This is a genomic window from Halostagnicola bangensis (assembly GCF_054653435.1).
The window spans coordinates 2811473-2864256 of sequence record NZ_BAAIGG010000002.1; the positions used below are offsets into that span (position 1 = coordinate 2811473).

General features: G+C 61.8%; 65 protein-coding genes and 2 tRNA genes (2 of these 67 running past the window's edge). 42 read left to right on the top strand and 25 right to left on the bottom strand.

The window, feature by feature from the left end; all coding sequences use genetic code 11:
* Positions 1-242, bottom strand: the 5' end (the start) of a protein-coding gene (locus tag ACYQ14_RS15785; protein WP_459889332.1) for an ArsA family ATPase. It extends 1003 nt beyond the left edge of the window; only the first 242 of its 1245 coding nucleotides appear in the window; the start codon lies at positions 240-242; the stop codon falls past the left edge of the window.
* A gap of 190 nt (positions 243-432) precedes the next feature.
* Between ACYQ14_RS15785 and ACYQ14_RS15790 the strand changes: the two genes are divergently transcribed.
* A complete protein-coding gene (locus ACYQ14_RS15790) occupies positions 433-795 on the top strand; it encodes a hypothetical protein (protein WP_459889333.1) in 363 nt (120 codons plus the stop codon).
* 58 nt (positions 796-853) lie between these two features.
* On the opposite strand, the gene ACYQ14_RS15795 is transcribed toward ACYQ14_RS15790, so the two are convergent.
* Entirely contained in the window at positions 854-1954 is a 1101-nt protein-coding gene (locus ACYQ14_RS15795) for a pyridoxal phosphate-dependent aminotransferase (RefSeq protein ID WP_459889334.1), read from the bottom strand.
* A gap of 124 nt (positions 1955-2078) precedes the next feature.
* On the opposite strand from ACYQ14_RS15795, the gene ACYQ14_RS15800 reads away from it, so the two are divergent.
* Both ACYQ14_RS15800 and ACYQ14_RS15805 read left to right on the top strand, forming a co-directional pair.
* Positions 2079-2594 (top strand): CinA family protein, encoded by a 516-nt coding sequence (locus ACYQ14_RS15800; RefSeq protein ID WP_459889335.1) that lies wholly within the window; start codon positions 2079-2081, stop codon positions 2592-2594.
* A gap of 101 nt (positions 2595-2695) precedes the next feature.
* Positions 2696-3187: a metal-dependent hydrolase gene (locus tag ACYQ14_RS15805; RefSeq protein WP_283835277.1), complete on the top strand. Its 492-nt coding sequence runs from the start codon at positions 2696-2698 to the stop codon at positions 3185-3187.
* A gap of 220 nt (positions 3188-3407) precedes the next feature.
* On the opposite strand, the gene ACYQ14_RS15810 is transcribed toward ACYQ14_RS15805, so the two are convergent.
* Positions 3408-4349 (bottom strand): cell division protein CdpA domain-containing protein, encoded by a 942-nt coding sequence (locus ACYQ14_RS15810; RefSeq protein WP_459889336.1) that lies wholly within the window; start codon positions 4347-4349, stop codon positions 3408-3410.
* 229 nt (positions 4350-4578) lie between these two features.
* Between ACYQ14_RS15810 and ACYQ14_RS15815 the strand changes: the two genes are divergently transcribed.
* Both ACYQ14_RS15815 and ACYQ14_RS15820 read left to right on the top strand, forming a co-directional pair.
* Entirely contained in the window at positions 4579-4866 is a 288-nt protein-coding gene (locus ACYQ14_RS15815; protein WP_283835279.1) for a DUF5789 family protein, read from the top strand.
* A 6-nt stretch (positions 4867-4872) separates the two neighbouring features.
* On the top strand, positions 4873-5571 hold the full coding sequence (locus ACYQ14_RS15820; RefSeq protein ID WP_283835280.1) for a CPBP family glutamic-type intramembrane protease: 699 nt from the start codon (positions 4873-4875) through the stop codon (positions 5569-5571).
* Positions 5572-5610: 39 nt separating this feature from the next.
* On the opposite strand, the gene ACYQ14_RS15825 is transcribed toward ACYQ14_RS15820, so the two are convergent.
* Positions 5611-6024, bottom strand: coding sequence for a universal stress protein (locus tag ACYQ14_RS15825; protein WP_459889337.1), 414 nt, complete (start codon positions 6022-6024; stop codon positions 5611-5613).
* A 143-nt stretch (positions 6025-6167) separates the two neighbouring features.
* Between ACYQ14_RS15825 and ACYQ14_RS15830 the strand changes: the two genes are divergently transcribed.
* Both ACYQ14_RS15830 and ACYQ14_RS15835 read left to right on the top strand, forming a co-directional pair.
* Entirely contained in the window at positions 6168-6605 is a 438-nt protein-coding gene (locus ACYQ14_RS15830; RefSeq protein WP_283835284.1) for a DUF302 domain-containing protein, read from the top strand.
* A gap of 207 nt (positions 6606-6812) precedes the next feature.
* Positions 6813-7907: an AI-2E family transporter gene (locus tag ACYQ14_RS15835; protein WP_459889338.1), complete on the top strand. Its 1095-nt coding sequence runs from the start codon at positions 6813-6815 to the stop codon at positions 7905-7907.
* On the opposite strand, the gene ACYQ14_RS15840 is transcribed toward ACYQ14_RS15835, so the two are convergent.
* Positions 7814-8203: a hypothetical protein gene (locus ACYQ14_RS15840; protein WP_459889339.1), complete on the bottom strand. Its 390-nt coding sequence runs from the start codon at positions 8201-8203 to the stop codon at positions 7814-7816. The two genes, ACYQ14_RS15835 and ACYQ14_RS15840, sit on opposite strands and share 94 nt — an antisense overlap.
* Positions 8204-8257: 54 nt before the next feature.
* Between ACYQ14_RS15840 and ACYQ14_RS15845 the strand changes: the two genes are divergently transcribed.
* Complete coding sequence (locus tag ACYQ14_RS15845) at positions 8258-9052, top strand: class I SAM-dependent methyltransferase (protein WP_459889340.1); 795 nt, start codon at positions 8258-8260, stop codon at positions 9050-9052.
* Positions 9053-9115: 63 nt separating this feature from the next.
* Here ACYQ14_RS15845 and ACYQ14_RS15850 read toward each other — a convergent pair whose 3' ends face one another.
* On the bottom strand, positions 9116-10480 hold the full coding sequence (locus ACYQ14_RS15850) for a hypothetical protein (protein ID WP_459889341.1): 1365 nt from the start codon (positions 10478-10480) through the stop codon (positions 9116-9118).
* Positions 10481-10700: 220 nt separating this feature from the next.
* Between ACYQ14_RS15850 and ACYQ14_RS15855 the strand changes: the two genes are divergently transcribed.
* The 3 genes from ACYQ14_RS15855 to ACYQ14_RS15865 all read left to right on the top strand — a co-directional run bounded on the left by ACYQ14_RS15855 (position 10701) and on the right by ACYQ14_RS15865 (position 13100).
* Positions 10701-12554, top strand: coding sequence for a cation:proton antiporter domain-containing protein (locus ACYQ14_RS15855; protein ID WP_459889342.1), 1854 nt, complete (start codon positions 10701-10703; stop codon positions 12552-12554).
* Positions 12555-12646: 92 nt separating this feature from the next.
* Positions 12647-12826, top strand: coding sequence for an HVO_2753 family zinc finger protein (locus tag ACYQ14_RS15860; RefSeq protein ID WP_283835293.1), 180 nt, complete (start codon positions 12647-12649; stop codon positions 12824-12826).
* Between the two features lie 7 nt (positions 12827-12833).
* Positions 12834-13100 (top strand): elongation factor 1-beta, encoded by a 267-nt coding sequence (locus ACYQ14_RS15865; protein WP_283835295.1) that lies wholly within the window; start codon positions 12834-12836, stop codon positions 13098-13100.
* A 187-nt stretch (positions 13101-13287) separates the two neighbouring features.
* Here the strand turns inward: ACYQ14_RS15865 and ACYQ14_RS15870 are convergent, their stop codons facing one another.
* From ACYQ14_RS15870 to ACYQ14_RS15885, 4 genes are all read right to left on the bottom strand, one after another.
* Positions 13288-13719 (bottom strand): hypothetical protein, encoded by a 432-nt coding sequence (locus ACYQ14_RS15870; protein ID WP_459889343.1) that lies wholly within the window; start codon positions 13717-13719, stop codon positions 13288-13290.
* 64 nt (positions 13720-13783) lie between these two features.
* A complete protein-coding gene (locus ACYQ14_RS15875) occupies positions 13784-14470 on the bottom strand; it encodes an MBL fold metallo-hydrolase (RefSeq protein WP_459889344.1) in 687 nt (228 codons plus the stop codon).
* Between the two features lie 107 nt (positions 14471-14577).
* Positions 14578-15765, bottom strand: coding sequence for a cystathionine gamma-synthase (locus ACYQ14_RS15880; RefSeq protein WP_459889345.1), 1188 nt, complete (start codon positions 15763-15765; stop codon positions 14578-14580).
* Positions 15766-15860: 95 nt separating this feature from the next.
* On the bottom strand, positions 15861-17030 hold the full coding sequence (locus ACYQ14_RS15885; RefSeq protein WP_459889346.1) for a DUF8127 domain-containing protein: 1170 nt from the start codon (positions 17028-17030) through the stop codon (positions 15861-15863).
* A 212-nt stretch (positions 17031-17242) separates the two neighbouring features.
* Here ACYQ14_RS15885 and ACYQ14_RS15890 point away from each other — a divergent pair, with 212 nt between their 5' ends.
* From ACYQ14_RS15890 to ACYQ14_RS15920, 7 genes are all read left to right on the top strand, one after another.
* On the top strand, positions 17243-17533 hold the full coding sequence (locus tag ACYQ14_RS15890; protein WP_283835301.1) for a 50S ribosomal protein L21e: 291 nt from the start codon (positions 17243-17245) through the stop codon (positions 17531-17533).
* On the top strand, positions 17530-17886 hold the full coding sequence (locus tag ACYQ14_RS15895; protein ID WP_283835302.1) for an RNA polymerase Rpb4 family protein: 357 nt from the start codon (positions 17530-17532) through the stop codon (positions 17884-17886). The genes ACYQ14_RS15890 and ACYQ14_RS15895 overlap by 4 nt, the downstream gene beginning before the upstream one ends.
* Before the next feature lie 61 nt (positions 17887-17947).
* Positions 17948-18529, top strand: a complete 582-nt coding sequence (locus ACYQ14_RS15900) for a DUF655 domain-containing protein (protein WP_283835303.1) — start codon at positions 17948-17950, stop codon at positions 18527-18529.
* An 85-nt stretch (positions 18530-18614) separates the two neighbouring features.
* On the top strand, positions 18615-19457 hold the full coding sequence (locus ACYQ14_RS15905; RefSeq protein WP_459889347.1) for a 16S ribosomal RNA methyltransferase A: 843 nt from the start codon (positions 18615-18617) through the stop codon (positions 19455-19457).
* 115 nt (positions 19458-19572) lie between these two features.
* On the top strand, positions 19573-20832 hold the full coding sequence (locus ACYQ14_RS15910; RefSeq protein WP_459889348.1) for a mechanosensitive ion channel family protein: 1260 nt from the start codon (positions 19573-19575) through the stop codon (positions 20830-20832).
* Entirely contained in the window at positions 20833-21402 is a 570-nt protein-coding gene (locus tag ACYQ14_RS15915; RefSeq protein WP_459889349.1) for a HemK2/MTQ2 family protein methyltransferase, read from the top strand.
* A gap of 129 nt (positions 21403-21531) precedes the next feature.
* Complete coding sequence (locus ACYQ14_RS15920) at positions 21532-23316, top strand: MutS-related protein (RefSeq protein ID WP_459889350.1); 1785 nt, start codon at positions 21532-21534, stop codon at positions 23314-23316.
* Between the two features lie 24 nt (positions 23317-23340).
* Here ACYQ14_RS15920 and ACYQ14_RS15925 read toward each other — a convergent pair whose 3' ends face one another.
* The 5 genes from ACYQ14_RS15925 to ACYQ14_RS15945 form a co-directional block, all read right to left on the bottom strand.
* Positions 23341-23892, bottom strand: a complete 552-nt coding sequence (locus tag ACYQ14_RS15925) for a DUF6735 family protein (RefSeq protein ID WP_459889351.1) — start codon at positions 23890-23892, stop codon at positions 23341-23343.
* Positions 23893-24158: 266 nt separating this feature from the next.
* A complete protein-coding gene (locus tag ACYQ14_RS15930) occupies positions 24159-24608 on the bottom strand; it encodes an SRPBCC family protein (protein ID WP_459890096.1) in 450 nt (149 codons plus the stop codon).
* A 111-nt stretch (positions 24609-24719) separates the two neighbouring features.
* A complete protein-coding gene (dps, locus tag ACYQ14_RS15935; protein ID WP_283835310.1) occupies positions 24720-25376 on the bottom strand; it encodes a DNA protection during starvation protein in 657 nt (218 codons plus the stop codon).
* Between the two features lie 156 nt (positions 25377-25532).
* Positions 25533-25967: a thiol-disulfide oxidoreductase DCC family protein gene (locus ACYQ14_RS15940; protein ID WP_459889352.1), complete on the bottom strand. Its 435-nt coding sequence runs from the start codon at positions 25965-25967 to the stop codon at positions 25533-25535.
* Positions 25968-26007: 40 nt separating this feature from the next.
* On the bottom strand, positions 26008-26382 hold the full coding sequence (locus ACYQ14_RS15945) for a 2Fe-2S iron-sulfur cluster-binding protein (protein ID WP_283835313.1): 375 nt from the start codon (positions 26380-26382) through the stop codon (positions 26008-26010).
* Between the two features lie 153 nt (positions 26383-26535).
* Between ACYQ14_RS15945 and ACYQ14_RS15950 the strand changes: the two genes are divergently transcribed.
* The 3 genes from ACYQ14_RS15950 to ACYQ14_RS15960 all read left to right on the top strand — a co-directional run bounded on the left by ACYQ14_RS15950 (position 26536) and on the right by ACYQ14_RS15960 (position 28362).
* Positions 26536-27336, top strand: a complete 801-nt coding sequence (locus ACYQ14_RS15950) for an NAD-dependent epimerase/dehydratase family protein (protein WP_459889353.1) — start codon at positions 26536-26538, stop codon at positions 27334-27336.
* Positions 27337-27443: 107 nt separating this feature from the next.
* Positions 27444-27650, top strand: a complete 207-nt coding sequence (locus tag ACYQ14_RS15955) for a DUF7535 family protein (protein ID WP_459889354.1) — start codon at positions 27444-27446, stop codon at positions 27648-27650.
* 133 nt (positions 27651-27783) lie between these two features.
* Positions 27784-28362 carry an NAD(P)/FAD-dependent oxidoreductase gene (locus tag ACYQ14_RS15960; protein ID WP_459889355.1) on the top strand — a complete coding sequence of 193 codons (579 nt, stop codon included), beginning with the start codon at positions 27784-27786 and terminating at the stop codon, positions 28360-28362.
* Positions 28363-28523: 161 nt separating this feature from the next.
* On the opposite strand, the gene ACYQ14_RS15965 is transcribed toward ACYQ14_RS15960, so the two are convergent.
* Positions 28524-28754 (bottom strand): hypothetical protein, encoded by a 231-nt coding sequence (locus ACYQ14_RS15965; RefSeq protein ID WP_459889356.1) that lies wholly within the window; start codon positions 28752-28754, stop codon positions 28524-28526.
* A gap of 54 nt (positions 28755-28808) precedes the next feature.
* A complete protein-coding gene (locus ACYQ14_RS15970; RefSeq protein WP_459889357.1) occupies positions 28809-29513 on the bottom strand; it encodes a helix-turn-helix domain-containing protein in 705 nt (234 codons plus the stop codon).
* 141 nt (positions 29514-29654) lie between these two features.
* Between ACYQ14_RS15970 and moaA the strand changes: the two genes are divergently transcribed.
* Positions 29655-30686: a GTP 3',8-cyclase MoaA gene (gene moaA / locus ACYQ14_RS15975; RefSeq protein ID WP_459889358.1), complete on the top strand. Its 1032-nt coding sequence runs from the start codon at positions 29655-29657 to the stop codon at positions 30684-30686.
* A 32-nt stretch (positions 30687-30718) separates the two neighbouring features.
* Here the strand turns inward: moaA and ACYQ14_RS15980 are convergent, their stop codons facing one another.
* From ACYQ14_RS15980 to ACYQ14_RS15990, 3 genes are read right to left on the bottom strand one after another with little or no spacing between them, the layout of a single operon-like run.
* Positions 30719-31252, bottom strand: coding sequence for a DUF7519 family protein (locus tag ACYQ14_RS15980; RefSeq protein WP_459889359.1), 534 nt, complete (start codon positions 31250-31252; stop codon positions 30719-30721).
* Positions 31249-33213, bottom strand: a complete 1965-nt coding sequence (locus ACYQ14_RS15985) for a DUF58 domain-containing protein (protein ID WP_459889360.1) — start codon at positions 33211-33213, stop codon at positions 31249-31251. The genes ACYQ14_RS15980 and ACYQ14_RS15985 overlap by 4 nt, the downstream gene beginning before the upstream one ends.
* Positions 33210-34187: a DUF4129 domain-containing protein gene (locus tag ACYQ14_RS15990; RefSeq protein ID WP_459889361.1), complete on the bottom strand. Its 978-nt coding sequence runs from the start codon at positions 34185-34187 to the stop codon at positions 33210-33212. The genes ACYQ14_RS15985 and ACYQ14_RS15990 overlap by 4 nt, the downstream gene beginning before the upstream one ends.
* A 301-nt stretch (positions 34188-34488) precedes the next feature.
* Here ACYQ14_RS15990 and ACYQ14_RS15995 point away from each other — a divergent pair.
* From ACYQ14_RS15995 to rpsB, 13 genes are all read left to right on the top strand, one after another.
* Positions 34489-34571: transfer RNA gene (locus tag ACYQ14_RS15995), tRNA-Ser, on the top strand.
* Positions 34572-34641: 70 nt separating this feature from the next.
* The gene (locus ACYQ14_RS16000) at positions 34642-35163 is read left to right on the top strand and encodes a 30S ribosomal protein S13 (RefSeq protein WP_459889362.1); all 522 of its coding nucleotides are present in this window, start codon (positions 34642-34644) and stop codon (positions 35161-35163) included.
* Positions 35163-35684 (top strand): 30S ribosomal protein S4, encoded by a 522-nt coding sequence (locus ACYQ14_RS16005; RefSeq protein WP_283835328.1) that lies wholly within the window; start codon positions 35163-35165, stop codon positions 35682-35684. Before ACYQ14_RS16000 ends, ACYQ14_RS16005 begins: the two co-directional genes overlap by 1 nt.
* A gap of 1 nt (position 35685) precedes the next feature.
* Positions 35686-36072 carry a 30S ribosomal protein S11 gene (locus tag ACYQ14_RS16010; protein WP_283835330.1) on the top strand — a complete coding sequence of 129 codons (387 nt, stop codon included), beginning with the start codon at positions 35686-35688 and terminating at the stop codon, positions 36070-36072.
* Between the two features lie 4 nt (positions 36073-36076).
* Positions 36077-36826 (top strand): DNA-directed RNA polymerase subunit D, encoded by a 750-nt coding sequence (locus ACYQ14_RS16015; protein ID WP_459889363.1) that lies wholly within the window; start codon positions 36077-36079, stop codon positions 36824-36826.
* 134 nt (positions 36827-36960) lie between these two features.
* Positions 36961-37045 (top strand) — tRNA-Leu (locus ACYQ14_RS16020).
* Between the two features lie 59 nt (positions 37046-37104).
* Positions 37105-37458: a 50S ribosomal protein L18e gene (locus tag ACYQ14_RS16025; protein WP_049952953.1), complete on the top strand. Its 354-nt coding sequence runs from the start codon at positions 37105-37107 to the stop codon at positions 37456-37458.
* Complete coding sequence (locus ACYQ14_RS16030; protein WP_459889364.1) at positions 37455-37904, top strand: 50S ribosomal protein L13; 450 nt, start codon at positions 37455-37457, stop codon at positions 37902-37904. The genes ACYQ14_RS16025 and ACYQ14_RS16030 overlap by 4 nt, the downstream gene beginning before the upstream one ends.
* Positions 37898-38296 carry a 30S ribosomal protein S9 gene (locus ACYQ14_RS16035; RefSeq protein ID WP_283835336.1) on the top strand — a complete coding sequence of 133 codons (399 nt, stop codon included), beginning with the start codon at positions 37898-37900 and terminating at the stop codon, positions 38294-38296. Before ACYQ14_RS16030 ends, ACYQ14_RS16035 begins: the two co-directional genes overlap by 7 nt.
* Positions 38297-38308: 12 nt before the next feature.
* Complete coding sequence (locus ACYQ14_RS16040) at positions 38309-38503, top strand: DNA-directed RNA polymerase subunit N (RefSeq protein ID WP_283835337.1); 195 nt, start codon at positions 38309-38311, stop codon at positions 38501-38503.
* Positions 38503-38682, top strand: coding sequence for a DNA-directed RNA polymerase subunit K (locus ACYQ14_RS16045; protein WP_283835338.1), 180 nt, complete (start codon positions 38503-38505; stop codon positions 38680-38682). The genes ACYQ14_RS16040 and ACYQ14_RS16045 overlap by 1 nt, the downstream gene beginning before the upstream one ends.
* Positions 38679-39935: a phosphopyruvate hydratase gene (gene eno, locus ACYQ14_RS16050; RefSeq protein WP_459889365.1), complete on the top strand. Its 1257-nt coding sequence runs from the start codon at positions 38679-38681 to the stop codon at positions 39933-39935. The genes ACYQ14_RS16045 and eno overlap by 4 nt, the downstream gene beginning before the upstream one ends.
* Entirely contained in the window at positions 39932-40726 is a 795-nt protein-coding gene (gene rpsB / locus ACYQ14_RS16055; RefSeq protein WP_459889366.1) for a 30S ribosomal protein S2, read from the top strand. The genes eno and rpsB overlap by 4 nt, the downstream gene beginning before the upstream one ends.
* A 108-nt stretch (positions 40727-40834) precedes the next feature.
* Here rpsB and ACYQ14_RS16060 read toward each other — a convergent pair whose 3' ends face one another.
* Complete coding sequence (locus ACYQ14_RS16060; RefSeq protein ID WP_459889367.1) at positions 40835-41758, bottom strand: thiamine-phosphate synthase family protein; 924 nt, start codon at positions 41756-41758, stop codon at positions 40835-40837.
* A gap of 118 nt (positions 41759-41876) precedes the next feature.
* Here ACYQ14_RS16060 and ACYQ14_RS16065 point away from each other — a divergent pair, with 118 nt between their 5' ends.
* From ACYQ14_RS16065 to ACYQ14_RS16075, 3 genes are all read left to right on the top strand, one after another.
* Complete coding sequence (locus ACYQ14_RS16065) at positions 41877-42005, top strand: hypothetical protein (protein ID WP_459889368.1); 129 nt, start codon at positions 41877-41879, stop codon at positions 42003-42005.
* Between the two features lie 177 nt (positions 42006-42182).
* Positions 42183-43169 (top strand): mevalonate kinase, encoded by a 987-nt coding sequence (gene mvk / locus ACYQ14_RS16070; protein ID WP_459889369.1) that lies wholly within the window; start codon positions 42183-42185, stop codon positions 43167-43169.
* Positions 43166-43918, top strand: coding sequence for an isopentenyl phosphate kinase (locus tag ACYQ14_RS16075; protein ID WP_459889370.1), 753 nt, complete (start codon positions 43166-43168; stop codon positions 43916-43918). The genes mvk and ACYQ14_RS16075 overlap by 4 nt, the downstream gene beginning before the upstream one ends.
* A 160-nt stretch (positions 43919-44078) precedes the next feature.
* Here ACYQ14_RS16075 and ACYQ14_RS16080 read toward each other — a convergent pair whose 3' ends face one another.
* Positions 44079-46400: an amino acid permease gene (locus ACYQ14_RS16080; protein WP_459889371.1), complete on the bottom strand. Its 2322-nt coding sequence runs from the start codon at positions 46398-46400 to the stop codon at positions 44079-44081.
* 415 nt (positions 46401-46815) lie between these two features.
* Between ACYQ14_RS16080 and ACYQ14_RS16085 the strand changes: the two genes are divergently transcribed.
* From ACYQ14_RS16085 to ACYQ14_RS16095, 3 genes are all read left to right on the top strand, one after another.
* Positions 46816-48165, top strand: a complete 1350-nt coding sequence (locus tag ACYQ14_RS16085) for an RNase J family beta-CASP ribonuclease (RefSeq protein ID WP_459889372.1) — start codon at positions 46816-46818, stop codon at positions 48163-48165.
* Between the two features lies 1 nt (position 48166).
* Positions 48167-49216, top strand: coding sequence for a geranylfarnesyl diphosphate synthase (gene idsA3 / locus ACYQ14_RS16090; protein WP_459889373.1), 1050 nt, complete (start codon positions 48167-48169; stop codon positions 49214-49216).
* Positions 49217-49371: 155 nt separating this feature from the next.
* Positions 49372-51090, top strand: a complete 1719-nt coding sequence (locus ACYQ14_RS16095; RefSeq protein WP_459889374.1) for a glutamate--tRNA ligase — start codon at positions 49372-49374, stop codon at positions 51088-51090.
* A gap of 57 nt (positions 51091-51147) precedes the next feature.
* Here ACYQ14_RS16095 and ACYQ14_RS16100 read toward each other — a convergent pair whose 3' ends face one another.
* Together ACYQ14_RS16100 and ACYQ14_RS16105 are read right to left on the bottom strand one after the other, a co-directional pair.
* Positions 51148-51312, bottom strand: a complete 165-nt coding sequence (locus ACYQ14_RS16100) for a DUF8014 family protein (protein WP_459889375.1) — start codon at positions 51310-51312, stop codon at positions 51148-51150.
* Between the two features lie 103 nt (positions 51313-51415).
* Positions 51416-51901: a DUF456 domain-containing protein gene (locus ACYQ14_RS16105; protein WP_459889376.1), complete on the bottom strand. Its 486-nt coding sequence runs from the start codon at positions 51899-51901 to the stop codon at positions 51416-51418.
* A 58-nt stretch (positions 51902-51959) separates the two neighbouring features.
* On the opposite strand from ACYQ14_RS16105, the gene ACYQ14_RS16110 reads away from it, so the two are divergent.
* Entirely contained in the window at positions 51960-52697 is a 738-nt protein-coding gene (locus tag ACYQ14_RS16110; protein WP_459889377.1) for an SDR family NAD(P)-dependent oxidoreductase, read from the top strand.
* Between the two features lie 13 nt (positions 52698-52710).
* Here ACYQ14_RS16110 and tmcA read toward each other — a convergent pair whose 3' ends face one another.
* Positions 52711-52784, bottom strand: partial view of a tRNA(Met) cytidine acetyltransferase TmcA gene (gene tmcA / locus ACYQ14_RS16115; protein WP_459889378.1) — the 3' portion only. 2254 nt of this gene lie beyond the right edge of the window; only the last 74 of its 2328 coding nucleotides appear in the window; the start codon falls outside the window, past its right edge; it ends in the stop codon at positions 52711-52713.

Here is a 52784-nt window from a genome sequence, read left to right on the forward strand (position 1 = left end):
GTTCGGACGCCTCGCTGAGCGCTATCCAGGGCGGTTGAGGCCGCCATCGTCGTCTTTCCGACGCCCCCTTTGCCGCCGTATAGGACGTACTCGGGTCCGTCGACCGGCTCGTCGCTCGGTTCGACGTCGATCGTCCGTCGTTCTTCCTCGTCTTCGACGGAATCCGTCGGCGTCACTTCGATCGTGTGGTCGTCGCCGTCCTCGTTCGTCTCTTCGACCGGATCGACGTCGAGTCCACTCATGCAAGCCAATACCCAACCCAGACACGAGTAATCGTCGGTCCAATTCCAAGCGGGAGACTAACCGAACTGCAGTCTCACTGCGCGCCAACCGGCTGTATTAGGGATATTAACATCGGTATACGGACTTGTTATTCTAGTGGATACCATTATATACGAGATCGTGGACTGACGAGCCAAGCGTCCCCAAACAATGACAACAGCATCTGAACCCACTGCATCCGACCCCGCCGCGACCGAGTCCGCCGCAACCGATCCGGAGCTTCGCACCGAGCCGAAGAATTCGGATACCGACACCGTTCCGACTCATTCAGAACACGAAACGCGTTCTCCCGATCCGAAACTCGAGACCGCGAACGATGCCCCGTTCCCGTACGACGGAACCGATCCCGGAAGTCGCCTCGCTTGCACTCTCGCTCGGGGTGTGGTAGACTCGAGCGACGGCACCGCTATACTGGAGGGATCGGCGACCTGTCCCGACTGCGGGAGCGAGACGATAAACGGCGCTGGCCTTTTTGCGTGTTCAAACTGCAAGTGGTCGGGATCGCTTCGGTAACGCCCGCACCGCCATCCGATTCGGACCGATCGAACTCCCCGTCCGAATCGAATGGATTTCACTCGAAGTACTCGATCAGCCGCTCCGCCGACTCTTCGACCCGCGGGGTCACAAGCGCGAATCGAAGCCACTGCTCTCGAGAACTCCCGAAGGCCGTCCCCGGCATTCCGGCGACGCCGGCCTCGTCAATCAGCCGTTCGACGTTCTCGAGCGTTCCTGGGAACCCGTCGAATCGAACCATCACGTAGAACGACCCGTTGGGTCGGGTGTACTCCGCACCCGCCCGCTCGAGCGCGTCGGTGAACGTGTCGACGCGATCACGGAGGCGGTCCCGATTGGCCCGGTAGTACTCCGGCCCCGTTTCCCGGAGCGCGTGCAATACGGCGTGTTGGGCAGGTCGACTCCCGGCGACGTTGACCAGCATGTGGCGGCTCCTCGCGCTTTCGACCAGTTCCTCCGGGAAGATCGAGTAACCGACCCGAAAACCCGTGATCGCCATCGACTTCGAAAACGCGTTGGTAACGATCCGATGCTCGGAGTCGACCGAGAGCGCGCTCGTGAAGGTACCCGAGAGGTCGTAGTGGTCGTAGACCTCGTCGCTGACGAGGATCGCATCGTTCGATTCGGCGATCGAGACGAGTTCGTGGACCGTCTCCTCCGGATAGACCGCCCCGGTCGGGTTGTTCGGCGAGTTGACGACGATCGCCGCGGTATCCGCGCTCGCCGCCGAGCGAACGTCGTCCGGATCGAGCTGACCCGTTTCGTCCGCCTCGACGTACGTCTGGGTCCCGCCGAGCATGGTCGTCTTCCCCGGATAATAGGGGTAGACAGGGTCGGTCAGAACGACTTCGGAGCCGCTGTCGCGCTCGAGCGCTCGAGCCATCGCGAGGTAGTTCGCCTCGCCAGCGCCGTTGGTGACCACGACCTGGGAAACGTCCACGTTTCGGCGAGCGGCGATCTCCTCGCGCAACTCGAGGAGTCCGTCGCTCGGCGGATACTGGAATCGGTCCGGATCCGCGTCGGCGTACTCGTGGAGCCCTTCTCGGAGCGCCGCCGGCGGCTCCCAGTCCGGATTACCGCTCACCATGTCGATCACGTCCCCCTCGGCCCTCGAGGCGTACTGCATCACGCGAAAGAAAAGCGGCGTCTCGTAGTCCATGCGTTCCGTTGGGAGCCGACGGGCGTTGGATCTTTCGACACGAATGGAAGACAGAGCGCGACCGAAAAGCGGTTTCGACCGACTCACCGTTCCATTGAAACTGCCGGCTCCCCTCTCCTCGAGCATGAACGACGATATCGACCGCGAGCTTCCGATGCGGATCGGCGACACCCTGCGGGATGCCGAGGAAACACTCGCCGTGGCCGAATCCTGTACGGGCGGGCTGATCGGCGCGGCGATCACGACGATTCCGGGCGCGAGCGATTACTTCGACGCCGGACTGACGACGTACGCCTACGACGCCAAGCGCCGACATCTCGGCGTTAGCCGCGAGGCGCTCGACGAGTACGGGGCCGTCTCCGAACCCGTCGCGCGCGAGATGGCACAGGGGGTCCGCGACGTGACCGACGTGACCTGGGGGATTTCCGCGACGGGCGTCGCCGGTCCGACGGGCGGGACCGAAGCCGATCCCGTCGGGACCGTCTACATCGGTATCTCCTATGCCGGGCCGTGGGGGACAAACGCCTCGGAGGCGACCGTTTCCCGATACGAGTTCGACGGCGACCGGGCGACGGTTCGGGCGAAGACGGTCGAACGAGCGTTCGAAGACCTGTTAGCGGCGGTTGATCGAGTTCACTGAGAACGAGACACCTGTCGGGGATGCTCCCGTCGGAACGAGTCCGATCGACGACGGGTCTCGACAGAAAGCTATTCCGTCCTCCGATTCCCAGCGTTCAGTAGATGAACAAGAAGGGACACGTTCTCAACGCCGTCCTGTTGAGTATCGGGTTGGGGTATCTACTCGAGCCTGCCGGGACCGAAGAGACGTTCGTGACGATTCTGATGATCGGCGTTCCCGTCACTCTTGGCGCGTTGTTTCCGGATGTCGACACCGCCTTCGGCAAGCACCGCAAAACGTTGCACAACCTACCGATTCTCGTCGCCTTTATCGCCTTTCCGTATTTCTTCGCAAACCTCGAGTACGTCTGGATCGGAATCCTCACCCACTACGTGTTAGACGTTGCGGGAAGCAAGCGCGGTATCGCGCTGTTTTACCCGCTCTGGAAGGAGGAGTTCGGCCTGCCGATCGGCGTCACAGTCAAGAGCAGAATGGCGGATCTGGTTACGGTCATCGTCACCGGGCTGGAACTCGTCGTGGCCGCGCTTATCATCTATCAAGTGCCCCAGTTGGGACTCGAGTTGGGTGAACAGGCGATCGGGATGTGGCTATAGGAGGGGCTGTCGAGACGACGTCGACCCCGAACGAGTGCTCGAGCGTGGCGATTCGTCTCAGCATCGAACAGCAGTGAGGTATCCTCGATACACAACCGAAGACCTGTCGCCGTTTGAATCCCGTACTCAGCCGTTCTGAATGTCGTAGTCTCCCGTTTTAAATCTCGCACTCAGCCGTTTGAACCTCGTAACCAGCCGAACCGACCCGCTGGTGGGTTCGCTAGTCGAAGTCGAGACTGGCGTCACGGCGGTTCGGCGTCCATTCGTCGCAAGCGTCCATATCCTCCATCGCGCCGTCGTGATACCCACAGTACGGAACCATGCCCGAAGACGTCCGAACGTACTCGAAGTGCCGACAGTTGCCGCAGTACTGATCCGCCGTCTCGACCGGCTCGTCGGGTTCGACGGGGGCGTCGACGAACTCGGCATCGTGACCGTCCCCGGTCCCGAGCGGCGAATCGATATCCGCCGTCTTCGAGCCGCCGTCGCTGGTCGTAACGGTGCCAGCACCGGGAAGGTCGCCCGTTCCGCTCGATCCGCCGCTCGAGGACGACGGCGACTCCGATTCGACGTTGGTCTGGGTCTCGACGTTGCCGTCCGGATCGCTCCCCAGTAGGCCGACGCCGCCGAGCGGGCCGCTGCTCGAGTTGTCGACTTCGACGATTTTCGTCTCCCCTTTCCGGGTGACGTTCATCTCGAGCATCCCGCCAGGGTCGTTTCTGGTCTTGAAGTTGACGACGGCGGTGAACAGACACCACACCGAGATGAAAAGTCCCAGAAGGTAGACGGCGGAGACGTGGAGTGTGAGGTTGTCACCGTAGCCACGCCAGTGGTGGGGATACGCGTGCCAGAACAAGGCCACGCCGAGCAGGCAGAGACTGGCACCGATCGCGGCCGCGGCTTTGACTCGACGAGACGCCGGTAACACGATGAAGACGCCGACGAGCGCAGCCGGAACGCCGATACCCGCCAGAATTCCTGCGGCCTCGAGCGCGGCGTACTGATCGGCGAAGTATCCCGAAAAGAGTTCTGTCGTGGCGACGAGCACGGCGACGACTGCCAGAATCGCCCCGATAACGACCAGTATCGTTCCCGCGTACAGCCGTCGGAGGCTCGACACCTCCCGTTCGTTCCCCTGATATACCTCCGCCAGGCTGGTCATAGTGGGGGGGTTCGTACTCACACCACAAAAAACGATACGTCAGACACATGTCGGGAGGAAGAGAGATATTGTGAGTGAACGAGGGTTGGCAGAGAAATCGCGGAAAGTACAGAGGAATCGTAGAAAGTAGGCGGAACGCGGTTTCGCTCGGAGCGATTGTCCGTTCGGTGATCATCGGAACACCACTCGAAGCGAAAGTTTGAATCGAGACGCTTGCAAAGTGGCGAGTATGAGCGACGACGAAGAAGAGACGGAACCCGCCGTATCCCTCGGGGAAGGGACGCCGGTCGAGGGTGCACCGCTGGCTCGAGTAAGCTCCCGGCTCACGTGGCCGAAAGAAAAGAGCGAGATCGATCGGCTCGAGGGCGACAGCGTCATCCGAACACCTGACGGACCGCGGGAACTGTCGGACGTCCTCGTCGATGTCGACGAGACGTACTTCGAGCGCCATCAGGAGTTCGACGGCCACGTCAGGGACGTTATCGGGACTGGGCCCGTCCAGACCACGAGCGAGTAATCAGCCGTGGCAATCGAGGACGAAAGCAGCAGCGTTCGCTGGATACGCGACCAGTTCAATCGCCTATCCTGGTTTCAAAAGTCGCTCCTTACCGGCGCGATACTGACGATTCTGTGGACACGGACCGTTCCGTCGGGACTGGACGAACGGGTCGTTGTCGACGGATTGTTACTGATCGTCGGCCCGCTCGCACTCGGCCTCTCCCACGGTCGTCGGATCGGTTGGACCATCAATCGGGTCGCGATTCGAAACGCGATTTTGCTCTCACTTTTCGTGCTCCCGTTCTACCTGGTCGGCTCGACGTTTCCCACGATCAGACAGTTTTATCCGATGTGGGAAACGTCGGCGGCTCCCGGCGAGTTCATCCCGCACGCGATCAAGTTGTTCATCCTCGCGCTCGCGGCGGAAACCTACTACCGCGGATTGCTCTGTGTCGGCGTCAAAGAGATCGGATTCAAGGCGGTTCTCATCAGCCCGATCGTCTACATGATCCACCACTCCTCGAAACCGCCGATCGAGTTCCTGCTTTCGGGACCCACGGACGTCCTCTTCGGCGCGGTCGACTACAAGTCGAACTCGATCCTCCCCTCGGTGATCGCCCACGGCGTCGGCCTCGTCTTCCTCGACTGGTTGGTGCTTCACGATCCGCTGTTCGATCCGACGGGAATCCTCGAGTACCTCGAGTGGCTTCCGATTCCGCTTTGATCGGGGTCTGGAATCGGATCGCTGTTTCGCCCACCGACGTCATCTGACGATGGTAACGGGGACGGAGGCGCGCTGTGCGATCGTTTCGGCGACGCTCCCGATAAGTAATCGTTCTAACCCGTGTCGGCCGTGACTCCCGAGGACGATCGCGTCGACACCCGCTTCTTGCTCGTACTCGAGGATGGTCCGCGCGGTCTGTCCGAACAGCGTAATCGTCTCGATCTCCCGATCGTAGTCGCTTGCGACTTCCTCGGCGCGCTCGAACAGGTCGAGTGGTGTGTCGCGCCACTCCTCTGCGGCCGGGGCACTATCGAGTTCGAGCGGGGCGTCTTCGGCGACGGTGAGGACGTGTAATACCGTGACGTCGGCCTCGGGATACCGCTCGAGCGCGTAGGCCACGACGTCTTCGAGGAGCGATGTCTCGTCGATCGGAACGAGGACGTGTTCGGACATGGTAGCTATTCAACACCCTCGTTCGGCTTAATACGGTACCCAGGATGGGGGATGGCATCCACCTCGAGCCCGCTTCCGAACAGTCCCGGAAACGAACCGTTCGCTGGGGACAGTTTTTCCGTCCTGAACACGAACCAAGAGCTATGAGTCTTCCAATTGACCCGTCCGAAATCGATCCCGAACACTACGGCGAACACCGAGCCGTCCTCGAGATGGACCACGAGGAGGCGATCGAACACACGCGCGAGGTGTTCGAGGCGGAAGGATTCGGCGTTCCCGCCGAGTTTTCGCCCTCGGAACTGTTAAACGAGAAAGTCGACGCCGACAGAGACCCCTACTACGTCCTCGGAGCCTGTAATCCGCAGATAGCTGATCGGGTACTCGACGTGACGAAGAAGATGGGCGGACTCTTCCCCTGTAACGTGATCGTCTGGCAGGAGGAACCGGGAAAACAGGTTGTCTACCACATTTCGATAATGAAAATCGCCCGGCTGCTGGGCATTGCTCCTGACGACGAGAACTGGGCGGAAATCGTCGCCGAAACGAGCGAAATGGTCGATAGCGCGTACGCGAACCTCTAGCCCGTCGGGACTGCACTTCGTCATGTCGGACTGTACTTCGTCATGTCGGACTGCACTTCGTCATGTCGGACTGCACTTCGTCATGTCGGACTGTCCCTCGTCGTAGCCGGACTGCATTCCATTGTGGCCCGCCCGCAGTTCGTCACATAAGAAAACGGTACTGTTTGGAGTGTCAACGTTTACGTACCCGAGGTGAGATATCCGAATATGGACGTTCGAACCGGCTTCTTCGCCTTCCTGTTGGTCCTCCTCGGGGCGGTCACCGCGATGATGATCGCGCCCCTGTCTCAGTATATCATCGCCGCCTGTCTTCTCGCGTTCGTGTGTTATCCGGCCCACCGGAGACTCGAGGAGAGAGTCGGTCCCAGAGTATCGGCGTTACTGCTCACCGCGTTCGCCGTCGTCGCCGCAGTCGTGCCGTTGCTGGCTTTTTCAATCGTCATCTTCGATACGGTGTTTTCGTTCCTGAACGATTTCGACGAACTCGCGGCTATCGAGACCGTTCGAGAGCTTGCACTGGAACTCGGCGTCGAACAGGAGACGATAGACTCCATCGAGACCCACCTCGTGACGGAACTCGAGATGTTCCTCTCCGAATCGGTGGAGTTCGTTCTCGCCGAGTTGATCACGCTCGTGAATACGACGATCGAAATGGCGCTCGGGCTGATGGTGCTGTTGTTCTTGCTGTACTACCTGCTCGTCGACGGCCCCGAGTTCGTCGCCTGGGTGAGTTCGATCGCGCCGCTCGAGGCCGACATTCGCGAAGAACTGTTCGATGAAGTCGAAACAGTCACCTGGGCGGTTATCTACAGTCACGTTCTCGTCGCGCTGGTCGAGGGGATTCTCGGCGGCATCGGTCTCTGGCTCCTCGGCGTTCCAAACGTCACCTTCTGGACGGTCGTGATGATCATCGTCTCGTTCCTCCCGGCGGTCGGAATCTGGCTCGTCTGGGGGCCCGCCGTCGGCTATCTCTTCGTCGCTGGCGAACCGGTGAGCGCGGCTATTCTGTTGGTGTACGGTATCGCCGTCCTCTCCGTCGTCGACAACTACCTGCGTGCGATCTTCGTTGACCGAGAATCGGGGCTCCACCCAGCAGTCGTCCTCGTCGGCGTGATCGGCGGGATCTATCTGCTCGGCATTATGGGACTCTTCCTCGGCCCCGTCCTGCTCGCGGTCTTCAAAGCGGGGCTGAACGTCTTCGGTGACGCTTACGGCGATTTCGGATCGTCTTCCACAACGGAGTCGGTCGAACCGTCGTCTGAGTCGTCCGCAACGCCCCCTTCGGACGTCGCTGGCGAGTGACGGCCGAACGGTTCCTCGTCCGTGGCCGTCGCGGATTCTGAACGGTCCCCTCCCGCGGATTCGCTTTTCGTTCGTTCGTCGTGACCTGGACGTTCGCCGTTATCGGCCCGTTCGCCCCTACCGCCCCGCTTGTCCGCTTCCTCCTCGAGTTCCTCGAGGTACTTTTCGGCGTCGTATCGGACGTACCCCGTATAGAGCATGATGAGTGCGAACAGGATCAGCGGAACACCCAGCAGTAAAAAGAGGGCTGCCAGCGCGGTAAAGAGGTCGGGCGGAATCGCTCCTGGAACTGTCATACGCTCGTTCTGTCCCGGATCAGCTAAAGGGATTCCGTTCGTTGATGGACTACGATGGGACCGCACCAAGACGATCAGCCGTGGGATCCCGACGCCTACGACGGCTCGCACGCGTTCGTTTACGAGTACGGCGAATCGCTTCTGGATCGCCTCGACCCCGGACTGGACGATCGAATACTCGATATCGGCTGCGGGACGGGACACTTGACGAACGAAATCGCGGCGACCGGGGCGACGGTCGTCGGCATCGATCAATCCGAAGCGATGATCGAACAGGCGCGGTCGTCAAATCCGACCTCGGACTCGTCGAGTTCACGTTGTTCGTTCGTCCGCGCGGATGCGACCGATTTCAGCGCGGACGAGCTCTTCGACGCCGTCTTCTCGAATGCGGCGTTGCACTGGATTACCGATCAGGACGGCGTCCTCGAGTCCGCTCGAGACGCGCTCCGTCCGGGCGGTCGATTCGTCGCCGAACTCGGCGGGGCGAACAACGTCCAACTGATCGTCGACGCCCTCGAAACCGAGTTGCGCAGTCGCGGGTACGACAACGAACACCCGTGGTACTTTCCGTCGATCAGCGAATACGCACCGCGACTCGAGTCCCACGGCTTCGAAGTTCGGATGGCGCGATTGTTCGACCGGCCCACGACCCTCGAAGATGGGGAGGACGGCCTCGCCAACTGGATCGGAATGTTCGGAGCGGAGTTTTTCGGCGGCGTTCCGGACGACGAGCGGGATGAAATCGTTACCGCCGTCGAGGACGAACTCAGGCCGACGCTGTTTCGCGACGGCTCGTGGACCGCGGACTATCGCCGACTCCGGTTCGTCGCGGTTGCGGTCGACGACTAGCGGTTGAGGGCTCTCGAGAGGGGAGATAGCGGACGAGGAAGACGAGTGGACGCCACCACACGCTCAGCGGGTCAAACTCCCGCTCGAGAACGCGTCGAGACTGGACTGCAATCCTGCGGCGAGTTCCGATTTTCTGCGGAGTCGCTGGTGGGAAACGGGGAGCCGCCTCGAGACTTTCGCGACGGCGTCGTGGAAGGTTTCGGCCTCGCCGTACTCGCCGGCGATCGACGCTCGGCCGCCGGGCCCTTGATCGCCCGCGTCTCCGGGCGCTCCCTCGAACGCGTTCCTGACGCTCTCGCGGACCTGCCAGACGCCGACGGGAGCCCAGTAGTCGTCACTCACCTCGCGCAGGACCAGACACTTTGCCTGCCTGCCGATGGATTCTAAGTGCTCGAGAACGCCTAACCGGGCGGCGTAGTAGGCTCCCGCCGTTTCCTCGACGTAGCCGGTTCGGCCCTCGTAGCCCTCGCTCGCGCTCGCCATCCAGACCGAGTCGTGGGGATCGGGGTTCCAGATGCTCCCGGGGGCTTTCATCTCGACGAGTTCGAACTCCCACCGGCCGGGCGAGAGGATGATCCAGTAGCGATTGCCCATGTACTCGTTGGCCCAGACCTGGACCTCGTCGATGCTCGGATTCGTCCGAATCTGGCCGCGGACGAACTGGCCGACGGTGTCGTCGACGGCGGTGATCGACCACCGCGTCGGAACGAGCCGGCGCTGTTCCGTCTCGCCAAGCGCACCGGCCGAGAGGATCGAGTTGATTTCGTAGACGTCGAAGCCGCGCCGATAGAGGTAGGTCATCGCCCCCTGTGCCTGCCAGTCGTCGTCCTCTAAGGTCTTTTTCACTGCTTTCGGAACGTGGGGGTTCTCCCGCAGATCGGCGTTTTTCGCGTTGGCTCGCGGGCCGCGCGGCGTCGCCACGTCAGTCCCGGCGTCGAGGCCCAGGTCGGGCGTGTCGTCGAGGCCGATCTCGAGATCGACCGGACGGTCAGAAATCGCAACCTCGCGCTGGACGCCGACGAAGCCGTCCCAGACGTCGTCGACGGATGGTGCCAGTCGACTGGCGATACTCGGCGAGTCGACGTTCGCGGGTTTGCTCGAGTTCAACAGGCCGGTCCGTCGCTGGAGGACATCGTCGATGGCGTATCCCTGCTGGTACCACTTGCCGTCGGTAACGTACTCCTCGGCCTGCTCTTCGTCCCCGACGGGCGAGAGCAAGCCGATCGGGATATCGGGATAGTTCGATCGGCCGACGAAAATGGAGGGTGCCGTCGATCCGACGAGGGTATCGCCCGAGAGCGACCGCTCGAAGTTCCGCTCGAAGTCCTCGAGATGGTCCGTGATCGCGTAGGATTTCTCCTTCGCGAGACGCCGTCGCTCGGCTTCCTCGTCGGGCTCTAACTCCTCGATGTAGTCGTCGAGGCGCATTAGCGGCCCTACGAACGGGACGGGTTTGAATGTTGAGTTCACTATCGATCCAACGGACCCGAAGGGTCTCACGACCAGTTTTCGGAGGGGGCTCGACCGATCTCGGGAGGTGCTTACGAACTATTTCGAGGCCGACGTTCCCGTACACGGGGAGCACCCATACATGGGTGGCCGTACATGGGTGGTACCATTTAACACACGTCGCGTAGACGTACCGCCAGTGGCGGACGAGATCCTCTTCGTTGTCGTGGGTGTTCTGGCGCTCGGTATCGGCGCGCAGATACTCGCAAAGCGGTTACAAATTCCGAGCGTGCTGTTTTTGATACTCATCGGCGTAGCCGTCGGTCCCGAGGGACTCTCGTTCGTAACGGCTGAGACGTTCGGGGACGGGCTCTCGACGATCGTCGGATTGAGTGTCGCGATCATCATCTTCGACGGCGCGTTCCACCTCCGACGGGAGAAGTTCGCGATGGCACCACAGGCCATCTTCCGATTGACCACGATCGGAGCGCTGGTCACGTTCGTCGGCACGGGCATCGCCGTCAGATACTTTCTCGACACCACCTGGAGCCTCGCGTTCCTGATCGGCGCGCTGTTAGTCGCGACGGGACCGACGGTTATCACGCCGATTCTCGAGGTGATAACCGTCCGGGAACACGTTACCGCCGCGCTCGAGGGGGAGGGAATCATCAACGACGTGACCGCCGCCGTCCTCGCGATCGTGATCTTCGAGGCCGTCGTCGTCGGGAACTCTCCCGAAACGATCCCGCTGGCGTTTCTTCAGCGACTCGCCGCGGGGATCGGCATCGGTATCGTCGTCGCCGTCGGCGTCCGTTACTTACTCGTTTCCGTCGAGCAACCGGCCGGGAACGCTCCGCAGGTTGCGAGGCTGGTAACCCTGACGGGCGCGCTGGTTTCGTTCGGGCTCGCCGAATCGGTGTTCTCCGAGACCGGCGTAGCCGCAGCAGCGACCGCTGGACTCGTCCTCGGAAACGTTGAGCTCCCCTACCGCGAGGAGATCCTCGAATTCAATCGCGATCTCACGCTCGTGGTTCTCTCGTTCGTCTTCATCTCCCTGGCCGCGCTGATCGACTTCGACTCCCTGTTGGGGCTCGGAACGGGTGGAATCGCTGTCGTCGTCGCGGTAACACTGTTCGTTCGACCCCTTCTGGTCGCCCTCGCGACGACCGATCGGCGGTTCAGTCGCGAGGAACGGCTCTTCCTCTCGTTCGTCGGTCCCCGGGGGATCATCCCGGCGTCCGTTGCGACGCTGTTCGCGCTCGAGCTCGAGGCGGCCGGGCAGTTCGAAGCCTCACAGACGCTGGCCGGAACGGTATTTCTCGTCATCTTCATCACCGTCGTCATTCAAGCGGGCTTCTCCCGGCAAATCGCGGAGTACTTTCAGGTTATTCCAATGCGCACACTCATCGTCGGCGGCGGTCGGGTCGGCCGGACGCTCGCCACGCGACTGGAGAAACGAGGGGAAAACATCGTGCTTATCGATGAGGATCCCGCGGTCGCAACCCGTTTGCAAGAGAACGGATTCAGCGCGCTCACGGGTAACGGAACCGACGACGATGTTCTGCAGAAAGCGGGTATCGAGGACGCGAAGATCGTCGCCGCGACGACCGCGACCGACGATACGAACCTGCTGGTCTCGCAGCTCGCACGAACGAAATTCGACGTCGAAACCGTCGTCGCTCGCGTAAATTCTCCCGAGAACGTCGACGCCTTCGAAACGCTCGGGGTCCGCGCTATCGACGTCTCGAGTGCGACCGCGTGGTCTATCGACAACGAGATCGAACGACCCGCGCTCGCACACTGGATGACCGAACTCGGCGAGGGACACGACGCACAGGAGATCACGGTAACGGCGGCGGATCTCCCGAACTCGACCATCGCCGAACTCGACGCCGAGATACCCAACGGCTGTATCGTCGCCGTTCTGGCTCGAGACGGCGAGACGTACGTCCCCGGTGCGGACACCGTTCTCGAGGAGGGAGACCGGGTGACGTTTATCGGTCGCGACGATGCCGTTCGGTCGGCCGTCCGCCGATTTCACCCTCACGATTGAACCGCCCCGGCGTTTCGCGTCCGTTCAGCGTGGTCTCGCCGCTCGAGTAGCAAAAGACAACCGTTAAAAACGGCGGGAGGGAAGGTGGCTGTATGAGCTCCACGGATAGACGAGAGACGCGTTCGTGTGTCTCTTGTGGGATCAACATCGCGGGAACGAACGCTGCAGCGTTCAAGTGCCCCGAGTGCGGTAAACAGATTTACCGCTGTGCAAAGTGCCGGAAACAGAGCAACCTCTATGAGTGCGACGACTGCGGATTCACCGGTCCATAAGGATACAATGGGAAAAGTAGCAGCCAAAATCAAGGTCATGCCGAACAGCCCGGAGATCGACCTCGACGCGCTTCAGGAGCGACTCGAGACCGCCCTTCCAGAGGGTGCCAAGATCAACGGAACCGAACGCGAGGAAGTCGCCTTCGGTCTCGTCGCCCTGTACGCGACGGTTATCGTTCCCGACGGAGCGGGCGGAACCGAAACCGTCGAAGAAAACTTTAGCGACGTCGAAGGCGTCGAAAGCGTTGGCGTCGAGAACGTCGGCCGGATATAACACGACTCCGTTTTTCGATCGTTTTTCTACTCCCCGAAGCGGCCGCTCCGTCTCGCTCGAGTAGGTCGTCTCTCGCTGGCGCTCGGAGGGGTGATTTCAAAGCCGTTCGTCTTCCGAAAATCGTCTCTCGAGAACCAATTTCTCCCCGAAGGGGCAGACTCGTCAAAGCGAATCTGAATAACGGCCTTCAGTTATTCGGACCTCGAGCGCCGAGGTCGGCTTCCGAGACCATCTGTGCGCCGGTCGAAGAGAGGTCGATAGTCACGTCTTCGGTGACGGCCTTGCTGATCTCGTCGAGGTTTCCGGCCAGAACCGTCAACACGTCCTGCGGGTCGATGTAGATCAGCATGTTCCCGTCTTGGCCCTCCGTCACGAGTTGGAGGTCGTTCAAGGCGACCTGATTGTTCTGAATCGACGCGGCAACGACGGGGAGCGCTTCGGGTTTCCCGTGTTCGTCCTCCCGTACTTTCCGGATGTGAACCGCATCGAGGTCGATAACGTCTTTGTGCTCTTTGATCTTCTCGGCGCAGTTGACCATGTCGTGCATGACCTCCGTTCGCTTCTCGTTGCCGTGGTCGCCGTCGAGACAGTGCTGACAGACGCGGAGTTCGATTTGCATGGGTTATCGTACTGGCCCCGGCCCGATGAGATTTCCGCTTCGCTGGGCGGTGTGAAATGCCGACTTAGCTCGAGTTCACTCGAGCGATTTCGGCGATTCGGCCGCTGCCCGCTCGGCTGTACCCGCCGTGGAAACAGAGCACGTGGTCGATCTCGAGGGCGGCGAGCGTTTCGACCGACTCGAGGGCGCGGTCCATTTCGGGCGTGAACTCGGGTTTCGGGCCGGAAAGCACTTCGGTTCCGTCAGAGACGAGCGCGTCGCCAGCGATCAGAAGCCGTTCGTCGGGGACGTACAGTGAGAGGTGGCCCGGCGAGTGGCCGGGCGTCTCGAGGAGTTCTATCGGACCGACAGCCGTCGACAGTCGACTCCCGCCGACGAGTTCGATATCGACCGATTCCGGCGGGTAGCGGTCCCCGTCGCCCTTGATCGGCGTTTTCGCTCCCGTAATGTACGGCGCTTCTTCGGGATGGGCCGCCACCGGGACGTCGACGCGCGAGCGGAGTTCCGCGAGCCCACCCGCGTGATCGCCGTCGTGGTGGGTCACTACGACCATCCAGAGATCCGAGAGCGAAAAGCCGAGATCCGACAGCGCGGTCTCGAGGGGGCCGACCGCACCTTCGGGACCGACGTCGATGAGGACCAGTCCTCGATCGGTTTCGACGACCGTCGGCGTGATCGTCAGCTCCCGACCGTGAAACTCGAGCGTGAGTGCAAGTGCGTGAACGCCGGCGTCCGTTTCTGCTGATGACATAGGGAGGTGTTCACACTATGGGATCAAATGCGTACAGGGTAGGCCGGGGCTGGTAGGGTGAGCGATGGGGTGGCGACTCGCCCGTCGCCCGGAAAATACGACGTGACTCAGTGTAGCGCGTCGTCGATGGCCGTCTCGAGATCGGCAATCAGGTCATCGACGTGCTCGATCCCGACGCTCGCGCGGATGAGTCCGTCCGTCAGCCCGGCCTCGAGGCGTTCCTCCCGGGGAATCGCGGCGTGGGTCATTGGAGCGGGCTGTTCGATCAGACTCTCGACGCCCCCGAGGCTCTCTGCGAGGGCGAACACGTCGGTGTTCGAGACGACCGCGCTTGCCTCCTCGAGGGTGGCGTCGAGTTCGAAACTCAGCATACCTCCGAAGTCGTCCATCTGGTCGGCGGCGATTTCGTGTCCCGGATGCGAGTCGAGCCCGGGGTAGTACACTCGTTCGACGTCGGAGTGGTCCTCGAGCCACGCCGCGATGGCACGGGCGTTTTCGCAGTGGCGATCCATCCGAACGGGGAGCGTCTTCGTCCCCCGAAGGACGAGAAAGGACTCGAAGGGACCGGGCGTCGCGCCGACGGCGTTCTGATAGAAGCCGAACCGCTCGTCCAGGGATTCGTCGTTGGTCAACAGGGCCCCGCCCACGACATCGGAGTGGCCCCCGAGATACTTGGTGAGCGAGTGGGAGACGACATCCGCGCCCAGCTCGAGCGGTCGCTGGAGGTACGGCGTCGCGAAGGTGTTGTCGATGGCGCAGATCGCGCCTTCTGCGTGGGCGATCTCGGCCGCCCCTTCGATATCGACGATGGACATGAGCGGGTTCGTCGGCGTCTCGAGCCAGAGTAGTTCGGTGTTCTCTTGGAAGGCACCCTCGAGCGCCGACAGGTCGGTCATATCGACGAACGAGAATTCGATATCGTACTGCTCGTAGACCTGCGTGAAGATCCGGTGTGTTCCGCCGTAGACGTCGGTGCCGGTAACGACGTGGTCGCCCGACTCGAGGAGGTTCAAGACGGTGTTGATCGACGCCATCCCGCTCGAGAACGCGCGGCCGAATTCGGCGCTCTCGAGGCTTGCGAGGTTTTCCTCGAGATCCGTCCGGGTCGGGTTTCCAGTTCGGGAGTATTCGTATCCTCGATGGTCGCCGGGAGCATCCTGTTCGTAGGTCGAATTCGCGTGAATCGGCGTCATCAGCGCGCCCGTTTCCTCGTCGGGGTGTTGGCCGGCGTGGATCGATCTGGTTTCGATATTGTAGTCGTCCTCGGTGCCGTCCTCTTCGCTCGAGTTATCCATATGCGTGTGCGCGTCGCCCGGGCGGATTACTGTTGTGCCAGGAGTCCGCTGAAACGAGCGTCTCGTGCCGACGACGAACTATCGGTCCCCACGAACTACGTCGGGTCTGGGGTCGAGCTAAACCAGTAGCCGTACGCGATCAGCGGCCAGCCGAACAGACCGGCACCGACGAGCGCGAACAGCGTCAGTACCCCACCGAACAGCCCCGCCCCCACGCCGCCAAAGAGCGCGTGTGAAACGCCGGCCAGGGTGATCGTCGCGATCGGAACCGCGAACAACACGCCGGCGAGCGGGCCGTACTGTCGCGTTCGGACGAACAACCCAACAAGCGAGAGCGTTACGACCGCGGCGGCTATCGCCGGCAAGGAGGCGAGCGAAAACGCGCTGAAAGACGAGGAGAGCACGCCGATTCCGACCGTCGCCGCGCCCGCAACTCCGGCGAGACCTGCGATCGATTTGACGGACAATGGCCTCGAGACGCCGCCAACGGCTTTCCGAAGGAGCCAGCCGCCAACGACGAGGAACGCGATACCGACCGACTGGAGGACGGCGGTGATTGGCGCGACGAACAACTGTACGATGACCACGCCGGGGTTTGCCATCGACACCGCGTAGTACGTTCCGTCGTCGTCAACGATCTTTTCGGATATCTCGAATCCGGTCGCCTCCTCGCCGTCGACGGCGGACTGGGCCTCGTTCGAGGCCTCCTCGTACGGAACCGCGACGCTATCTATTACCTCTTGAGCAGTTGTCGGCTCGAGTTCGATCAGGACGTGATCGGAATTCTCGCCGACGGCGCTTTCCCACTCGTAGTACTCGCCGCCGTAGACGGCGTACTCGTACCGATCGTCGTCATCGGCAATGCGGACCAGTTCGTCCGGGTGGGCGCTTGCCGGCTCGTCGTAGACGCCTTCCTCGGTGGCGGTGTCGAAGGCGTCGGCGACGCCGGCCGGATTGTTTTCGGCGCGTTGCTCGAGGTCGATCACCTGCTGTGCGGTCGCCGCCTCGGACGACTCCGTTTCAGGATCGGAGGGTTCGGCCGTAAACGTCAGGTCGTCTCCGGCGGCCATCACCACGGCAAACGAGACGGCGAGCGCGAGCCCGACGAGACACAAAAGTGCTATCGCGAGATAGCGGGGCCATGACGGCCCCGAGAGGGAAGTATCGTCCGCAACCGGTTCGTTATCTGCAGATGGAGGAGACAAGTCGACACTGCTCCGTGCTGACGCTTCAGACGGCGGGTCGTCTCGAGGAGGGCGGTCCATACTCACTCGTTTCAACTGGGGATAATTAACGTACTTGTTTAATTTCTCGTCGAGAAATTCCCGATTTCGAGGGCATCCGGTCACGACTCGGCGACTCGAGGTTTGCGATTCGGCGGTGGTGACCGCTCCGTTCGGTGACCGCCGCGCTATCGAAGCCGGAGCGATAAGACGTGCGTTTTATAACCGTCACCGCTCAAAAGGGTCGTACGACTATGCCGAAATCTAATGGGCCACGCCAAGGAACTCGGAGAAAGCTCGCGAACAACCCTCGAGACCGCGGAACGTCGCCGCCACAGCGTGCGATTCAGGACTACGACGAGGGCCAGAAAGTCCACCTGAAGATCGACCCAAGCATTCCGGACGGTCGATTCCACCCTCGATTCGACGGCCAGACCGGTAGCGTCATCGGCAAGCAGGGAAGTGCGTTCAAAGTTCAGATCAACGACGGCGGCAAGGAGAAGACGGTACTCGTCTCGGCCGCTCACATGAGCGCGCAGGAATGACGATCTTCAAAACGATCGTCGACGAGGAGTTCCTAACGGTCTCGGAAGTGAAAGAACACCTCGCCGACATCGAAACGGAACGCTCGCTCGATGAGGATCGCGAGCTTCGCTACGAGCTCGCCCGCACCATCGAGCACGTCAACCGGTTCACCGTCCTCGAGCCCGAAGACGCTCGAGCGCTCGTCGACGACCTGCAGGATCTTGAAAAGGTCGACGAGGAAACGGCGTACAAGATTACAAACCTCCTGCCACAGGACCGAGACGAACTGCGGTCGGTCTACGCACAGCAGCGGTACTCGCTGTCAGGGGACGAACTCGACGAGATTCTCAACACCGTCGCCCAGTACGCCTGAGTTCGGAGCCGAGTGATAGCGAGCCGACTCTTTAAGTACGCCGTCACCGTATCGGAACCTAATGAGCGAAGCCGAGCGTGACGAGACGAATGTTCGCCGTACGGTTGTGCTGGATTACCTCGCACACGGCCTCTCCGACGACGGCCGCCCACAGTACGCGAAGTCTCCCGCGGGGTACGCGATGGATGTCGAAGATTTCGGGCTCTACGAGGTTGCGTTCGACGAAGACGAGCGGTTGACGATCGGCAGCGAAGTCGTCGTCGAGCCCGACGAGGAACGCGATATCGTCGTCGATGCCCATTCGGTCGAGTACGACGCGCTCTCCTCGGGCGCCCAGTCGGAACTGGAATACGTCGTCCAGGATTTAGTCGAGGACCACGAGGAGCGGTTCGTCGATTTCTATAACGAAGCCCAGCCAATCACGTTGCGTCTCCACCAGCTGAACCTCCTGCCGGGTATCGGGAAGAAACTCCGAAACGGCATCCTCGACGAACGCAAACGAAAGCCCTTCGATAGCTTCGAAGACCTCGAGGATCGCGTCTCCGGCCTGCACGACCCGGACGAAATCCTCGTCGAACGGATCATCCAGGAGTTGCGTGACGACGACCTGAAATACAAGACGTTCGTCGGCCAACACGACTGATCGTCGGCCAACACGACCGACAACGGTTCACTCTCCTCGAGCCGAGACGGTGCGTTTACACTCGCCGGTCCCAAAGCGGCGAGCAATGAGAGACCCAGACGGCCTGATCGCTCGAGCCGGCGTTCGCGGCGATCCGGACCGTGACCAGCACTTTCTGATCGACGACCGCGTGCTGGACCGGTTGCCGACGTATCTTACGGAAACCGACGCCGACACATCTCACCTGCTCGAGATCGGTGGCGGGACCGGCGCGCTCACCGACAGACTGCTCGAGACGGGCGAGCGGGTAACTGTCGTCGAACGCGATCGAAAGCTGGCGTCGTTTCTTCGCGAGGAGTTCGCGGATGAGATCGCGGCGGATCGACTGACGGTCGTCGAGGGAGATGCCCTCGAGGTCGAGTTGCCCGATTTCACCGCGTCCGTGTCGAACCTTCCCTATGGCGTCTCGAGCGAGATCACGTTTCGACTGCTTCCGAAATCTCGGCCACTGGTGTTGATGTTTCAACAGGAGTTCGCCGAGCGGATGGTCGCGGAACCCGGGACCTCCGAGTACGGTCGACTGTCCGTCTCGACCCAGCATTACGCCGACGTCGAACTCGTCGAATCGATTCCGAAGGAGGCCTTTTCCCCGCCGCCTGCCGTCCAGAGCGCGGTCATTCGGGCAACACCCCGGGACCCGGACTACGAGGTCGACGACGAGCAATTTTTCCTTCGGTTCGTCAAGGCGCTTTTCACCCAGCGACGGAAAACCATGCGTAACGCGATTCGAAACACGGGACACATCTCGAAGCTCGAGAACCCCGATGCGGTCGTCGAGGCGGCTGACGAGGAACTCCTTCGAAAGCGTGCCGGTGCCGTGACGCCGACGGAGTTCGCCGCACTCGCCGAACTCGCGACGGATGTGACGCGAATAACTGATGACGGGTAACAAGCCACAACGGCCCGTAGACGAACGGTCTGTGGGAAGCCTGGCCGTCAGTCGACCGGTCCTCGACCGACGGATACAGGTGAGTGCAGCCACGATTCGGTTCAACGGTGAATAGATGCTCGAGACTCTCTTTGGGTTCGACTGGCTAGGAGAACAGTTCGCAACCTCGAATCAGCGTCTCGCGGTGACGGTCGTGGCGGTCGGGGTTTTGGTCGCTGTTCTGCTGTCGTACCAGAGGCTTCAGGAGTGGCTCGGTGATCGCGTCCGCCCGTTGTACGTCGATGTGATTACGATGGGGGTCCTCGTCGGAACTTGCCTCCTGTCGCTCGCGATTATCCTGGGGGTCTGGCAACAAACCCAGGAGGTTCGAGACATCTATGTCGAGCTCGGTCTCGGTGCGCCGGCGGTTGCCCGCGTCGTCATTTCGGCAATTATCCTCCTGAGCGGGCTTATCGTCAACCGATTCACTCGCCGGGTGATTCGAGAAGTGTTCGCTTCGTCGACGGCGGTCACCGACCACCAGCGCGAGGTAACACACCGTATTTCACAGGTGGCTGTCTGGTCAATCACTCTGCTGGTCATTCTCGGCGTCTGGATCGACGACCTGAGCGGCCTCCTCGTCGGTGCAGGACTGTTCGGTGCCGGACTCGGCATGGCCGCGAGACAGACGATCAGTTCGATCCTCGCCGGGTTCGTGTTGATGTTCGCCCGTCCGTTCGAGATCGGCGACTGGATCGAAGTCGAAGACAGCGAGGGGACCGTCACCGACATTTCGATCTTCAATACGCGGGTCCAGTCGTTCGACGGCGAGTACATCATGATCCCGAACGATCTCATCGCCTCGAGCATGGTTATCAACCGCTCGAAGCGCGGCCGACTCCGCGTCGAAATCGAGATCGGAATCGACTACACGTCCGATGTCGAGCGGGCGTCGGAGCTGATCGAAACGACGATGGCGGATCTCGACCTCGCAGAGGCGGCTCCAGCTCCACAGGTAGTCTCCAAGGGCTTTGGAGACTCGGCTATCATGCTGAGCGCCCGATTCTGGATCGATAAGCCGAGCGCGCGTCGGCAGTGGCAAGCTCGAACGGCCGCAATCGGTGCGATCAAGGACGCGTTCGAGGAAGAAGGCATCAAAATCCCCTATCCACAGCGCGAACTCTCGGGACGAGCCGAACGCGGCGGGTTCGAAATCGCCGACCAGGTGCGCGGTTCGGCTCCGGCCGAGGGCAACGGCGAGTCCGCACCGGACGGCGACTCGAGAGCGAGGACGTCGACGGAGTACGACGAGCGAGGCGGCGGTCGCACCGACTCGAGTGTCGAATCCACTTCCGATTCGGATGATGAACAGGTCGCAACCCGGGAGGACGACTAGATGGATCTCGCCAACCAACGCGGAGTGGAAACGGACGTCTACCAGCCGGCTGAGGACTCGCAGTTACTCGCCGAAGCGGCCTGCGACCGATTGGACGAGCGGGACCTGGTTCTCGAGGTCGGTACCGGTTCGGGGTACGTTGCGACGCGAATCGCCGAAGAGACCGGAAGCCGCGTGATCGCGTCGGACGTGAACCCCCACGCGCTCGAACAGGCCCGCGGCGACGCCGTCGAACCAGTTCAGGCGGATCTCGTGAGCCCGTTCGCAAACGACGTCTTCGACGCGGTCGTGTTCAATCCGCCATACCTCCCGACCGAGTCGGAGAACGAGTGGGACGACTGGATGGAACGCGCGCTTTCGGGCGGCGAGGACGGCCGCGAAGTCATCGATCCGTTCCTCGACGCCGTCGGTCGCGTTCTCGCACCCGACGGCGTCGTCCTCTTGCTCGTGAGCAGTCTCACGGGCGTCGACGAGGTCGTCGAACGCGCCGGTAAGAACGGATTCAGCGCCGTCGCGGTCGCCGACGAGTCGTTCCCGTTCGAGACGTTGACCGTCCTCGAGTTGCTGTAGTTGCTACAGCTGCCGTTTTTGGCTATCGAGAGACGAGCGTCCGTCTCCACTCGAGGATAGCCCGAACTGACTGGCAAAAGCCTGGAGCGGTGCCACAGTGTTCAAGGTAGTTCCCTCGAACGTTCGAGTATGCGACTCGAGGAGTACTGGGGAGTCGGGCCGAAGACTCGCGAGACGTTGGTCGCGGAACTCGGCAGGGAACGAGCGATCAGGGCGATCGAGAGCGGCGACGTTCGGACGCTCTCGGAGGCCGGGTTACCCCGCGGCCGGGCGACCAGGATTCTCCGACGGGCGACCGGCGGTGCCGGAATGGATATTCTCGCGACGAGCGACGCCCGCAAGGCGTACAAGGAACTGCTCGATCTCGCCGTCGAGCACGCTGTCACCGAGCGCGCCGCAGATCGGATTCGAGTCCTCACGCCACGGACGAACCGAACGGAGATGAACGAGCGCCTCGACTCGGTGTTGGCCGCGCGCGACGCCTGGGCCAGCCTCGAGGATGATGAGAAAGAACGGGTTCTCGAGGCGTACGACCGATACGATGATCGAGACGAGAGCGAACACGCGGCCGTCGAGACTGCCCTCGCGTTGCTCGGGGCCGAAGTCGATTCGGGGCCGTTCGAGACGATCGCGAACCTCGAGCGGGAGACGCTCGAAGACGCGGCCGACGCGCTCGGGGCGTTGGCCGGCGGGCGGGTCCGCGACGGGGCCGACGACGAACTCGATCGGCTTCGGGCCGCGCTAGGCGCGGTCGAAGATATGGACGCGAACGCGCTCGAACTCATCGAGGAGCTTCGAGACGACGGCGTCCGCGACGTGGAGGGGTTCCGGGACGCGTTCGAGGATCGCCTCCTGAGCGAGACGGACGCGACGATCGAACAGGTTCGCGAGGCCATGCCGGCGGACGCGACGGACGCGAACGATTTCGTCGCCGGAACGCTTCGCGGGCTCCGGTCGAACCTCACGGAAGCGGTCGACGAACGTGAGGAAACTGTCGCGGGCGAGTTCGAAGAGACGCTCGAGGACGCAAGCGAAGTCGTCGAGCAGGCGGTCTCTGCAGTGGACGAGATCGCCTTGCACCTCTCGCTTGCGCGATTCGCGCTCGCCTACGATTGTACGCGACCGGCGTTCGTCGGAGACGAGAACGAACAGAGCGATAGCGACGCGATTTCGGTAATCAACGCGCGAAACCTCTCGCTGGCGGCTCGAGAGGACGAACCGGTCCAGCCGGTCACCTACGGGCTCGGGGACCACGACGTGACGACGGTGCCCGACGACATCGGGTCCGTTCCCGGTCAGGAGGACGTCGCCGTCCTCACGGGAGCCAACAGCGGCGGGAAGACGACGCTTCTCGAGACGCTGTGTCAGGTCGTGTTGTTGGCCTCGATGGGACTTCCGGTTCCCGCGGATCGAGCCGAAGTGACGCCCGTCGATTCGCTCGTCTTCCACAGGCGACACGCGAGTTTCAACGCCGGCGTGCTCGAGTCGACGTTGAAATCTATCGTGCCGCCGCTGTCCTCTGGTGGGCGAACGCTGATGCTCGTCGACGAGTTCGAGGCGATCACCGAGCCCGGGAGCGCGGCGGATCTGTTGCACGGGCTGGTGACGCTCTCGGTCGACAGGGACGCGATGGGCGTGTTCGTCACGCATCTCGCCGACGATCTCGAACCGTTACCCGAGGCGGCTCGCGTCGACGGCATCTTCGCGGAAGGACTCAATCCCGACCTTGAGTTGCTCGTCGACTACCAGCCGCGGTTTAACACCGTGGGGCGCTCGACGCCGGAGTTCATCGTCTCGAGGCTGGTCGCAAATGCGACCGACCGAACCGAACGGACCGGCTTCGAGACGCTAGCGGAGGCCGTCGGCGACGAGGTCGTCCAGCGGACGCTCGCGGATGCGCGATGGACCGAGTGAGCAGGGAAGACTCGCTATTTGGTTTCACCATTCGTCTTCGTCGAGCCACTGGTCCGGCGTCGGGGTGTACCCCTCGTCGTCGGCTTCCCCGTCGGTTCCGTGATAGGTGTAGACGTGGCCGTCTTTGTCTTCGGCAATTCGCGCCTCGAGGTACGACTGGGCGGCCCGTCTCGAGAGCGCTCCCATCTCGATGATGTCCGCCAGGACGGTCTTCGTGGCCCGAAACCAGATCAGTGCCTCGCGATCCGACGCGTCGGGTGCGAGTTCGACGATCGCTCCTCGTCCGTTCTGTCGGCCGTCGCCCCATTCGAGCCAGCAGACGCGGTAGGATTTGACGTCGAACTCGGTTGAAACGAGGTAGAGCGCCTCGTGTGTACAGGGATCGAGATAGTTGGTAAGGACGCGGTCGAGGGCGACCGAGTCGGCCAGCAGCGACGAATCGACGGTCCCGGAACCGAGGGGGGCGTCGGCGTCGATTCGCTCCGCTAGCTCGAGGTCGGCCGCGCCCCAGTGGCTGTACCGGAGGTCGTAGAGGTGATCGGGACGCCGGTAGGCGACGAGCGCTCTATGTCCCATTCGTCTCCGAGCGAGGACGCGGGTGGTCGGCACCGATGCGGCCGGGCAACGATAAGTGGGGGCTCATCACCCGGTTTGGGCTCGCCCCCCTATTTGAACGTCGGGATCAGGTCACACTCAGCGTCAGATCGTTCCCGCCAGATGACGGTCCGGCAATTGGACTTCGTCGTCCGGCCGTTGGGTTTTCTCGTACTGCCGGCTATACCTCTGTAAAGATTCTCGTCCCCCGGGCGACGAGAATCATGAACGACGTACAGCCGACAGTATCACCGTTCGACGGAAAGTCGCCGCTCGGCACGTTCTTTGATCGCTTGGTTCATCGCTTCGAATCCGCGCATGATCTTGTCCTCGTCCAGAAGGATCGGGACGAGTGCCCCGCGGAACGTCTCTCGCTGGAGAAAACGAGTTCGTCGATTGTCGTCACCGACGGGCTCGAGGTGGAATTCGTGGTAGCCGTCGAACACGAACGGAACGAAGAGCCGTCCGCGCCACGCGAGTCGTCTGTTCGGTTCGACGGCGATGACGTCCGGAGTGAACGTCATTGCTCGAGACGCCGGCGGCTGGATCGTGACTTCGAGCCGTTCACCCTCGACGGGGAGGCCTGTTATCGAACGGACGAACGGGTTCCACTCCGGATACGTGTCGAACTCGAGGAGGACCTCCCAGACGGCGTCAGGCGGGGCGTCGATTTCCTCGAAGGCCTCGATATTGAACATGCGAGAGGATAGCATCCGACGGAACATGCGCCTATCGCCTATCAATGGCCGTGAGAGTCGGCGGGGCGGTCGATCAGTTACTGGCGAAGGCGGTGACAGGGTGAGGCGTGCCTAGGCGCTGTCGTTAAATCGACGGTTCGTCGAGAGCGGGGCGTCACCCGGCTCTCCTCGGACGAAGTGGCCCGCCGGGTTAATCTCGCCGTCGCGCTCCATCGAGAGCAGTTCGACGAACCAGGCCTCGTGTTCGACTTCTTCCTGAAGGATACGCTGGGCCATATCGTAGGTCCGCGGATCGACGCCCTGGGTCATGTCACAGATTTCCGACCAGGTGCGGATGGCACAACGTTCGGCTTCGAGCAACACCTCGAGGATCGATTCGGCGGTCAGTTCGTCGAGTTCGAACCCCTCAGTTTCGTAGGGGACCGGCATCTCGGCATCGGGACAGGAGGCCCGATCGGCGAAGTCCCGGATATCGTTCGGGAGCGAACCACCGAGCTCGTACACTCGAGGGGCGACCAGTTCGAAGTGTGCGCGGTCCTCGAGGCGGGCGTCCTCGGTTATCTCCTTGTAGTCCTCGTGGCCCGCGAGGTGCATCCGGAGGTTCGTGTAGTAGTAGTACGTGGTGAACTCGGCACCGATCGCGTCGAGGAGTTTCTCTCGAAGCTCCTCGGGATCGAGCCCCCGCTCGCGAAGCACGGCCATCCCGACTCGTTCACTCGTGTCCCCTGCATCGATGTTTCCCGCGGCGTGTGGTTTGTCGTCGGACATGTCACGGGCTACTGCCACTAGCCGCTACTTATACATGTTTGTTGATTGGCAATTTGGTAAGTCAGCGTTCTTGATCGAACGCGGCGAACATCGGTCAGCGTCGTTCTCGAGTTGGCGATAGCCGCAAGCGGCGTCGTTACCTGGCAAGCGATGTCGCTATCCACCCGGAATGTGCGTTCGATTTCCGTTCGCCGCCAGTTCGTCGAACGACGCCGTCGCCGCTTCCGATAGCTGATACTCGCCGTGATACGGGTCAACGTCGCGGTCGATCCCCGAGACGGTTCGAATCGCGTCGGCGAACCGTTCGTAGTTCTCGTCGACGATATCCTGGACGAGAACCGGCATCCCGGCGCGGTCGCAGAGTTCGCCGGCCGCGGCTCGACCCGCCCAGACCACCTCGGCGTTTCCGTCGACGAAAAACAGGGCGAACGGCGTGTCGTCGAACTGCGCTTCGAGAAACGCCTGTGCGGTCGGATCGTCCCACGGAACGACGCCGACGGACTCGAGTTGGCGCATCGCCGTCGAGGCCGCCGAGCAGAACGGACAGTCGCCGTCGTAGAGGAGGATTCCGGTGAACGTGGATCCTGACATGGCGCGTGTGTTTCTGCTGGTAGTTCGGACGGGTGTCGTCTCACCCGAGCTTGGATCGACCCGGGGGCTTGTCGTGTTCGGCGCGGTGTCTCAGGAGTTCGTCGTACTGTTCGACCTCGAGCACGAGGTCCGATCGAGGTTGTCCGACGCAGGTGAGGACGAATCCTGCCTCATCGTCGCTGGGATAGTATCGTTTTGCGTTACTGTGATCGACCTCTCCTTCGAGGAGTTTCGCCGCGCAGGTGATACACCACCCCTGCTGGCAGTCGGCGGACAGCCAGATACCTGCTGACCGGGCGGCGGCGAGGATCGATTGGTCCTCGCGAACCTCGAGCGTGCGGGACTCACCCGCGGCGTCCAAGTCGGCTTCGTCCGGAACACGGAGTTCGACGGTCCAGGTCGCGGGTTCGGTCACGGCTACTTGCTATGATTGGGACGAGAGCAAAATGCCTGTTGCCGGAATCGGCAACTCGAGGACGTTCGCTTGCCACGACCCGCTGCCTTCGCCCGATCCGTTCCCAGCACACGCCAACCCGTCTTCTTTCTCCGTAGCGCGTGTCCCTGCCTCATGGCCAACATCGCGATCACGGGTGCATCGGGACGAGTCGGCCGAGAAGCGATCCAGGTGTTTCCCGACGACTCGCTGACGTTGTTCTCCCACAGCGAGACCGAGGACCTCGATACGACGCCGCTCGAAATTGAGGATCGATCGGCGTTCGTCGACGCGCTTTCCGACGAGGACGTGCTAATTCACCTCGCGGCGAATCCGGATCCGCGAGCCGAGTGGGACGAGGTCTCGGGACCCAACATCGACGGGCTCTACAACGCCTACGAGGCCGCGGTCGAGAACGACGTAGAGCGCGTCGTTTTCGCGAGTTCGAACCACGCGGTCAACATGCGAAACACCGTCTCGTCGATCCGCCCCGAATCGACCGTCGGCAATCCGACCATCGTCCGTCCCGACGATCCGCCGGATCCGGACACCTATTACGGGGTCACGAAGGTCTTCGGCGAAGCGATAGGAGATTACTACGCCGCCCGTGAGGGAATAGACGTCGTCCACCTCCGGATCGGCTGGCTCCTCACCCGCGAGGAGCTTCGCGAAGAATGCGACGAACGCGACGGTGCCGGTGAACGGTACGCCCGAGCGATGTGGCTCAGTCCAGAGGACTGCCAGCGGGTGATCCACCGGGCCGCGACCAGCGCACTCGAGCGCTCGCCGGTCGTGGCTCACGGAATCTCGCAAAACTCGGGTCGGTTCCTGTCGCTGTCCGAGACGCTGATGAGCCTCGAGTATCGCCCGCAGGACGATTCGAGCGACGTGCTCGACGAGGACGAATCGGGACGAAAGGGGCTCGAGACGGGATAGTAAGCGGTTGCAACGGCACCCAATTCAAACCCATTCCCCCATATCGACGGCCGCGAGTGTTCGCTGGCTTCGAAAAGGGGATTACTGTGGGGCCCCAATCGTCACGTATGTCCACCGACGTGTCCGAATCGACGGGGTACACATCGAACTTCGAGATGTCGGCATTCGGGTATATCGTCGCGATTCTGATCGCCATCCTGTTGTTGCCGTTGCTCCCGGTGATCGTCGTCGGGTACGTTCTCTACCGCGTGTTCGCCTCGAGCGACGGCGAACCGGCCCGACGCGGCTGGAAACCGGATTACGGCGGTCCGTAAGACGATTCGCCGGTCGTCCGCTCCGACCACCGAATCGTCGGAACACCCTCTTTCTCCCGACCCGTTCCCATGCGGCAGGCTGTGGTGGTGACGCCAACAGCTAACCACGGTGAGTCCTGTAGTAGCAACTGCTATGACAGACGTAATCGTCGTCGGCGGCGGCCCCGCCGGCTTGAGTGCGGCATTGTTCACGCAGAAAAACGGCCTCGAGACGACTGTCTTCGATACCGACGCAACGTGGATGCACAAGGCCCACCTGTTCAACTACCTCGGAATCGGTTCAGAGGACGGAACGGCGTTCATGAAGACCGCTCGTCGGCAGGTCGATAGCTTCGGCGTCGAGCTTCGACAGGGCGAGGAAGTGACCGACGTTTCCGAGGCCGACGACGGGTTCGTCGTCGAGACTGAAGACGAGGAGTTCGAATCCGACTACGTGGTGCTCGCGACGGGTGCGAACCGCGACCTCGCCTCATCGCTCGGCGTCGAGTTCGACGGCGATGTCGTCGACGTCGATATCACGATGGAAACCAGCATCGACGACGCCTACGCGACGGGAGCCATGGGCCGACCCGAGGAGTGGCAGGCGGTAATTTCCGCGGGCGACGGCGCTGCGGCCGCGTTGAACATCCTCTCGAAAGAGAAGGGCGAGAACTTCCACGACTTCGACGTTCCGGCCGACGCCGACGCGACGTTCGACTCGATGACCGAATGATCTAATCCGTCACTTCGATTTCTTTTGATATCCCCGCGCTAAAGCGCCATGGCGAGCCGCGTTGGTCTCGTTGTCGTTCGGGAGAACGCGTCTCTCGGTGCGTTTGTCAGGGGAGTCTTTCGGACGCTCGAGACGCCATCCGGAAGAGGCATCCGAGACGATTACTTCACCCTGAATGGGTTGTCGTCCTCGTCTCCCGCCCCGTCACCTTCGCTCTCGGATTCGTCGTCTCCGTACGGTTTTCGGGCCGTGATCGTGATCGTCGCCTCGGGATCGTTCGAATCCTCCCACGGACTGTCGTAGGCCGAGAGTTCGAGATCGGTGACGTCCCAGCCTTCCTCGCTCAGTAGAGCAACGAGTTGGCGCTGGTCCTCGAGCATATCCTCGTTCATACTCGCTCGTACAGTCCGTTCGGTGGTATGTCTTGTGTCGATCTCCCGGTCCCGTTAATTGGTCGCGTCGGGTTCGATTCCCTTGGCCGCTTCCGAGTCCTCCTCGCCGTGACCGATCGTGACCGCCTCTTCGACCAGTGACCGATGCGCGCGTCGAAGTCGTTCGGATAAGGCCTGGTGTGAAATATCGAGATCGTTCGAGAGCGACTCCATATCGACGTTTCGAGGGATTTCGTAGTAGCCACCCTCGAGCGCCGCGACCAGCGTTTCGTACTGGGCGTCCGTCAATCCGTAGCGGCCTTGCCGCCCCTCGTCTAACTGGTGGATCTTCTGAATATCCAGCGAAAACCCCTGCTCGGTCGCGAAGTCGTAGGTGTTAGCCAGCGACTCGCGTTCGGGAAAGAGGACTCGGAACTGCCACCACCGTCCTTCGCTCGCGGCCTGCAAGATTGTGGCCTTCTCCTCGGTGAGGATGTGGACGATCATCGTTACGTCGTCGATCCAGCTCAGTCGATACAGTCGTTCGTCGCCGAGATCCGTAAGAAGGTCGCTTTCGTCGACGCTCGGATCTTCCTCGAGCAGCTCGTCGATCCCCGACATCGACGATTCGGTCCCGGAGATCCAGACATAGGGCATGACGTGATCGGGGCCGTGAGCGACGACGCGTTCGATTTCGACGGAAACGTCGTCGACTGACTCGAGGGTTTCACGGAGCGCGAATTCATCGGTGGGGATCGTTAGTTCCGCAATCGTACTCATGCACCGAACTACGACGACTACACTCAAGAAGGACTCCCCCTAGCGAACGGTCGTCGGACTTTTGAAAGGAGAAACCTATTTTGGTTACGTGTGTCGGTATTTCCCGGCGTCTTTAAGCGGATCCGTCTGCAAGGGACGAGTATGCTCACCGACGAGTTCGGACGCGACGTCACTGGGGTTCGCGTTTCACTCACCGATCGGTGTAATTTCGATTGTGTCTACTGTCACAACGAAGGGCTGGGCGATACCCGTGGACCGATGGATCCACAGGACGACGAGATGGGGACCGACGACGTGGTTCGATTTCTCGAGGTCGCCGAAGAGTTCGACGTAGACGCAGTGAAGTTCACCGGCGGCGAACCGATGCTTCGCCAGGATCTAGAGGAAATCATCTCTCGAACGCCCGATTCGATGGAAGTCTCGCTGACGACCAACGGCACGTTTCTCCCCGGGCGCGCGCCCGACCTCGTCGAGGCGGGACTCGAGCGGGTCAATGTTTCCCAGGACGCGCTCGATCCGGACGACTTCGCCGCGGTCACCAAGAGCGGGGCCTACGACAAGGTCCTCGAAGGCGTCGACGCGGCGCTCGAGGCTGGATTGGATCCGGTCAAGCTCAACATGGTCGTCTTCGAACACACGGCGGGGTACGTCCCCGAGATGGTCGATCACGTCGCCGAAAACGAAGGTCTCCAGCTCCAGCTCATCGAGTACATGCCGGAGCTGACCGGCAAGCCGGAGTGGGCGATCGACATCGACCGCGTCCACAATTGGCTCGAAGAACAGGCCGACGAGGTCAAGCACCGGGAGATGCACGATCGGAAACGCTACTGGATCAGTGCCGAGGACTCGAGTGACGGAGCGCCGGAGCCGTCCGAATCCGGTCGAGGGATGGTCGAAATCGTCGATCCGGTCGAAAACCCGACGTTCTGTGCGAACTGCCACCGTGTGCGAGTGACTCACGAGGGCTATCTCAAGGGCTGTCTCAATCGCAACGACGACCTCAAACCGATGGGTGAGATGTCCAAACCCGAAATCCGCGACGCGTTCCACGACGTCGTCGAAAGCCGAGTTCCGTACTACGGCGAGTACATGGTCAGGGACGACGACGGCCACTGGGTCGTCAACGAGAAGTACCTCGACGACGGTCCAGACGTTTCGACGGCGAGTAATTAGCTAAATAGCCGCCGAACCAACTTCCTGCGAAGCTATCGATTTTTCCCCTTCCACTCTCCTCGCCGTTGACTCGAGCCGAGGGCGACGACGAGAAACGCCGCCGCCAGGACCAACAAGACGACGCCGGCAACGGGTTGGCCGTCGGATGCGAAGATATAGACTCCGTAGCCGACCGTCGCCGCGACGAGGCCGATCAGGATACTCGAGATGATGTGGACCGCCTCGAGCCGTCTCGTTTCGGCTTCCCGCCCGAGTTGCTCGCCGAGATCCGTCGCATCCTGACCGAGATCCCACGCGAGAACGACACCGATAGTTGCGAGGACGGTCAGTTCGACGGATTCTCCCTGTAATCCGCTGACGACGACGCCGACAAAGATCGTCAGCGAGCCGATGTCGATGGCACCGCGATGTCCTCGAATGAGTCCGAACGCGAGGGTGGCCAATCCGAGGAACCCGACGCCGAGTCCGTATCCCGATCCGATGCCGGCGGCGAGCACTGCGACAACCGCACCGGCGACTGCGACCGATCCGGAGAGCGTGGTGGGCTGGCGCGTGAGTTCGTTCATCGCTGATCACCTGCGTGCATGCGCGCGAACACTTCATCGATTGTCTCTTCGGGGGCCCAGTCGACGACGGGAATCCCCGCCCGCTGGAGGTCAAACCGCCTGATCCGCCTGCCGACTCGAGCCAGTTGCTGGGCAGTCGTCCGCTCGGCCGTCGGATCGGGGGAGACGACGGTCACCGGATGTCCATGTGCCTCCAACCGCTGGGCGATTTCGAGGCTCTCCGGATCACATAGCGGCGAAAACAGAAGAACCTGTGTTTCCGAGGAGAACCGTCGACGGAGCGTTCGAAGCTGTCCGTACCAGTGGGTCTCTCGTTCCGGCGGAACGGTCGAGAACTGCGGATGCGATGCGAGCAACTGCTCGAACTGAACTCGGTGGTGCCGTCCCGCTCCCGGTGCCAGCCAGCAAGGATCGTGGGTTGAAGAGGCGGCGGGTTTCGTCGATCGGCTCGGACCTATTGCGGCGAGACCAACGGTATCGCCGTTTTCGAGGAGCGTCGCGGCCGTTCGTCCTGCCGCCGCCACTGACCGATCGACGGCGTGTCGTTCGTCGGGCGTCGGCGCGAGGTAGGACGCCTTCCGGGTGTCGAGCAGAACAACGACCCGTGCGGCACGTTCCTCGTGAAACTCGAGCGTCGCGAGTTCGCCCGTCCGCGCGTGGCGATTCCAGTCGATTCGGTTGAGCGGGTCGTTTCGGCGGTACTCTCTGACGGAGTGGAAGGTGGTCCCCGATCCCCCGTCGGCCGTCTGGAGGCGACCGGAAAACGACGCCGCGGTCGCTCGAAGCGGCACCGCTGATGCGATGGGGCGCAGTACGGGATTCGAGGCGACCGTCGTCTCGCACTCGATATAGAACTCTTGCTCGGTCGAGCGGGAGAGATCACGCGTGAGCACGAGCGCGGGATCGAAGTCGTGCGTACCGCGACGGGCGGTGACGGTGTACTCCAGCGTGACCGATTCGCCTGGACGCAACGCGGTTCCGACCCGTGCCGTCCCGTCGGTGACGTTGAGACCCGCCGGAACGCCGTCGATGAGTCTGACGTCCGGAAGTAATCGGCCGCTCTCGTTGGTCACTGTCAGTTCGACGTCGACCTCATCGCCTGGCTCCGGCTCCTCCGTTCCGAGCGTCCGCTCGAGGTCGATTTCGGGGACCGGCGGCTCAAAGGCCCGAGCGAAGCCGGCGTAGCCGACGCCGACAACGCCGGCGAGGACGACGGCAGACGACTCCGCCAGAACGCCGAGACCGACCGCGAACAGGGCAACGGCACCGACGCCGGTCCAGTACTCGGTCGATCGTCGACGGGACTGTTCGGTGCCCGTTATCTGTTTGGTCGTCGTTCGTGAGTTTCGTTCGTCCTCGTCGGCTTCCTCGTATTTCGGGAGCGAATCCGGAACCGAGCGAGCTGATTCTCTCCCGTACCCGACAGCAGCGATGCTCGCCCCGGCACGGCGGATACCGACACGGAACATTGTTTCTCGGTCGAGCGCGGCTGCGAGTCGCTTCCGGAGCGGGCGCGACGGTTGGTCGACCGATTCGGAGAGAAAGGCGGCCGCCTCCTTGTCGGCCGTCCACTCGCCGGTCTCGAGTTGTGTCGTCGCCTCCTCGACGGAATGGCCTTCGAACCTCGTGAGGACTGCAACGACACCGCCGCGGAGTCCGTCGACGAACCGCCGACTCATGACGGTGTAATCTCCAGTCGCCTGACGGAACTGACCGATCGTTTCCCTGAGCGAGGTCCCCGGCGTTGGGACGTGATAGGTTCGTTCGGGATCCGGCGTTCCGGTTTGTTCCCTGACACCGCGTCGACGAGAGAGCGCGGAGACGCCGCCAAGCAAGAGCCCACAGCCGACCACGATAAGTGAGCCCTGACCGATACCGACGCTATAGACTCCAGTGAGGACGATTAACGCGCCGAGGAACGTGACGACGCCGAGCGCGAGCCACCCGGTTCGGACGCTCATCGCTGGTCACCCCCGAATTCCGTCGCCGTCGCTCCAGCGCCCCCATTCGGGTGCTCGTCCGGGGCCCCATCCACCGCGTACTCCGTTTCGATCTGTCGGAGAACCGAAACGGCGCGGTCTTCCATCTCGTCGGTCGTCTCCGCGCCACCGTAACGGACGTCCTCGAACAACCGCGTGAGGTCTTCGACGTGATGGCGGGCTAGCCCAGCGTCTATCGCCGCATCCGCGAACTCCCGCGGCGTACTCGTCTCCGGCCGATCGACCTCGAGAAGTCCGGTCATCTCCTCCCACGCGCGGTACACTTCGTTATCTATTCCGTCCTCGTCAGTCGCTTCGATCCGCGTCGCAGCTCGCCCGGCCGCTTTGCCGACGGCGGCCTGCTCGGCGTCGTCTTCGCCCTCGAGAGCCGACTTTGCCTCAGCGGCGAGCTCGTCCTCGTCGGATCGCCGATTCGTGAGCACGAGTGCGCCGACGAAGATAGCGGTGATGACTCCCAGCACACCCAGCAATGGGGCGAGCGAAATTGGGGTGATGTCCCCTTCTCCTTCGCCGGGATCACCGCCGCCTTCCGCAGCCGGTTCGTCGACTGTCTCGTTCGAGAGTTCGAAGCTCGGTTCGGGACCGAACTCGGTGAACAGCCACACCAGTACAACGAGAACGATACACGCCGCGACGACGACAGCAGCCAATCGGAGGAGCTCTCGCCGATGGAAGAGCAGGTACCAGGCGAGCGCTATCGCGACGATAACGAGTAACGCGTAGACGAGGTACTCGAAAAATTGTGGGACGCCTTCACCGCTAACTCCCGGTTGCGCTGGTCCGTTCCCGGAGCCAGTTCCGGTCCCACTTCCCCCGCCTGATCCTCCGGATCCGCCGGTTTCGATGGGAGAGCGGACAGTGGCTGCGGCTAGTCCGATAGCGACGATGGCGACCAGCGCGGCACCGACTCGGAGGGCGAGATCGTTTCGGGACACCAGTTACTGCGCCTTTCGGTTCGACCACAATAAGTTCAATTGGTTCACACCAATGCCAGAACGATTGATACTGACGGCTGTAACTATGTGAAGATTCTCGCACCCCTGGGGCGACGAGAATGGTGAACGACGTACAGCCGGAAGTATGAGTTCCCGGACGAAGACGACGTCGGCTCGAGCGGGCGGGCCCTTCGTGCAGTTCCTTTCGTTGCCCTTAAGTACCCGACGAGGGTAGCAACCAATGCGATACGTGTAGGGGACGAGTCCCCGAGTCCGGAAGGGCGATAATACGAGACACGGTGTCGTGGTAGCCAAGCGGCCCAAGGCGCATGGTTGCTAACCATGTGGCGTCAAGCCTCCGGGGTTCAAATCCCCGCCACGACGTCGGATACACATCACTGACGCGCTTGCGTCAGTCCGCAGTACGCGAACGAAAGACAGAGATACACGACATATGAGCGAGGAAGAACCACAAGAACAAGAGGACGATGAAGATCTTCAGTACTTCGTCCGCATCGGCCAGACCGACCTCGACGGGACGAAATCCGTCGAACGGTCCCTGTCCGAACTGAACGGAGTCGGTCGACGGACCGCCCGTATCATCGCGGAGGAAGCCAAGGTCGACCGGACCGCAACCTTCGGTCGCCTCGACGAAGATGTCATCGAAGAGGTCGTCGAACTCGTCGAAAACTACGCCGATGAAGTCCCTGAGTGGCTCACGAACCGCCAGCGAGACTTCTACACCGGCGAAACCACCCACGAGATCGGCAACGACCTCCAGTTGACTCGACAGCAAGATATCAACCGGATGAAGATGATCGACTCCTACAAAGGCGCCCGCCACAAGCGGGGCCAGAAGGTTCGCGGTCAGCGAACCAAGTCCACGGGCCGTACCGAGGGGACCATCGGAGTCAACGTCGAAGAGATCCGAGAAGAGCAGGCAGAGGAAGCTGCCGCCGAGGAGGATGACGAATAATGCCACTCGGAACCAACACCAAAAACTACGAAACGCCGAACCATCCGTATCAGGGCGAGCGTATCGCGAGCGAACACTCGCTGCTCGACCGCTACGGGCTGGCGAACAAAGAAGAACTCTGGCGTGCACAGTCCCAGCTTCGCTCCTACCGACGCGAGGCTCGTGACCTGCTCGCACAGTCTGCCGACGACGAAGTCGTCGCCCGCCGTACCGAGGAGTTCCTCGGTCGGCTCGCACGTGTCGGCTACCTCGACGAAGCGGACGAACTCGGCGATATCCTCTCACTGGAAATCGAGGATGTCCTCGAGCGTCGTCTGCAGACGCTCGTCTACCGAAACGGACTGGCAAACACGCCACAGCAGGCGCGCCAGTTCATCGGTCACGGCCACGTGAAGGTCGACGACCGTCGACACACGGTGCCGTCCTACGTCGTCGACATCGACGAGGAAGACGACATCGAGTTCGACGAGAACAGTCCACTCGCGGACGAACTGCACCCGGAACGAGCGGAGGGACAATAACATGGCAGACGACGAAAAATGGGGCGTTGCCCACGTACACGCATCGTTCAACAACACCATCATGACCGTGACCGACCTCACGGGCGCGGAGACGATCGCGAAGTCCTCCGGTGGGACCGCGGTCAAGCAAAACCGCGACGAAGCGTCGCCGTACGCCGCCATGCAGATGGCCGAAGGGGTCGCTGAAGAAGTCAAAGCCGCCGGTATCACGGGCCTTCACGTCCGCGTTCGCGGCCCAGGTGGCAACCTACAGAAGTCACCCGGTCCCGGCGCACAGGCGACGATTCGCGCGCTCGCCCGCTCCGGCATCGAGATCGGTCGCATCGAAGACGTCACGCCGATCCCGCACGACGGATCGCGTGCACCGAAAGGCAAAGGCGGTTACTAAACCCATGACAGAAGAGTACGACGTCGAGTTCGTCGAAACCGGGGATCGAAAAGCCAGATTCCTCGTCCGCGGAGTCACACCCGCGTTCGCAAACGGCCTCCGTCGAGCGATGGTCGCCGACGTGCCGACGATGGCTATCGACGAAGTGCGATTCATCGAGAACTCGTCGGTGATGTTCGACGAACAGCTCGCACTTCGACTCGGGCTCGTCCCGCTGACGACCCCACCCGAAGGCGAGTTCGTTGACGGCGATACCGTCACGCTCTCGATCGACGTCGAAGGGCCAGGAACCGCATACTCGGGCGATCTCGTCTCGAGTGACAGCCTCGTCCAGCCGGCCGAGGACAACGTTCCGATCATCGATCTCAAAGACGACCAGCGTCTCGAAGCCGAGGCCGACGCCCTCATCGAACGCGGGAAAGACCACGCCAAACATCAGGGCGGCGTGGCGGTCGGTTACCGACATCTCCAGCGCGTGGAAGTCGAAGGCGACCTTCCCGAGTTCGAGGACGAACGGTCCCAGATCGTTCGCGGCGTGATCGAGGACGACGGCGAGTTGGTCCCGACGAGCGAGTTCGACGACGATCTGTCAAACCGGTATCCCGGCAAGGAAGTCAGCGTCGAAGACGTGCCGGACGCCTTCGTCTTCCACGTCGAAACCGACGGATCGTTTACCGTCGACGAACTCGTCACCCGAGCCGTCGAATCGCTCGAGGCTCGCGCGACGGAACTCGAAGAAGCAGTACAGCTATAATCAACGGATGACACTACCCCAACTCTCTCACACCCAGACGATGGCCGCCGACGCCGTACGCTACGAGAGCGGCGCGCCTGCAGTCACTCGAATCGAAAGGGGTTTGAAGGGGCGAGGGGTAGATGGAAGTGCGGGCAGGGATAGCCAAGTCAGGCCAACGGCGCAGCGTTCAGGGCGCTGTCTCGTAGGAGTCCGCAGGTTCAAATCCTGCTCCCTGCATCACTTCTTCGGGACTCTCACGTCGAGAGTCCCAGCTTTGCAGTATTTGGAGGACACCAATGAGTAGTAAAACCAATCCGAGGCTCAACGATCTTATCGCCGAGCTGAAGTCCGCCTCACGTAGCGCGGACGCAGATGTCTGGCGTGATATCGCGGATCGTCTCGAGAAACCCCGACGGAGTCACGCGGAAGTGAACCTGGGTCGCATCGAACGATACGCACGAGAAGAAGAGACAGTCGTCGTTCCCGGCAAAGTGCTGGGTTCAGGCGCACTGCAGAAAAACGTCACCGTCGCCGCCGTCGACTTCTCGTCGTCGGCAGAGACGAAGATCGACCAGGTCGGCGAGCCAGTACCGCTCGAGCAAGTGCTCGAAGAAAACCCAGAAGGAAGCAACGTCCGGGTGATCGCATGAGCTACGCAGAGTTCGATGCAGACGTCGTCGTCGATGCCCGAGACTGTATCCTCGGTCGCGTCGCCAGTCAGGTCGCACAGCGTGCGCTTGACGGCGAGACCGTTGCCGTGGTCAACGCCGAAGATGCGGTTATCACCGGCGACAGAGAGGACGTCTTCGACAACTACCGGACGCGGACCCAGCTCAGTTCGGATAAGGATCCTGCGTACCCACGTCGTCCGGACATGATCTTCAAGCGATCCATCCGAGGGATGTTGCCACACAAGAAGCCACGCGGTCGCGAGGCGTTCGAAAGCGTTCGCGTCTACGTCGGCAACCCCTACGAACACAACGACGACCACGAGGCAGAGGTTCTCGAGGATACGTCGCTCGATCGCCTCTCGAACATCCGCTTCGTTCACCTTCACGAAGTCGCAGAACAGTTAGGTGCTAACGTCACATGGTAACGAACACAAGTGGTAAAAAGAAGACTGCCGTCGCTCGCGCAACCGTACAGGACGGCGAGGGTCGTGTCAGAATCAACTCCCAGCCGGTCGAGCTGGTCGAGCCGGAAATGTCCCGGCTCAAGATGCTCGAACCGTTCCGTATCGCTGGTGACGACCTCCGAAGTGGGGTCGACATCGACGTTCGCGTCGAGGGTGGCGGAATCAGCGGACAGGCAGACGCCGTCCGAACCGCCATCGCACGCGGCATCGTTCAGCATTCGAACGACGCTGAACTCCGCGACGCGTACCTGGAGTTCGATCGGTCGTTGCTCGTCAACGACGTTCGACAGTCCGAACCCAAAAAGTGGGGCGGCCCGGGCGCTCGGGCCCGCTACCAGAAATCGTACCGCTAAGGTGATTCAGATATGATGGTACCGGTCCGGTGTTTCACGTGTGGTAACGTCGTCGCCGAACACTGGGAAGAATTTGACGAGCGAGCAAACGACGGAGACGAAGATCCCGAAGCGGTGCTGGACGAACTCGGGGTTGAGCGCTACTGCTGTCGGCGCATGCTCGTCTCTCACCGTGACCTCGTCGACGTCGTCTCACCATACCAGTAATGCAACAGCAACACTACAACCGTTATGAGAAGGCACGAATCCTCGGCGCTCGAGCCCTGCAGGTGTCCTACGGTGCGCCCGTTCTAATCGACACCGACCAGACCGAGCCGATTCTCGTCGCCGCCGAAGAGTACGACGCCGATGCACTGCCGTTTACGGTCAAACGAGGGAACCAATGACGCTGATCACCGACGTTCGGCTCCGCCGAATACTCGACTCGCGGGGGAACCCAACCGTCGAGGCTGACGTGCTGACCGAAAGCGGCGGATTCGGTCGTGCTGCGGCTCCGTCGGGAGCCAGCACGGGCGAATACGAAGCGATCGAACGCCCAGCCAGTGAGGCGATCGCAGCAGCACGGGAACATGCTGTTCCACGACTCGTCGGTGAAACCTATGCGGGCAACCAGCGGGAGGTCGACGGTGCACTCCGCGCCGCGGACGGCACCGACGACTTCTCGAAGATTGGTGCCAACAGCGCCGTCGCCATCTCGATGGCCGCGGCGAAAGCGGGTGCCGACGTGCTTGGTGCCCCGCTGTTCCAGCATCTCGGTGGAACCTTCCGCGGGCAGAACTTCCCGATTCCGCTGGGCAACGTCGTCGGCGGCGGCGAACACGCCGCCGACGCGACGGACATCCAGGAGTTCCTGTCGGCACCCGTCGGCGCGCCGAGCGTCGCCGATGCCGTCTTCGCGAACGCGGCCGTTCACGAGACGGTTGCACAATTGCTCGCAGAACGCGATGTCGCCTGCGGGAAAGGCGACGAGGGCGCGTGGGCACCGTCGATCGACGACGACGAAGCGTTCGAACTCGTTGACGAGGCCGTCTCGACCGTCTCCGATGAGGTCGGCTTCGAAATCGGCTTCGGGCTTGACGTCGCCGCCGCGGAGATGTACGACGAGGACGAGGGCGTCTACGAGTACAGCGAGACGACCTGTAACACGGACGAACAGATCGAATATATCGCAACACTCGTCGACGAATACGACCTCGTCTACGTCGAGGATCCCCTCGACGAGAACGACTACGATGCCTTCGCGAAGCTGACCGACAGAGTCGGCAGCGCGGCGCGTAATGCCGCGGATAGTGCGAGCGGGCAGGGCCCGCGAGCAGACAGAACGCTCATCTGCGGTGACGATCTGTTCGTCACCAACACCGAGCGACTCGCGACCGGGATCGATCGCGGCGCGGCAAACAGCATCCTGATCAAACCGAACCAGATCGGGACGCTCACCGACGCCTTCGACGCGATCGAACTCGCGACCGAGAACGGCTACGATTCGGTCGTCTCCCACCGTTCGGGCGAGACCGAAGACACGACGATCGCACACCTCGCCGTCGCGACCGATGCCCCGTTCATCAAGACGGGTGCTGTCGGCGGCGAGCGAACCGCAAAGCTCAACGAGCTCATCAGAATCGCAGACGACGCGACATGACTGAAAACGACGCACAACAGGAAGGGCTTGACGCCGCCGAGGAGGAGATCGACGAGGAGCCAGCCGAAGGGGCTGGTCCCGCCGCCGATCCCGCCGACGACGTCGAGCCAGTAGACGAACAGTCCGCCGACGCCGACGAACCGGCCGAGGCCGAATCAACCGAGGAAGACGCAGGTCCAACTCTCGACGACGACGTAATGTCGGACGAGGAAGCGGATCTGCTCATCCCCGTCGAGGATTACCTCGGTGCCGGTGTCCACATCGGTACCCAGCAAAAGACCGCCGACATGGAGCGGTTCATCCACCGCGTCCGAACCGACGGTCTCTACGTCCTCGACGTCTCGAAGACCGACGGCCGTATCCGAACGGCCGCGGACTTCCTCTCGAACTACGACGCCGAGCAAGTCCTCGTCACCTCGAGTCGCCAGTACGGCCGCTTCCCGGCGGAGAAGTTCGCCGAGGCCGTCGGCGCTCGAGCGCGAACGGGTCGATTCATCCCGGGGACGCTCACCAATCCAAAGTACGACGGCTACATCGAACCCGATGTCGTCGTCGTCACGGACCCGATCGGTGACGCCCAGGCCGTCAAGGAGGCCATCACCGTCGGGATTCCCGTCATCGCAATGTGTGACTCGAACAACCAGACCAGTAACGTCGACCTCGTCGTTCCGACGAACAACAAGGGCCGAAAGGCGCTCTCGGTCGTCTACTGGCTGCTCGCGAACGAAGTCCTCGACAAGCGCGGTGCCGAACCGTCCTACTCCCTCGAGGACTTCGAGAGTATGGTCTAAGGAAGCGCGAATTTTCACTATTCTGTAATCCACCGATAGCTGAGCGTCCGCTGGGAACACGATAGCTGCTGGACTCGGATACTGTGCCAACGAACGATTGATAGGGGTTCAGTTTGCGGTCGCGTCGACCAGTTCTTGGACGCGCTCGGCGGCATCTGCTGCCGTCGCTCCGAACACGAACGTGATGGGTTCGATTCCGAACGCACCTCGATGGGAGGCCACCAGCGGGACGCCACCTCGCTCTTCGAACCGATCACGGAGGTGCTCGCCGCGATCCTCGTAGTCGGCGTCGAACTCGAGGGGCTCGTACCCGAGCGCGGTCGCGGCCTCGAGCAGGCGGTCGTCGGTCGCGATATTGATCGCGCCTCGGGTTTCCGGATCGGTCGAACCGGCCGCCAGCAGTGCGGTTGAGACGTGATTCGAGGCCCCGAACTCGGGGTTTGCGGGCACTTCGACGCGGCCGCTCATCGAGTAGATTCGGCCGGGAATCGCGGCGACATCGGTTTCGTCGCCCGCATTCGGTAGCGCCATCCCGACGTTGGTTCCGACGTTCGGAACGTACTCGGCCATGCCGGGGATCGTCGCGAGCGTACGCGCGGCCGACCGGACGTTCGCGAGAACGTCTCGTTCGACTCGAACGTCCGTATCGAGTCCCCGAACGCAGAGATCACACCCGAGTCCCTGCAGTTCGGGCATCTCCTCTTCGTGAAGTTCGCAGATGGGGCCCCGATCCTCGAGTCGTTGTACGAGCGCGAGGAGTTCCGCGAGCGCATCGTAGCCGTCCATCTCTCCGCTGTGAAGTCCCTCCGCGAGTCGGTCGACCGTCGCCACCGTGTCCGGATCGGTTCGGAAGCGTTCGTCTCCGTTTGCCTCCCCTGCGACGTATTTGCTGATCGCAGCCTGGGTAACGCTTAGATTGGCTGCGATCTCTTTTTGTGTCATTCCGCGTTCGGAAAGGCGTGTTGCGAGCATCGCTCGAACCGTCGGAAGAAATCTATCGACGACGAGTTCGCTCGGCAGGACCAGCGACATTTGCTCGAGGGTTGTAGTGACAGGGCCATAAGTCCGACTACACCGTATCGGACCAGCTACCAACAACCGGCGGATCGGGCAACGAAAGACATACCTACAGAGACCCGACAGTACACGTATGAGACAGTATCTCTTCACGTTCGAGAAAGGACGGATGCCCCCGGCAGTGATACTGGCTACCGGTATCCTGTTCGCGATTTTCGCGATCGGGATCGCCTACCAGCTTCTGGCTGCGTTGATTCTTTGACATCCTCCCCGCGCTGAAGCGCGAGGCTTTCTCCTTGATTCTCCGTAACCAGCCACGGGACGAATTATCGAGGCGGAATTTCCTCGAGGCGACCGCCCGGACCACTTGGCATGTGGATCGATTGCAGGGGGCGGACAGAGGACAGGTATTAAGCCGGGAGGCGCGAATCTGTCGCTAATGGCACTCTCGAGCGCTCCCGGCAAGGTGTATTTATTCGGGGAGCATGCAGTCGTCTACGGTGAACCCGCGGTACCGTGTGCGATCGAGCAACGGGCGCGAGTCGACGTCGAACGACGCGACGACGAGAAGATTCGGGTCGAAGCCGAGGATCTCAGTCTTGACGGGTTTACCGTCGAGTACAGTGGACGGACCGAAGAAGAGCCCGATATCGACGTTTCCGAGTCGCTACTCGCGGCGGCGACGGGATACGTCGACGAAGCGATTTCGCAGGTTCGGTCCGTAACCGGTCGGGAGGATGTCGGCTTCGACGTCACGATCGAGAGCGACATCCCACTCGGGGCGGGGCTCGGCTCTTCGGCCGCTGTCGCCGTCGCGGCGATCGATGCGGGAACGCGAGAACTCGGCACCACCCTCGAGATCGACGAAATTGCAGAACGGGCGTTCCAGACCGAGTACGAGGTCCAGGAGGGGCAGGCCTCGCGAGCGGACACGTTTTGCTCTGCAACCGGCGGTGCGGTCCGGGTCGAAGGCGACGACTGTCGCTCGATCGACGCGCCGGATCTCCCGATCGTGATCGGGTTCGACGGCGGCGCGGGTGACACGGGAAAACTCGTCGCGGGCGTCCGAGACCTGCGCGAGGAGTACGAGTTCGCGTCCGATACCGTCGAGTCGATCGGGAACATCGTTCGAAACGGTGAACAGGCGCTCCAGAACGGGGATATCGAGGAGATCGGTCGATTGATGGACTTCAACCACGGACTGCTCTCTGCGCTCGGCGTCTCGGCGCGTTCGCTCGATGCGATGGTCTGGGCGGCGCGAGACGCTGACGCCTACGGCGCGAAGCTGACTGGCTCGGGAGGCGGCGGCTGTATCGTCGCCCTCGATCCCACCGAAGCGACCGAAACGGCGCTGAAGTTCACCCCCGGGTGCGAAGACGCGTTTCGCGCGGAACTCGCCGAGGACGGGGTGCGAAGATTGGAATGAGCACGACCATTTTGAAACTCGGCGGAAGCGTCATTACCGACAAGGATCGCGCCGAAACGCTCGATGGACCTGCCCTCGAGCGATCGGCAACCGCGATCGCTTCGGCCATGGGCGACGGGGCGCTCGAGGACGGGCTCGTTATCGTCCACGGCGGCGGGAGCTTCGGTCACCATCACGCGAGTGAGCACGGCGTTACGACGACCGAGGGGACGGACGAGATCGGACCGGCGATGGATATTCACGGCGCGATGGAAACGCTGAATCGGTTCGTCCTCTCTCGGCTGCACGAACAGGATGTTCCGGCGATCCCGGTGCACCCGTTTTCTGTGGCTCATCGCGACGAATCCGGAACGCTTCACCTGCCGACCGGACAGATCGAAACGATGCTCGAGGAGGGTTTCGTTCCCGTGCTCTACGGAGATCTCGTCGTAAATACTGGCGGGGGGGCGACGATCGTCAGCGGCGACGAACTGGTTACGGAACTGGCTCGAGCGCTCGAGGCGAATCGTATCGGGCTTTGTTCGACTGTCCCCGGCGTCCTCGACGACAACGAGGAGGTCGTCGACCGAATCACGTCGTTCGAGGATGTCGACTCAATTCTCGGTGAAAGCGAGTCGACGGACGTTACCGGCGGCATGGCGGGAAAAGTACGGACGTTACTCGAGCTCGATGCCCCGGCCTCGATTTTCGGACTGGAGTCGATCGACGCGTTCCTCGCCGGCGAAGCCGTTGGAACACGCATCGAATAACACGTCTAATAGGGTCGGTTGTCAGTCATTTCTGGCCTCCGCCACCCTACTCTGGCGACAAATCGGTACACAGGTACAACCGGCCCTATGACTCGTTCGTCGTGCACTCGCGTTTCGTCGACTTGTTTCTCAGATGCGGTCACCGAGAACCGACGACAGCTCAGTCGAACAGAACCCGATCGAGGATCGGTCGGAGGAACGATCCTCGTCGCGTCTCTTTCGAGTGGACTCGCAGGACGGGTGCATCCAGCGATGCGGCGATGCGATCGGATCGCTGTTCGACGAGCAGGTCCGGAAGCCGTCTGTGCGTAACCGTACTCAACATGACGACATCAGCGGTCTCGAGCTCCGATTTGAGGCCTTCGACGGCGTCATCGGCCCGAACGATCGTCGATTCGACGGGAACGGTACAGAGGTCGTCGAGTTGATCGTGATACTCCTCGACCGTCTCGAGTAGCTCTTCGGGGGCATCCTCCCCGACGGGGTAGACGAATCGAATGCTCGCCCCGACGGAGGTAGCCATCGCATCGGCGAGTTCGACTTTGAGCGGGTCGTTGAACGGACTCCGATCGGTGACGATCGCGATTTCGGAGACGTCGACGGGCTCCTCGTGCTGGGCGAACACCACGTCACACGGCGCGTGTTCCATGATCCAGTCGGTGTCGCGGCCGAACAGGGTTCCGAGCCGGCTGGTGGGTTCTTCTCGAGCGAGAACCAGATCGGCGTCGGTCCGCTCTGCGAAGTTGACGACCGCGTGGCGCGTGTCGTGGCTCACGACTTCGCCGACCTCGACCGGTGCCTCGAGGTACCGGACGAGTTCGTCGGTTCGCTCTTCGAACTCGACATCCCCTTCGGTGAGCTCCGAGGCGGCCGTATCGAGCGGGACCTGATCCGGAACCTCGTCGAATCGAACCACGCGGATGCGTCCGCCACGTCGGTTGACGATCGGCGCGGCGACGTTGATCAGCGCGTCCTCCTGCTCGCGCGTGACATCCTGCCGGATCGGGATGAGTACCTCGTAGCGATCGTCGTCCTCGAGTTGTTCTTCGGTATCGCGAACGAACTGCTTCCCGGCTTCGCGCCGAGCGAGCCCCTTCGCGACGCCCTCGCGTTCGACGCGATTCTCGGCGTACCATTTGAACCAGACGAAACCGAAGATGACGATCCCGATCGTTCCGAGGATCTCCTGGAGATCCATCTGCGTGATGATGAAGACGCCCGAGACGATTCCGAACAACTGCACCCAGGGATAGCCGGGCGTGAAGAAGTCCGGATCGTACCACTCGAGATCGCGTTCACGGAACGCAATCAGCGCTCCGCAGACGAGTATATAAACGAGTATCTGGAACGCACCGGCCATCTTGGCGATTTCGTCGACTTCCTGAGTCGCGACGATGAAGATGATGAACGCACCCGTCGAGAGGATGGCGATAAAGGGCGTGTTGAATCGAGGGTGGATGTACTCGAATTTCTTGAGGAAGAGGTTGTCACGACTGAGCGCGAGCGGATATCTCGAGGCGGTTAGAATGCCGGCGTTGGCGGTACTGACGAGCGCCAGGAGGGCGGCGAAAATGATGGCGATGACCGCGGCCCAGCCGATGGGGAACGACCCACCGATCGCCGGAATAGTGGCTGTGAGACCGCCGAAGAGGATCTCCGTCGCTTCGGCCATGGGCTCTTCAGTCCCCTGTAACGCTTCGCCCTCAACGACACCGACCAGGACGAACACGAGTAGTGCGTATAGGAAACTCGTTGCAATGAGCGAGATCAGCAGACCCAACGGAAGGTTCCGACCGGGGTTTTCGATCTCTTCAGCTACGGCGGCGACCTTCGTCACACCGGCGTATGAGACCAACACGAGCGCGGTCGCGCTGAGGACGCCTGCCTGGTCGTCACCGGGCCAGAACGGATCGTAGTTCGCGGCTTCGACGCTCGTGATCGCGCTGATGACGAATCCTGAGAGGATCACGAGCATGACGATCACCATTATCAACTGGAGTCCCCCGGTCTGTTTGACACCGACGAGATTGACGGCGATGAGCAGTATTGCGAAGGTGATTCCGAGCGCTCGAACGCCCGGAATCGTTAGGGCCATCTCGAGTCCTGGGATTACCAAGTCCCACGTGGGCAACTGGTAGGCGAAGTTAATGTAGAACATGCCGCCGTAGAGCGCCAATGATCCTTTCAACATGAGCATGAGCCAGGTCCCCAGGCCCGCGATGGTCCCGACGGCTGGCCCCATGCCCCGTTCGATGAAGACGTAATCACCACCAGCTTCCGGCATCGCCGTCCCGAGTTCAGCGATGCTGAGCGCCGCAGGGACGACGAGTATCGCCGCGATGATGAACGCCAGGATGACGGCGGGCCCCGCCTCGGCCATCGCGATGCCGGGCAGAATAAAGATACCACTGCCGATCATCGCGCCCATGCTGATCGCGATAACGGCGAAAAGTCCGAGGTCGCGCTCGAGGTCTTTCGTCATTAGATAGGGGGACGTTTCGGACGGTGGGTTAGAAAACTTCGGATTTCAGAACCGTGTGTTGGGAGAACTCAAACGGAATGATGATCCAGGAACCAATATCGATAATTGGAAAACATTCGTTTGATTTTCTCCACAGCGAGATTGTTTCGAGAGGTAACTCGATCGAGTCGCGACAGCTCGAGCGCGGATGTTTCCAACCCACTGCGTTTTTAACACCCCAGCGTGTACACTCAAACAGCGAAACCCGCGGGCAAGTGCGTTCGCGTCTCACAGCGGTGCTGTGGGTCGGACGGAGGAAATAACCTCCGCGAGCGCATAGCGGGATGGCCGACGAGCTGTAAGACGCCGGGGCCGAGAAAACAGGAGTCCGCGGACCGTTTCGATGAGAGTCCATACGGCTTTCAGTGCTACAATCATGGAAATCGAAATTGCAACTATTGGCGGTTACGAAGAAGTCGGACGGCAGATGACTGCCGTTCGCGCGGGTAACGACGTCGTCATCTTCGACATGGGGCTAAACCTCTCGAAGGTTCTCATCCACGACAACGTCGAGACCGAACGGATGCACAGCCTCGACCTGATTGACATGGGCGCGATTCCGGACGACCGGATCATGTCCGAACTCGAGGGCGACGTTCAGGCGATCGTCCCGACACACGGGCACCTCGACCACATCGGTGCGATCTCGAAGCTAGCTCACCGATACAACGCACCGGTCGTCGCGTCGCCGTATACGATCGAACTCGTCAAACAGCAGATCGAAGGCGAGCAGAAGTTCGGCGTCGAGAACGATCTTGTCAAGATGAGTGCCGGCGAGTCGATGACCATCGGCGACGAAGGCGTCGAACTCGAGTTCGTCAACGTCACGCACTCGATCATCGACGCGATCAACCCGGTCCTCCACACGCCCGAAGGCGCAATCGTCTACGGGCTGGACAAACGGATGGACCACACGCCGGTCGTCGGCGACCCGATCGATATGAAGCGGTTCCGAGAGATCGGTCGCGAAGACGAAGGCGTCCTCTGTTACATCGAGGACTGTACGAACGCGAACAAGAAGGGACGGACGCCGTCGGAAAACGTCGCACGCGAACACCTTCGTGACGTCCTCTACAGTATGGAGGACTACGACGGCGGTATCGTCGCAACGACGTTCTCGAGTCACATTTCACGTGTCACGAGCCTCGTCGAATTCGCGAAGGATATCGGCCGTCAGCCGGTCCTGCTCGGCCGCTCGATGGAGAAGTACTCCGGTACCGCAGAACGACTCGACTTCGTCGACTTCCCGGACGACCTTGGGATGTTCGGCCACCGAAAGTCCGTCGACCGCACCTTCAAGCGGATCATGAACGAGGGCAAGGAGAACTTCCTGCCGGTCGTTACCGGCCACCAGGGCGAGCCACGCGCAATGCTCACCCGGATGGCCCGCGGCGAGACGCCGTACGAGCTAGACGATGGCGACAAAGTCATCTTCTCCGCTCGCGTTATTCCGGAACCGACCAACGAAGGACAGCGCTACCAGGCCGAACGTCTACTCGGCATGCAGGGCGCTCGTATTTACGACGAGATCCACGTCTCCGGTCACCTGAATCAGGAGGGTCACTACACGATGCTCGATGCCCTCCAGCCACAGAACATCATCCCCGCCCACCAGGACCTCAAAGGACTGTCAGGATACGTCGGTCTCTGTCAGAGCGAAGGGTACAAACTCGGACGAGATATTCACGTCTCGAGTAACGGAAACCTCATCCAGCTAGTCGATTGATATGACAACTTCAGAGGCGAGAGAACAAGCCGTGCTCGAGGGGGTTCGCAAGCGACGCGAACAAGTAAACAACGCAGTTCCTGACGAGCTTCCGGTTCAACGCCCCGAACGGCTCTACGAAGCATCTCGATATTTGCTCGACGCTGGCGGCAAGCGGCTTCGGCCTGCGGTATTGTTGATCACCGCGGAAGCGCTCGCGGATATCGAACCACTTTCGACCTCGTACCGCGAGTTCCCGACGCTATCGGGCGGTGTCGTTGATATGATGGCCGCGGCCGTAAGCGTCGAGGTAATTCAGTCGTTTACGCTGATCCACGACGATATCATGGACGACGACGACCTCCGACGCGGGGTTCCAGCGGTCCACAAGGAGTACGATATCGAGACGGCGATCCTCGCCGGAGATACGTTGTACTCGAAAGCGTTCGAAATCATGCTCGAGGCGGGTGCTGACCCGGACCGAGCCGTCGAAGCACTCGATATCCTCGCGACGACCTGTACGAAGATTTGCGAGGGCCAGTCACTCGACGTGACCTTCGAGCAACGCGAAGATGTCACGCCCGAGGAGTACCTCGAGATGGTCGAGCAAAAGACCGCGGTGCTCTACGCCGCTTCGGCGTGCCTTCCGGCCGTTCTGATGGGTGCCGACGAGGAAACCGTCGACGCTCTCTACGGCTACGGGCTCGATATCGGTCGGGCGTTCCAGATTCAAGACGACGTGCTCGATCTCACCGTTCCGAGCGACAAACTCGGCAAGCAGCGAGGAAGCGACCTCGTCGAGAACAAACAGACGCTCATAACCGTCCACGCCCGAAAGCAAGGGATCGACATCGAGGGGCTGGTCGAAACGGTGTCAGTCGAGAACGTAACCGAAGCGGAAATCGACGATGCGGTCGCCGAACTCGAGGCTGTCGGTTCGATCTCGTATGCGAACGAGACGGCCAGAGACCTCGTCGAGCAGGGAAAGAACCGGCTCGAAGTACTGCCGGACAACGAGGCTCGCGAGCAGTTGTGTGACCTCGCCGATTACCTGATCGAGCGCGGTTACTAACCTCGGTTCAGCGCGGTTACCAACGGACATAGGCCCTTCTCGGGAGATTTTTTTGGTGCGTCGACGATCACTGTTCCACAGAGTGGCTCGTCGTGAGCGTATCGAACGAGCCGACACCGCGACAGTTTTGGGTCGGCCGCGAATACGTCCACTCAATGGACGACGATCTACGCGGACGGGTCGAGCGCGAAGCCGAGAAACACGCGCTATTGAACGCGGTCAAACACGAAAGCGACGCGAACGTCGGAGCGGTAATGGGGCCGCTGATGGGCGAGAACCCGGCTTTCAGAGAACACGCCGATTCGATCCCCGGCGTCATCGGCGGCGTCGTAAACGAGGTGAACGGACTCGAGCACGACGAGCGCCGAGCGCGACTCGAGACGCTCGCACCCGAGGAACTGGCGGAGATCGAAGCGGAGGACGAGGGCGAAGACCATCCGCTTCCCGACCTTCCGAACGTCGAGGAGTACGACGAAATTCGGATGCGCTGTGCGCCGAACCCGAACGGGCCGTGGCACATGGGTCACGCGCGCATGCCGGCGGTTATCGGGACCTACAAGGAGCGATACGACGGCTGGTTCTGCGTTCGTTTCGACGACACCGACCCCGAGACGAAACGACCGGATCTCGACGCCTACGAGGCGATCCTCGAGGACACCGAGTACCTCGGTTTCGAGCCGGATGCCACGTTCAAGGCCAGCGACCGCCTCGAGATTTACTACGATCACGCGCGGAAACTGATCGAGCTGGGTGGTGCCTACACTTGCTCATGCTCCGCCGAGGCGTTCAGCGAACTGAAGAACAACGGCGAGGCGTGTCCACACCGGGACAAGGATACCGAAACGGTGCTCGACGAGTTCGAAGACATGATCGCGGGGGTCTACGATAGCGGCGAGATGGTTCTCCGGATCAAGACGGACATCGAACACAAGAACCCGGCACTTCGGGACTGGGTCGCGTTCCGGATGATCGACACCCCGCACCCGCGCGAGGAGGCCGCGGAGTTCCGGTGCTGGCCGATGCTCGACTTCCAGTCAGGGATCGACGACCACATCGTCGACATCACGCACATCATTCGCGGAATCGACCTGCAGGATTCGGCCAAACGCCAGCGGTTCGTCTACGAATACTTCGGCTGGGAGTATCCCGAAGTCCTCCACTGGGGCCACGTCAACGTCGACGAGTACGATCTGAAGATGAGCACGTCGACGATCAAGCGACTGATCGAAGACGGCGAACTCGATGGCTGGGACGACCCCCGAGCGCCCACGCTCAAGAGCCTTCGCCGGCGCGGAATTCGCGGCGAGGCGATCACCGACGCGATGGTGCAGTTAGGAACGTCCACGAGCGATGTCGACCTCGCGATGAGTTCGGTATACGCGGCCAACCGGGATCGGATCGACGAGGAGACCGATCGGCGCTTTCTGGTTCGTGACGGTAATCAGATCCCCCTCGGCGGCAGTCCGCCCGACGAAGCGAATCCGCCGCTTCACCCGAACCACGAGGATCGGGGCGTCCGCGAAATTCCGGTCGGCGGCTCCGTTCTCCTAGAGCCCGACGACCTCCCGGCCCGGGAGGAGCGCATCTGGCTGAAAGGATTGGGTTGTTTCCAGTACACTCGAGACACGCTCCAGTACACAGGCGAGGATATCGACGTGGTAAGAGAAGGCGACGTCGACGTCATCCACTGGGTGCCCGCCACAGAGAGCGTTCCAGTCCGCATGCGGACGATAGACGGCGACGTCACCGGTCGGGCGGAGCCGGCCGTCGCGGAGCTCGAGCCCGACGAGATGGTGCAGTTCGAACGCGTCGGCTTCGCGCGGATCGATCACCATGACGACGACGAGACCGTGACCTACTACGCGCATCCGTAGCCGTCGGTTCGCGTCGACTGTCACTTTGTTCTTGCTTTCTATCTCGTGTTCTCTCGGTCACTCGAGCAGATCCTCGGCGCTGTCCGGCAACGGATCCGTAACGATGCCGTCTTCTCGGCCGAGAACCCGAGCGTGAGGGGCGCAGACGACCCGATTTTCGTCCCAGGGAATGTGCAACACGACCGCGGCGATTTGGTCGCAGTCGTCTTCGGAACAGATCATATGTGAGAGACTAACGGACACACTTTCAGTGTTTCCCCCGAATCGAGTCGTGTGGAGCGTTCTTGGACACGGGTCGGCGGTTCGCTCGAGTGAAACGACAAAATCAGAATAGCACGACCGCGATAACGAACCCGAACAGAATCGATGTCGTGAGTAACACCTGTACCGCCGTCGAGGCAAGAATCCCCACGGTCGCGTACGTTGCGGAGCGAGCGCTCCGATCGATCGCGCCGTTCCGGGCGAACTCGAGCGCGAAGACGGTTCCGAACAGTCCGACCAGCAGCCCGAGCGGGCCGGTGACGATCATCAGCAGGATGCCGACGAGCGCCGCGAGCGCGGTCGTCCGCCAGGACGCACCGCCCGCTCGAGCGGCGATCGCCCCGCCGAAGAACTCCGCGAGGACGGCCAGGAGACCCAGAACGGTAAGAACGACGAGGGCGAGCGTTCCGGGCTCTGTGAACCCGGATTGCCACCAGTAGAGAGAGACGCCGACGAGCGAGAGCACGCCGCCAGGGACGAGTGGCACGACCGTTCCGACGACGCCGCCGATCAGCAACGCGACGGCGAGGAGCACGAGCGCATCGACCATACTCGTATCGAGGGGAGAGTTAGCAAAGTACTACCGGATCGACTGAGAAGTCATCGGTATGACACGGGGTGCGATCGTCGTCGGCGCGTCGTCGGGTATCGGTGAGGCGCTCGCTCGAGAGCTGGCCGAAGAGGGGTACGAACTCGGTTTGACCGCGCGGCGGACGGAGAAACTGAAAGCGATCGGTGCGGAGCTTCCGACGAAATCGTACGTCGCGACGATGGACGTTACGGATACCGAGGATGCTCGAGCGGGCTTTTTCGAACTGGCGGAGGCGATGGAGTCGGTCGACCTGGTCGTAGCCAACGCGGGGATCGGAGTCGTCAACCGAGACCTCGAGTGGGGACCCGAACACGATACTATCGAGACAAACGTTAGCGGGTTCGTCGCCGTTGCGACCGCGGCGCTCGAGTACTTTGAGGCGAATCCCACGCCGGAGGACGAACCGGACGGTCACCTGGTCGGAGTCTCGTCGGTTGCGGCACACCTCGGAAACGGAGCAATTCCGGCCTACAACGCGTCGAAGGCGTTCGTTTCGAGGTACCTCGAAGGGCTCCGGTACCGACAGGCGGGACGGGACGCGGCCGTTACGATCACGACGATCGAACCGGGGTACGTCGATACGAAGCTCACGATGGGCGAGTTCTGGAAAGCCTCTCCCGAGAAGGCGGCGACGCAGATCGCTCGAGCGATCCGACGGCGCGAGCGCCACGCCTACATCACCCGGCGCTGGCGACTCGTCGCGTGGGTCGTCAAGCTACTACCGGAGTTCGTGCTTCGTCGATTGTTTGCGTGAGCGGCCGCCTCTGTTAGGCGAACCGGTCGCGAACGTCGAACGCCGCGTCGGTTCCGTACGCCTCGACGAGCGAAACAAGGGCGTTCC

What these genes read in the sequence shown, in the direction of transcription:
- ACYQ14_RS15790 (WP_459889333.1), top strand. Translation starts at nt 433, where the DNA reads ATGACAACAGCATCTGAACCCACTGCATCCGACCCCGCCGCGACCGAG.
- ACYQ14_RS15795 (WP_459889334.1), bottom strand. Translation starts at nt 1,954, where the DNA reads ATGGACTACGAGACGCCGCTTTTCTTTCGCGTGATGCAGTACGCCTCG.
- ACYQ14_RS15800 (WP_459889335.1), top strand. Translation starts at nt 2,079, where the DNA reads ATGAACGACGATATCGACCGCGAGCTTCCGATGCGGATCGGCGACACC.
- ACYQ14_RS15805 (WP_283835277.1), top strand. Translation starts at nt 2,696, where the DNA reads ATGAACAAGAAGGGACACGTTCTCAACGCCGTCCTGTTGAGTATCGGG.
- ACYQ14_RS15810 (WP_459889336.1), bottom strand. Translation starts at nt 4,349, where the DNA reads ATGACCAGCCTGGCGGAGGTATATCAGGGGAACGAACGGGAGGTGTCG.
- ACYQ14_RS15815 (WP_283835279.1), top strand. Translation starts at nt 4,579, where the DNA reads ATGAGCGACGACGAAGAAGAGACGGAACCCGCCGTATCCCTCGGGGAA.
- ACYQ14_RS15825 (WP_459889337.1), bottom strand. Translation starts at nt 6,024, where the DNA reads ATGTCCGAACACGTCCTCGTTCCGATCGACGAGACATCGCTCCTCGAA.
- ACYQ14_RS15830 (WP_283835284.1), top strand. Translation starts at nt 6,168, where the DNA reads ATGAGTCTTCCAATTGACCCGTCCGAAATCGATCCCGAACACTACGGC.
- ACYQ14_RS15835 (WP_459889338.1), top strand. Translation starts at nt 6,813, where the DNA reads ATGGACGTTCGAACCGGCTTCTTCGCCTTCCTGTTGGTCCTCCTCGGG.
- ACYQ14_RS15840 (WP_459889339.1), bottom strand. Translation starts at nt 8,203, where the DNA reads ATGACAGTTCCAGGAGCGATTCCGCCCGACCTCTTTACCGCGCTGGCA.
- ACYQ14_RS15845 (WP_459889340.1), top strand. Translation starts at nt 8,258, where the DNA reads ATGGGACCGCACCAAGACGATCAGCCGTGGGATCCCGACGCCTACGAC.
- ACYQ14_RS15850 (WP_459889341.1), bottom strand. Translation starts at nt 10,480, where the DNA reads ATGCGCCTCGACGACTACATCGAGGAGTTAGAGCCCGACGAGGAAGCC.
- ACYQ14_RS15860 (WP_283835293.1), top strand. Translation starts at nt 12,647, where the DNA reads ATGAGCTCCACGGATAGACGAGAGACGCGTTCGTGTGTCTCTTGTGGG.
- ACYQ14_RS15865 (WP_283835295.1), top strand. Translation starts at nt 12,834, where the DNA reads ATGGGAAAAGTAGCAGCCAAAATCAAGGTCATGCCGAACAGCCCGGAG.
- ACYQ14_RS15870 (WP_459889343.1), bottom strand. Translation starts at nt 13,719, where the DNA reads ATGCAAATCGAACTCCGCGTCTGTCAGCACTGTCTCGACGGCGACCAC.
- ACYQ14_RS15875 (WP_459889344.1), bottom strand. Translation starts at nt 14,470, where the DNA reads ATGTCATCAGCAGAAACGGACGCCGGCGTTCACGCACTTGCACTCACG.
- ACYQ14_RS15880 (WP_459889345.1), bottom strand. Translation starts at nt 15,765, where the DNA reads ATGGATAACTCGAGCGAAGAGGACGGCACCGAGGACGACTACAATATC.
- ACYQ14_RS15885 (WP_459889346.1), bottom strand. Translation starts at nt 17,030, where the DNA reads ATGGACCGCCCTCCTCGAGACGACCCGCCGTCTGAAGCGTCAGCACGG.
- ACYQ14_RS15890 (WP_283835301.1), top strand. Translation starts at nt 17,243, where the DNA reads ATGCCGAAATCTAATGGGCCACGCCAAGGAACTCGGAGAAAGCTCGCG.
- ACYQ14_RS15895 (WP_283835302.1), top strand. Translation starts at nt 17,530, where the DNA reads ATGACGATCTTCAAAACGATCGTCGACGAGGAGTTCCTAACGGTCTCG.
- ACYQ14_RS15900 (WP_283835303.1), top strand. Translation starts at nt 17,948, where the DNA reads ATGAGCGAAGCCGAGCGTGACGAGACGAATGTTCGCCGTACGGTTGTG.
- ACYQ14_RS15905 (WP_459889347.1), top strand. Translation starts at nt 18,615, where the DNA reads ATGAGAGACCCAGACGGCCTGATCGCTCGAGCCGGCGTTCGCGGCGAT.
- ACYQ14_RS15910 (WP_459889348.1), top strand. Translation starts at nt 19,573, where the DNA reads ATGCTCGAGACTCTCTTTGGGTTCGACTGGCTAGGAGAACAGTTCGCA.
- ACYQ14_RS15915 (WP_459889349.1), top strand. Translation starts at nt 20,833, where the DNA reads ATGGATCTCGCCAACCAACGCGGAGTGGAAACGGACGTCTACCAGCCG.
- ACYQ14_RS15920 (WP_459889350.1), top strand. Translation starts at nt 21,532, where the DNA reads ATGCGACTCGAGGAGTACTGGGGAGTCGGGCCGAAGACTCGCGAGACG.
- ACYQ14_RS15925 (WP_459889351.1), bottom strand. Translation starts at nt 23,892, where the DNA reads ATGGGACATAGAGCGCTCGTCGCCTACCGGCGTCCCGATCACCTCTAC.
- ACYQ14_RS15930 (WP_459890096.1), bottom strand. Translation starts at nt 24,608, where the DNA reads ATGTTCAATATCGAGGCCTTCGAGGAAATCGACGCCCCGCCTGACGCC.
- dps (WP_283835310.1), bottom strand. Translation starts at nt 25,376, where the DNA reads ATGTCCGACGACAAACCACACGCCGCGGGAAACATCGATGCAGGGGAC.
- ACYQ14_RS15940 (WP_459889352.1), bottom strand. Translation starts at nt 25,967, where the DNA reads ATGTCAGGATCCACGTTCACCGGAATCCTCCTCTACGACGGCGACTGT.
- ACYQ14_RS15950 (WP_459889353.1), top strand. Translation starts at nt 26,536, where the DNA reads ATGGCCAACATCGCGATCACGGGTGCATCGGGACGAGTCGGCCGAGAA.
- ACYQ14_RS15955 (WP_459889354.1), top strand. Translation starts at nt 27,444, where the DNA reads ATGTCCACCGACGTGTCCGAATCGACGGGGTACACATCGAACTTCGAG.
- ACYQ14_RS15960 (WP_459889355.1), top strand. Translation starts at nt 27,784, where the DNA reads ATGACAGACGTAATCGTCGTCGGCGGCGGCCCCGCCGGCTTGAGTGCG.
- ACYQ14_RS15965 (WP_459889356.1), bottom strand. Translation starts at nt 28,754, where the DNA reads ATGAACGAGGATATGCTCGAGGACCAGCGCCAACTCGTTGCTCTACTG.
- ACYQ14_RS15970 (WP_459889357.1), bottom strand. Translation starts at nt 29,513, where the DNA reads ATGAGTACGATTGCGGAACTAACGATCCCCACCGATGAATTCGCGCTC.
- moaA (WP_459889358.1), top strand. Translation starts at nt 29,655, where the DNA reads ATGCTCACCGACGAGTTCGGACGCGACGTCACTGGGGTTCGCGTTTCA.
- ACYQ14_RS15980 (WP_459889359.1), bottom strand. Translation starts at nt 31,252, where the DNA reads ATGAACGAACTCACGCGCCAGCCCACCACGCTCTCCGGATCGGTCGCA.
- ACYQ14_RS15985 (WP_459889360.1), bottom strand. Translation starts at nt 33,213, where the DNA reads ATGAGCGTCCGAACCGGGTGGCTCGCGCTCGGCGTCGTCACGTTCCTC.
- ACYQ14_RS16000 (WP_459889362.1), top strand. Translation starts at nt 34,642, where the DNA reads ATGAGCGAGGAAGAACCACAAGAACAAGAGGACGATGAAGATCTTCAG.
- ACYQ14_RS16005 (WP_283835328.1), top strand. Translation starts at nt 35,163, where the DNA reads ATGCCACTCGGAACCAACACCAAAAACTACGAAACGCCGAACCATCCG.
- ACYQ14_RS16010 (WP_283835330.1), top strand. Translation starts at nt 35,686, where the DNA reads ATGGCAGACGACGAAAAATGGGGCGTTGCCCACGTACACGCATCGTTC.
- ACYQ14_RS16015 (WP_459889363.1), top strand. Translation starts at nt 36,077, where the DNA reads ATGACAGAAGAGTACGACGTCGAGTTCGTCGAAACCGGGGATCGAAAA.
- ACYQ14_RS16025 (WP_049952953.1), top strand. Translation starts at nt 37,105, where the DNA reads ATGAGTAGTAAAACCAATCCGAGGCTCAACGATCTTATCGCCGAGCTG.
- ACYQ14_RS16030 (WP_459889364.1), top strand. Translation starts at nt 37,455, where the DNA reads ATGAGCTACGCAGAGTTCGATGCAGACGTCGTCGTCGATGCCCGAGAC.
- ACYQ14_RS16035 (WP_283835336.1), top strand. Translation starts at nt 37,898, where the DNA reads ATGGTAACGAACACAAGTGGTAAAAAGAAGACTGCCGTCGCTCGCGCA.
- ACYQ14_RS16040 (WP_283835337.1), top strand. Translation starts at nt 38,309, where the DNA reads ATGATGGTACCGGTCCGGTGTTTCACGTGTGGTAACGTCGTCGCCGAA.
- ACYQ14_RS16045 (WP_283835338.1), top strand. Translation starts at nt 38,503, where the DNA reads ATGCAACAGCAACACTACAACCGTTATGAGAAGGCACGAATCCTCGGC.
- eno (WP_459889365.1), top strand. Translation starts at nt 38,679, where the DNA reads ATGACGCTGATCACCGACGTTCGGCTCCGCCGAATACTCGACTCGCGG.
- rpsB (WP_459889366.1), top strand. Translation starts at nt 39,932, where the DNA reads ATGACTGAAAACGACGCACAACAGGAAGGGCTTGACGCCGCCGAGGAG.
- ACYQ14_RS16060 (WP_459889367.1), bottom strand. Translation starts at nt 41,758, where the DNA reads ATGTCGCTGGTCCTGCCGAGCGAACTCGTCGTCGATAGATTTCTTCCG.
- ACYQ14_RS16065 (WP_459889368.1), top strand. Translation starts at nt 41,877, where the DNA reads ATGAGACAGTATCTCTTCACGTTCGAGAAAGGACGGATGCCCCCGGCA.
- mvk (WP_459889369.1), top strand. Translation starts at nt 42,183, where the DNA reads ATGGCACTCTCGAGCGCTCCCGGCAAGGTGTATTTATTCGGGGAGCAT.
- ACYQ14_RS16075 (WP_459889370.1), top strand. Translation starts at nt 43,166, where the DNA reads ATGAGCACGACCATTTTGAAACTCGGCGGAAGCGTCATTACCGACAAG.
- ACYQ14_RS16080 (WP_459889371.1), bottom strand. Translation starts at nt 46,400, where the DNA reads ATGACGAAAGACCTCGAGCGCGACCTCGGACTTTTCGCCGTTATCGCG.
- ACYQ14_RS16085 (WP_459889372.1), top strand. Translation starts at nt 46,816, where the DNA reads ATGGAAATCGAAATTGCAACTATTGGCGGTTACGAAGAAGTCGGACGG.
- idsA3 (WP_459889373.1), top strand. Translation starts at nt 48,167, where the DNA reads ATGACAACTTCAGAGGCGAGAGAACAAGCCGTGCTCGAGGGGGTTCGC.
- ACYQ14_RS16095 (WP_459889374.1), top strand. Translation starts at nt 49,372, where the DNA reads ATGGACGACGATCTACGCGGACGGGTCGAGCGCGAAGCCGAGAAACAC.
- ACYQ14_RS16100 (WP_459889375.1), bottom strand. Translation starts at nt 51,312, where the DNA reads ATGATCTGTTCCGAAGACGACTGCGACCAAATCGCCGCGGTCGTGTTG.
- ACYQ14_RS16105 (WP_459889376.1), bottom strand. Translation starts at nt 51,901, where the DNA reads ATGGTCGATGCGCTCGTGCTCCTCGCCGTCGCGTTGCTGATCGGCGGC.
- ACYQ14_RS16110 (WP_459889377.1), top strand. Translation starts at nt 51,960, where the DNA reads ATGACACGGGGTGCGATCGTCGTCGGCGCGTCGTCGGGTATCGGTGAG.